The organism is Mycobacterium sp. 852002-51057_SCH5723018 (assembly GCF_001667035.1).
In the GTDB taxonomy this organism is placed as follows: Bacteria; Actinomycetota; Actinomycetes; order Mycobacteriales; family Mycobacteriaceae; genus Mycobacterium.
The window spans coordinates 113,823-155,135 of sequence record NZ_LZIR01000023.1; the positions used below are offsets into that span (position 1 = coordinate 113,823).

Genomic DNA, 41,313 nt, shown 5'->3' on the forward strand with positions numbered 1-41,313 from the left:
GGCGCAGCGCCGCGCGCGCCGTCTGGACCTCGACGGTCTGCGAGGAACTCGCAACACCGTAGCCGTAGCGCTCATAGATGGTTGCCTCGGAGGCCCGCAGCGTCGCCACCACTTCACCCCGAGTCGCGATGTCGCGCAACTGATGGCGGATCAGGTCGGTGGCGATGCCGTGCCGGGTGAACGACGGCAGCACCCCGATGTGCGTGACGGCGGCGTGGCCGACGATCGTTCCGCCGGGCAGGGTCAGCCCGCTGGTCACGGCGTCGGCGGTGCCGACGAGTTGTCCTCCGACGAAAGCGCCGATCGTGCGGCCGGGCTCAAGTAGCTTGGTGATCTGGCCGGGTGCCAGGTTCGACAGCGGCGGAAATCCCACCATGGCGGCACGAAACACGTTGGCCGCGGCGATCAGGTCGTCCTCGCTGTCCAGCACGCGGATGTCGGCGGTCATACGGCCATCATGTCTGGTGCCGTCGACGACAGCTCCGGCGCGGTGCCTAACGGATCGGCAGCCCGGTCACCGCTCGCGAAATCACCAGGCGCTGAATCTCGCTGGTGCCCTCGAAGATGGTGAAGATCTTCGCGTCGCGGTGCATTCTCTCCACCGGGTAGTCGCGGGTGTATCCGTTGCCGCCCAGGATCTGGATGGCCTCGTCGGTGACGTAGACGGCGGTCTCGCTTGCCACCAGCTTGGCCATCGAGCCCTCGGCGGACTCGAAGCTCTGGTTGTTGCGGGCCATCCAGCCGGCCCGCCACACCAGCAGACGGGCGGCATCGATGCGGCTCTTCATGTCCGCCAGTTTGAACGCCACCGCCTGGAACTCGCCGATCTTGCGGCCGAATTGCTCACGCTGGCAGGCATAGTCGAGCGCGTATTCGTAGGCGGCGCGTGCTACCCCAACGGCCATCGCGCCGACGGTGGGTCGGGTGCGCTCGAAGGTCTTCATCGCCGCCTGGCCGCCCAGCGCTGCGCCGGATTTCGCCCGGGCGATGCGGGCCTCGAACTTCTCGCGCCCGCCCAGCAGAAAGTCCTCGGGCAGCCGGACGTTATCGAGCACCACCTCGGCAGTGTGTGACGCGCGGATCCCGTGCTTCTTGAACTTCTGTCCCTGCGCCAGGCCCTTGATGCCCGCCGGGACGATGAACGTGGCCTGGCCCCGGGTGCCGAGCTCGGGATAAACCGAGGCCACCACGATGTGCACGTTGGCGATACCGCCGTTGGTCGCCCACGTCTTGGTGCCGTTGAGGACCCATTCGCGGGTCGACTCGTCGTAGCGGGCACGGGTGCGGATGGCGCCGACGTCGGAACCCGCGTCGGGCTCGGACGAGCAAAACGCGCCGAGCTTGGGTTCATCCGCTGTACCGAACATCTCGGGGAGCCATCGGCCGAGCTGTTCGGGAGTTCCGTTGCCGGCCAATGCCGCTGCGGCCAAGCCGGTGCCCAGGATGGACAGCGCGATGCCGGCGTCACCCCAAAACATCTCCTCGAACGTGGTGAGGAAGCCCAGGCCCGTTGGCTCGGCGGCCTGCTGCGCGAAGAAATCGGGGGAATAAAGCCCCACCTTGGCGGCCTCCTGGATCACGGGCCACGGCGTTTCTTCGCGCTCATCCCATTCGGCCGCGGCGGGACGGATGACGTCGGCCGCGAACTTGTGCACCCAGTCGCGCACCTCGATCACGTCATCGGTCAGTTGCAGTGAGAAAGTCACGGTTCACTCCTGAAATGTCTATCGTCAGTGTTTTTTTGGGGTTCGGTACTGCGCGAGGACGCTGAGCGTCTGGCTGACCCATGCCTCGAAGTAACGGTCTTCATCGATGTTGCCGGGCAACCGGCCGGTAAGCGCTTGCAGCGTCGCGGCATAGGACAGCGACGCGATTGCCACCGCCGCGGCGGCCTCGGGGTCAGGGATGCGGGTGCGGCCGGAACGATTGGATGCCGCCAGCTCGTCGGCGAAGCGTTGATAGGCGTTGTCGGTGATGACTTGCCACGTCTTCTCGTCGAGATCCCCGAGCTCGTCGGGCTCGCGCAGCATGACCTTGAGCAAATCCTCGCCCTGTTTCAGGTTGGTCCAAATCAGCCTGCCCGCGGTCCGGACCGCCTGCTCCACGCTGGCCGGCCCGCCGGCGTCGTACTGCTCGCGCGCGGCCACGATGCTGTCGATCCGGTGCTCGACGGCGGCCTCTAACAGCTCCCGCTTGGATCCGAAGTGCTTGTAGAGCGCGCCCGACCCGGGCGCCAGGCCCGATGCCCGCTGGATATCAGCCACCGACGTCGCGGCGTACCCCTTGGCGGCAAACAGACCTAGCGCAGCCGCCAGGAGCCGGTCACGCCCCGAGGTTTGCATGGTGAGAGAGTACTCACTCACCTGGGCTGGGCGCAAATCATCGGCCGTCGCGGACCGACGAGCGGGCGCACCGGAAAATTTGGGTTCGGTATGCGCGAGGCCTGTCGGGTTGCCCGGGTCGGGGCGCCCCCATACCTTCGAACGCAGGGGAGAGGCGTTCCCGGTCGAAACGATAACGGCTGTTGTGCTCGTAATCGGCTGGGCGCCAAGCTGTTACGCGAGTCAGCGAAATACCACGTCAGGCCTACCGAGGAAGCGAGCGATGCAGCACGTCGAAGAAACCGCAATCGGGATGCGGGGGCGCGTGTACCTTTCTCGCCCTGCCCAGGCTAACCCGCGTGCTGGCTTGGGTTCCGGAACACACGCCGGTAACGGTCAAGCTGTCGGTCGATTACCTCGACCACGCCGCGCGACGGGGGCGGCTCCGAGCCCCGAACCGAGCTGATGGCGGCGGTGCCGTTCACCGCGCCGCGGCCGGTTACCCCTGCGCTACCGGGGGTGAAAACATCACGCCTATATCCTGAGGTCGATGGCGACGCCGGGGGCGAGCACGGAAGGCGAGATGTCAGAAGAATCGGCTGTCGGTGGCAGCCGAACATCGGGGCCCGACGTCCGGGTGTTTCCCCACGTGCAGCTGCCGATGCGGGTGCTGTCGCTGCGCACCATCGTCATCGTCGCGCAAGTAGGAGTGATTGCCTTCGCCGTCGCTCTGGCCGCCTGGGTATGGATCGGTATCACCAACGAGCAGTACAGCCAGCTCGACCGCCGGCTGGATTCGGTGAGCAGCCTGGGTGACATCAACTCTCTGATCAACAACGCGCAGCTGACCAACACCGATCGGCCCATGCCGGACGGCAACCTGGTACGGACCGCGCGCATCGGGGGTGTGACCGTGTCCGTGCCCGGCGGCATCGTGTTGCCTGTACTTCCCAACGGATACGCGAACACGACGATCCACGGTGTGCAATACCGCGTCCGGACCTTCAGCGCGGGCCCCGCGTCGATTGCGCTCGCGGCGCCGCTGGCCGAGGCCCAACACCGGATCAACGAGCAGCACCTGCGGGTGCTACTGATCTGCGGCAGCGTCATCGCGAGCACCCTCCTGGTCGGCTGGGTGATCTCGTTGATCATGGTCAATCCGTTTTTGCTGCTTGCCCAGCAGGCCCGCGCCATCAATGCCCAGTCCCGCCCGGACGAGGTCCAGGTCCGCGGCGTGCGGGAGGCGGTGGAGATCGCCGAGGCCGTCGAGGGCATGCTGGCCCGCATCGGCAACGAGCAACAGCGCACCAGGGCGGCACTCGAGTCGGCCCGCGACTTCGCCGCCGTCGCCTCGCACGAGCTGCGCACCCCGTTGACGGCCATGCGCACCAACCTAGAAGTGTTGTCCACCTTGGAATTACCTCCCGAGCAGCGCCACGAGGTGATCGGCGACGTCATCCGAACCCAGAGCCGGATCGAGGCCACCCTGACGGCGCTGGAGCGGCTGGCGCAGGGCGAATTGACCACCGTCGACGATTTCGTGCCGTTCGACGTCACCGAGCTTTTGGATCGCGCCGCCCACGACGCTCTTCGCATCTACCCCGGAGTCGAGGTGAAGCTGGTGCCGTCGCCCACGGTCTTGATGGTGGGTCTGCCCACCGGGCTGCGGCTGGTGATCGACAACGCCATCGCCAATGCCGTCAAGCACGGCAGCGCCACCGAAATCCGGCTCACCGTAAGCAGTTCCAGCCTGGGCGTGGAAATCGCCGTCGACGACAACGGCACCGGCGTCCCGGAAGCCGAACGCACCGCGGTCTTCGAGCGCTTCTCGCGCGGGTCGACGGCCTCACGCTCGGGTTCCGGGTTAGGCCTCGCGCTCGTCGCGCAGCAGGCCGAACTGCACGGCGGGACGGCCTCCCTGCACGCGAGTCCGCTGGGCGGCACGCGCCTGCTACTACAGCTGGCGGGTGACGGGCGCGGGCCGGCGTAATGCTGGGCCACCTGGGCATCAACGTGCCCGACCTCTCAACCGCCAAGATTTATTACGACGCGCTGATGCCCCTTGTCGGATTCGAACCCTTTTTTCACGCCGAGGACGAATTCGCTTACAAACCCACCGACAACAAACCCGGCACCTACTTGTTCTTCTATCCCGCAACCCAGCCCGGCGAGTATTCGTCGCGGCGAGCCGGCCTGCAACACCTGGCATTCATGGTGCGCAGTCGATCCGCGGTGCAGGCCGTGCACGACCATGTCGTTCGCGCCGGCGCTACGGTCATCCACCCGCCTCGCCATTTCCCTGAGTACCCCGGCCCTTACTACGCCACCTTCTGGTACGACCCATTTGGTGTCAAACTCGAAGCGGTGTGCCACCACGACCGCGACTAAGCGCCCATATCAGCCGCCTTGACACGTATCAGGGCGGTTGATACTAATTGGGGCGAAGGATTCCGCAGCGAGTGACCGGGGACGAGATGTCTGATCTCAAACAGCCAGCCTGGCTCAAGCCGATGAACAAGATGATGATGGCGATGCAGAAGCTCGGCATCATCGCCGGACCGGTGCGGGTGCTGACCGTGCCCGGCCGCAAGTCGGGGCAACCGCGAAGTACCCCGGTGACTCCCTTCGCATTTCGCGACGGCCTCTACGTCGTCGGCTATCAGCACGCCGATTGGGTGCTCAACGCCCTGGCCGCCGGAACCGGCACCGTCACGCGGGGCCGCAAGTCCGAGCGAGTCAGATTCGTCGAACTATCGGCGGAGGAAGCGCGGCCGGTGCTGCGCGCGTTTCCCGACAAGGTGCCGCGCGGCGTCGGCTTCTATAAGCGCTCGGGGCTGGTGCAGCGCGGAACCGCCGACGAGTTCGAGGCGCTCGCGGGTCGCTGCGCGGTGTTCAGGCTCGACACCGCCGCAGCCAGCCGCAGTCAAACCGGCTGAAGTTCCGGCGTTTTCGCCACCGTCTGGCCGGTGCGGCGCGCTATGCCCCGCGGCCACCAGAACCACCGCCCAAGCAGGGCGACGATGGACGGCACGACCAGCGCCCGCACGACCAGGGTGTCCATCAACAGCCCGACCGCGACGGTGGTGCCGATCTGGGCGATGCTGAGCACGCTGCTGGCCAGCAATGCGGACATGGTGAGGCCGAAGACGATGCCGGCGGTGGTGACGACACCACCGGTACCGCCGAATGCGCGGATGATGCCCGTCCGGATCCCTGCCGTTGCCTCCTGCTTGATCCGCAACGTCAGCAGCAGGTTGTAGTCGGCGCCGACGGCGATCAGTGCGATGAACGCGATCGGCGCAGCGGCCCAGTGCAGATTATGTCCAAGCAGGTATTGCCATATCAGCACGCTCATCCCGAGCGCGGACGCATAGGAGGCCGCGACCGTCCCCACCACGGCGAACCCGGCCACCGGGCTGCGCAGCATCGTTGTGACGATCAAGAAGATGAGGGCCAGCGCCGCACCCACCAGCAACGCAGTGTCGCGGGCGACGAACCGCTGCAGGTCGGCGGTCACGGGGCCGACGCCGGCCAAGTCGACACCCGTCGGGACCAGCGTTCCCTCTTTGGTGGCTTCCCGGACCGCGGTGCGCACCTGGTCGGCCCGCCTGGCGCCGTCACCGCCCCACTCCGCGCCCTCGCCGTAGACCAGCAGGTAGGTGGCGCGTCCATCGGCGGACGTGAGTTGGTGCAACACCTCGGCGTACCGCGGATCGGTCAACGCGCGCTGCGGCAGGTAGAAGCCGGCCGCGGCGCTGCCTCGAAACTGCGTGGCGATTTCGTTCAGGTAGTCGGTCAACTGGTGCAGCTGGGGTCCGATCGCCTGGCTTAGGCTCAGCAGGTCATGGGTGGCCGAACGTGCCTGCGCCAACGCGTCTTTCATCGAAGCGACGCTTTGGGGTAGGCCCGCCATCGCCCTGGCCGCCGTGGTCGACCCGCTGGTCAGCTTGGCGGCGCCGTCGCCGAGCCGCGTCGAGGTTTGCACCAGGGTGTCGACCGGCTGCAGCACGCGGTCGACCGTCGAGCAGACCGGATTGGCGCCGCAGTCCGGAGTTCGGGAAACGAAGTCCCGCAGCGGGTCGAGGTAGCCCGACACCGTGGTGACCGAGCGTTGCACGCCGTCCATGCCGGTGCGCATGTCGTCGGCGGCCGCGGACATGTCGGCCAGACCCGAACTCCCCCCGCGCAATCCGCTGCCGAGGCTGTCCACCGCGGCCTGCGTCTGGGCGAGGGCGCTATCCAGCCCGGAGATCCGCTGCAGCCGTTGGGTCAACGAGTCGACGGTGTCTCCCAACTGGCGGCCGAGCGCGCCGGACTGATAGCTCAGCGTGGCCTCGTCGGGCACCTTGCCGTCGGGGCGGCTCGCCGACTGCACCATGCGCACGCCCGGTATCGCCATGACCTGGCGGGTGATCCGCTCGAGGGCGATCAGGCCCGCCGGGCTGCGCAGGTCGTGGTCGGCCTGGATCGTGACGACGTCGGGTAACAGGGTGTTGGGTGCGAAGTGCCGGTCGCTGGCCGCGTAGCCGCGGCTCGACTCGGTGGTCGGCGGCGTGGCGGCGGGCTCGTTCCAGCCGACGCGCATGCCGGCCAGGGGGAGCGCAGCCAGCAGGATCAGCCCACCGGCGGCGACCAGGGTCGGTCCGGGCCAACGCGCCACCGCCGCTCCGACGCGCCGCCAGCGCCGCGCGGTCGTCGACGGTCGCGGTTCGAGGTACCCGCGGCGCTGCGCCAAGCCCATCAACGCGGGTGTCAGCGTCAGCGCCGCGGCCATGGTTACCAGAATCGCTATGGCGCAGGGTATTCCGGCGCTGCGGAAGGACCCCACCTTGGCGAAGCCCAGGCAGGCCAGCGCGACCGAGACGGTCAGCGCCGATCCGATCACGACCGGGGCAACGGCGCGGTAGGCGTCAATCAACGCCCGCGTCGGTGCCGTGCCCCGCCGCCGGCCCTCGTGATAGCGGCCGATGAGGAATATTCCGTAGTCGGTTCCCGCGCCGAGCGTCATCGCCGCCATCAACGCAACCGAAAACAACGACACCTCAACGATGTTGGCTTGGCCGAGGGCCGCAACGACGGACCGGGCAACGCCCAGTGCGAGACCCACCGACAGCAGCGGAATCGCCGCGGCGATGGGCGATCGGTACACCACGAGCAGCAACAGCAGGATGAGGCCAACGGTGGCGGCGGTGATCGTGAACATCTGCCGATCGATCGCGGCGAATTCATCCACGATTGTGGCGCCGGGTCCGGTGACGTGCACTCGCAGGCCCGCCGGCGGGGATAGCCGGGTCACGGTGCTGCGCACGGAGTTCACCGAGTCGCGCGCTTGGGAAGTGCCGAGCATTCCAGCGAGCCGCACCATCACGCTGACCGCTTGCCCGTCCGAACTCTGCGCGCCGGCGGCCGTGGCGGGTTGTGACCACAGGTCGGTCACCGCATTCACGTGGCGTCCATCGGAACGCAGCGCGGCCGTCAACGCGTCATAGAACTGGCGGTCACTCGACGTGAGGCGCTGATCGCGTTCCAGCACAACGTAAACGAAGTTGTTGCTGGGCTTTTGGGCAAACAACTGGGCGGCGCGCGTGGCGGCGGCAGAGCTCGGCGCGTCGGCGGGCATGAACGAGCGGGAGTGGGAGTCCACCACGCGCTCCAGCTGCGGGACCGCGAAGTTGGCGACGGCCGCCGCCAACAGCCACAGCCCGACGATCAGGACCGCGTATCGGCCTGAGAAGAAGAGGGCGGCGAGCCGCGAAACGATTCCGTGGTTGTCATGCAACGGTCTGCCGATCGCTCGTCGGTCCGCCCCACAGGTCCACCACCCGCTGCTCGTCGTGAGAAAGCGATCGCAATCGCAGCGACCGTTGGGCAGCGACATCCAGCAGGGCATGCAACCCGGGCTCCGCCGCGGCGAGGTCGGCTCGCACCTGCTCGCCCGCAACGCCGTCGTCCGCCGCCTGATCCAGCTTGGCGATCAGCGTCGTCATCCAGCGCTGCCGTAGCGAAAGCCAGAGCCCGTCGGTGTCACCGAAGAGCCGGGACACTTCTGATGACTCGTCGGCCAGCGCGAGCGCCGCTTCGGGATCGGTCTCAGCGGCGCGAATCAGTTGGGCCATAAAGGCCATGCGGTCGTGCAACAGTGTCCATGTCATGCCTAGCAACGTTAGGAGCTGGGCCCCGGTCGCGCGTCGTGCCGAAGTTCGGTCTTCGCCTCCTACCACGGGCGGAGGCCGGTGTCGACCGCGGCATGATGTGATCGGCCGCGCGCTCTTTTACGATTGGACGATGTTGCGTTCCGCAGCGGCCTTTCTGCGCGAACAGCTACGCCGACGAGGTGAGCTGATTCCCGTCGGTATCACCTGGGCGTCGTTCATCGCGGTGGACGCCACCGAGGTGGTCGGGGGCGTGATCGCGATCCTGCAGCGACCCACTGCCGACCTGCCCGTCGCGCTGACCGCGGGCGCGGTGACCATCGCACCGACGCTGATGTTCTTCTTTTTCAACATGAAGCTCAGCCCGCTGCTGATGTGGGCGACGTGGTCGACGGCCACTGCCATGATGTTGTTCGGCACATCAACACCCGTCCACGCCGATTTCGCGCCGGCATTGTTGGTGCTGATGGTCCTCTCCGTCGCGACATTGAGCTCGATTGCGGGAGGCTTTCTGGCGGCCTTGTCGGCGGCCGCGCTGCTGTTGACCGCGTCCGCGCTGCACCGCCTCGACGCGGTGGCGCTTTATGTGGGTTTTATCGCGGCCGGCTGGCTGCTCGGCTATCTGATGCGCACGCAACGGCTGCTGCTGGCCGAACAAATTGAGGCACAGAAATTGTTGGCCGAGCACGCCGCCGCCGACGAGCGCCGGCGCATCGCCCGCGAAGTGCACGACGTGATCGCCCACTCCCTGAGCATCACGCTGCTGCACGTGACCGGTGCGCGGCGGGTGCTGCAGCAGGATCGCGACGTCGACGACGCGGTCGAGGCGCTCGAACAGGCCGAGCGGCTGGGCCGGCAGGCGATGGCCGACATCCGGCGGACCGTCGGGCTGCTCGACGACTCGAATCGCAAAGCCGCACCCACCACGCCCGAACCCGGCATCGACGACATCGTCGAACTCGTTGCGGATTTCGAGCGGGCCGGCCTGGACGTCGCGCTGGGTGTCGACGGCCCCACCCGGCGGGTGTCGGCCGCGGTCGGACTGGCGCTGTACCGCATCACCCAGGAGTCGCTGGCCAACATCGCCAAACACGCGCCCGAGTCCAAATCGACCGTGACACTGCGTATTTCGGGAACATCGGCCCGGCTTGCCGTCAACAATCAGCTGCCGGCCGCGGTGGCCGCCCGCCCGTGTCCCGAGGGACGCGGTCTGCGCGGCATGCGCCAGCGTGTCGAACTGCTGGGCGGCGCCATCGACGCCGGTCCCACCCGTGACGGGTGGTCGGTGTGCGCCGAGGTCCCGCTCGAAGAGGGTGACACCGGCTGGCGGCCGCCGTGGTGCAAGTTGTGATCCCCAACATCGCTCATTCGGCCGAGATCGGCGTGCTGCTGGTCGACGACCAGGACCTGGTGCGTTCGGGGTTGCGCCGAATCCTGCGCCGCAAGGACGGTTTCGTCATCGTCGCCGAATGCGCCGACGGCGACGAGGTCCCTGCCGCGGTGGCCCAGCACCGGCCCGACGTCGTCGTGATGGACCTGCGGATGCGACGTGTCGACGGCATCGAGGCGACCCGTCTGCTCGCCGGCGGGCCACCGGTGCTCGCGCTGACGACGTTCAACGAGGACGAGCTGCTCTCGGGCGCGCTGCGGGCCGGTGCCGCCGGATTCGTGCTCAAGGACTCTTCGGCCGAGGAGTTGATCCGCGCCGTGCGGGCGGTCGCCAGGGGCGACAGCTATCTGGATACCGCGGTCACCTCGCGGGTGCTCACCACCTACCGCAAGGCGGCAAATGGTCCCCTTGAAAAACATGGCAACGGGATCGCCCAGCTGACCACCCGCGAGCTCGACGTCCTGACACTGATCGGAAAAGGGTTGTCCAACGGCGAGATTGCCGACGAACTTTGCATCTCGGGCGTCACGGTCAAGAGCCATATCGGCCGGATCTTCGGGAAACTCGATCTGCGCGACCGCGCCGCCGCGATCGTCTACGCCTACGACAACGGGATCGTCGCCCCGCGTTGACGGGTTCGGCGAGACCGGTTAGACCTATCGGTCGGCGACCCGCTGCGCCCGGCCCCGCCGCGCTTGCGATCGCCGGACCTATCACTCGGCGACCCGCTGCGCCCGGCCCCGCCGCGCTTGCGATCGCGGGACCTATCACTCGGCGACCCGCTGCGCCCGGCTCCGCCGCGCTTGCGATCGCCGATTAGGGGCGCGATGCCCGCCGTTCTTCGGTTGCCGAAAGAAGCCGTTCGATCAGCTGGGTGCCGGGCCCGGGGACCGCGCCCGGCCCCGGTTCGACGGTGAGGTTCTTCGTGGTCAGCGGCTGAGCGCACTCCGAGCAACACACCGTCGGCGTGCAACGATGCCCGTCGTGACGAAATAGCATCGGCGGGCCCCCGGCTGGCGCCGCCCACCGGTCGCCCCACACGGTCAGCGCGGACAGGATCGGCACCAGGTCGCGACCGGCCGCGGTAAGCCGGTAGTGGTCCCGTGGTGGGCGCTCGGAATAGCGAACTCGCTGAACGATGTTCGCGTCGACAAGGGTCTTCAGGCGCGTAGCGAGCAGGTTGCGCGAGATCCCCAAGTTGGTTGCGAGGTCGTCGAACCGCTGCAAGCCCAGGGACAGGTCGCGGATGATCAGCGGGGTCCACCAATCCCCGATCAACTCCAGGCTGCGGGCCAGGGAGCAGTGGAAATCGGCGAAGCTGACCTGACGCATACCGCCTGATAGTAGTCAGTTGCGTTATTGAACTCAAGCCGCTACCGTACTGAGTGCAGCCATTGAACTCAGTATTGAACTCAGTACGTGTGGACGGAGGCCCCGGATGTCCATATCGCCGGCGACACTGAACGAGCCCGACCAAGAACTGCTTCCCAGCCGATCGGTTTGGCCGCCCGTGGCCGCCCCCACGGCCACTGCCAGTGTCACCACCGCCGCCGTCGCATCGTCACCGATTGCAGCTCCGGAGACCCCCACTGCGGCTTCGCCTCCCGACATTTCGGCGCAGCAGGGCCATTTCGATGATCTGGGTTTTCTCGAATCGGCCCGGATGGACCGCGAGATGGCGCGCGAGCTGCATCAGAGCGCGCGCAGCCGGAGGTCGGGGATATCGATCACGGCCGCCCTGATGAATATGTCGAATCGCCGCTTCCGCACCCTCGCCGCCGGTCTCCTGCTGCTGACGGTCGGTCTGCTCGCGCTACGGTTCCCCGTGTTCCTGGCCGGCTTCGACCAGTGGGGTTTCCAAATCAATTGCGGCAGTGGGTTCGCCGGCAGCTTCGCACAGGCCGGTGTCGCCGATTCGGCGGGAACGCATTTTGTCAATCAATGCCACACAGCGGTTGCGATGAGGCGAGGCTGGGCGATCCCCTTGGCGGCCGGTGGAGCGCTGCTCATCGCCGGACTGCTGGTGATACCGGCGCGTCAACCGTCACGAACGTGGCTTCATCGTGCGACGGCCGCCGAAATCGATTTGATGACCGTGTACCCGTCGATCCCTTCGGGGCCGAGCTCACGCCCGTATCCGCTCCCTTTGACCCCGCCGAACGGGGCGAACGGGTCCATGGTGTAGCCCTGGTTGACGCCGAACGTTCCGGTACGCACCCGACCCGCAATGCCGACCCCGCGGCTGTGGTCGGCCGTGAACACCGAGCCGGCCAGCCCGTAATCGGAATCGTTGGCGATCGCTATGGCCTCATCCTCGTCGCGGTAGGAGATCGCGGTCAGCACCGGACCGAAGATCTCCTCGCGGGCGATGCGCATGGCGTTGTCGGCGTCGGCGAACAGCGTCGGCTTCACGTACCACCCGCGCGCAATGCCGTCGGGTAGGGCGGCGCCGCCCAGGACAAGGCGGGCGCCTTCGCGCTTACCCTCGGCGATGTAATTGCGGACGCGCTCCTGTTGGCGCTGTGCGACGAGGGGGCCGAGCTGTGTCGCCGGATCGGCCGGATCGCCGATGCGCAGCGACCCCATCTCCGCCGCCAAGGCATCGACGAATTCATCACTGCGCTTGGCGGGCAGGAGGATTCGGGTCAGTGCATTGCAGATCTGGCCGCAGTTCGACAGGCTCGCCGATCGGATTGCGGCCGCCACGGCCGCGGGCTCCGCGTCGTCGAGCACGATCGCCGCGGACTTTCCGCCGAGTTCCAGGCTGACCCGCTTGAGGTCGGCCGCGCAGGCCGCGGCGACCGCCTTGCCGGCCGCGGTCGAACCGGTGAACGACACCTTGTCCACGCCGGGGTGGCTGACGAGATGGCCGCCGACGGCCGCGTCGCCGGGCAGCACGCTCACCAGGCCCGGTGGCAGGCCGGCATCTTCGAGAATTCCCGCCAGCAGAAGCGCGTCGAGCGGGGACTCGGGCGCGGGCTTGACCACGACGCTGCATCCCGCCAACAGCGCCGGGATCAGCTTGGTGACGATGAGGAACTGCGGCATGTTCCATGGAACGATGGCGGCCACCACGCCGACGGGTTCACGTCGGATGTCAAGGTCGGAACCGTAGAAACCGGGTCGGTGCTCCTGCCATCGGAAATTTTCGGCGAGGTCGCAGAACGCGGTCATCATCATCGACGGCAACCCGACCTGGGCGCGCTGGGCGAAGGTGATCGGTGCGCCGATCTCGGCGGTGATCAGATCGGCCATCTGGGAGCGCTGCGCCCCATAGAGTTTCGCGATGCGGCGGACGGCCGCGATGCGATCACCAGCGTCCAGGCGCGGCCACGGTCCCTCGTCGAATGCCTTGCGCGCGGCGGCCACGGCGGCGTCCACGTCGGACGGTGCGGCGGCGGCCACCCGGGCAATGGGGGATTCGGTGTGTGGGGAAATCACCTCGATGGTGTGGTCGGTGCTGGGTGTGGACCACGTCCCACCAATGAACAACGTCCCACCAATGAACAACGCGTCGTGTCGGTGCACCGCGGGTCCTCCTCGATCGTCAGCCGTACCGACAATATCAACTACTTGCGATTGACCTCTTGAGCATATACGGTCAGCAGACATGGCTCGCTTCCCCAAGCCGCCCGAAGGCAGCTGGACACAGCACTATCCCGACCTCGGTACCGGGCCGGTGTCCTACCACGATTCCATCAGCCCGCACGTCTACGAGCTCGAGCGAGCGGCGATCTTCAAGCGCGCGTGGGTGAATGTCGGCCGCCTGGAAAGCCTTCCGCGGAAGGGCAGCTACTTCACCAAGGAACTCAAGGTCGCCAACACGTCGATCATCGTGGTGCGCAACGCCAAGGGCGAGGTCAAGGCGTTTCACAACATCTGCCGCCACCGCGGCAACAAGCTGGTCTGGAACGACATGCCGTTGGAGGAAACCAGCGGCGTATGCCGGCAATTCACCTGCAAATACCACGCGTGGCGCTACGACCTGGACGGCAACCTCACCCACGTGCAGCAGGAGAGCGAGTTTTTCGATCTCGACAAGAACCGCTACGGCTTGGTGCCGGTGCACTGCGACGTCTGGGAGGGGTTCGTTTTCGTGAACTTCTCGCCGCGACCGGAGCAGTCGCTGCGGGAATTCCTCGGCCCGATGGTCACCGGCTTGGAGGGCTACCCGTTCGGGCGGATGACGTCGCGCTGGTGCTACCGCTCGGTGGTGAACGCGAACTGGAAGCTCTACATGGACGCGTTCCAGGAGTTCTATCACGCACCCGTCCTGCATGCGAACCAGTCACCGACCACCTACTCCAAGGCCGCGGCCGAGGCGGGGTTCGAGGCGCCGCACTACCGGATCGACGGGCCGCACCGCCTGGTCAGCACCTCCGGGGTGCGCGCCTGGGAGATGGACGCCGAGATGCGCAAGCCCATCGAAGACATCTGCCAGAGCGGACTGTTCGGGCCTTGGGACAAGCCGGATCTCGGCGAGCTGCCCACCGGCGTCAACCCGGCCAAGTGCGATCCCTGGGGACTGGACTCGTTTCAGGTGTTCCCCAACTTCGTCATCTTGCTTTGGAGTCAGGGCTGGTACCTGACCTACCACTACTGGCCGACGTCCCATAACACCCACGTGTTCGAGGGCACCCTGTATTTCCCTGCGCCACGCACGCCGCGCGAGCGCGTCGCCCAGGAACTCGCCGCGGCGACGTTCAAGGAGTACGGGTTGCAGGACGCCAACACCCTGGAAGCCACCCAATCCATGATCGAGTCCGGTGCCGTGCGCGAATTCCTCCTCAACGACCAGGAGATACTGCTGCGCCACCTGCACAAGGAGACCGCCGCCTGGATCGCCGAATACCAGGCCAGCGCGGTGGGGGTGTAGCCGTGACCGCAAAGCTGCCAACCGAATTCGCCGATCTGGAACCATTTTCGGACTGGTGCCTCGATAGCGAGCCACAGCGCTATCACAAGAGGCTGAACAGTTCCATGGCCGAGATGCAAGCCTTCTACGACGCCATCACGCCCAGGGCCGAAGAAGCCATCGCGTACTGCGACAAGTTCCCACTCGAGGACCTGCCCGAAGACGTCATCAATCTGATGCACCTGCTGTATTCGATGATCATGGTGTCGTTCCCGGTGGAATGCTGGAAACAGCCGCGAGTGCCCGACTCGGGCGCCTCCAGCCTGGACTGCGTCTCCGAACCCGTGCCGTGACCACCATCCTGCGGGCCGACCGCTGGGCGGACGTCGACGCCGGCCAGGTCCGCTCGCCGGCCGTCCTGGTGATCGAGGGCGATCGCATCGTCGCCATCAATCCCGTTGAGCCACCGCCTCCTTCGGCAACAGAGATCGACCTGGGCGACGTCACCCTGCTGCCGGGCCTGATGGACATGGAGCTCAACCTGCTGATCGGCGGTCCCGGTGGACCGGAAGGCCTGCCGAACCCGATGCACGGGGTGCAGGACGACCCCGTGTACCGCACTTTGCGCGGCGCCGTCAACGCCCGCACCACCCTGGATGCCGGATTCACAACGGTGCGCAATCTCGGCCTGATGGTCAAGACCGGCGGCTACTTGCTGGACGTGGCGTTACAGCGTTCCATCGACCAGGGCTGGCACACGGGGCCGCGGATCGTGCCCGCCGGCCACGCCGTCACCCCCTACGGTGGACACCTGGACCCGACGGTATTCCAGCGGCTGGCTCCGGGCATCATGCCGCTGAGCGTGGCGGAAGGCATCGCGAACGGGGTTCCCGAGGTCCGCGCGTGCGTGCGCTACCAGATTCGTCACGGCGCCAAGGTGATCAAGGTATCGGCTTCTGGCGGCGTGATGTCGCACAGCACGGCGCCGGGGGCCCAGCAGTACTCCGATGAGGAGTTCGCCGCCATCGCCGACGAGGCACACCGGGCCGGCATCCGGGTCGCGGCCCACGCGATCGGCGACGGCGCCATCCGCGCGTGCATCAGGGCCGGGATTGACTGCATCGAACACGGCTTCCTGGCCACCGACGAGACGATCCAGATGATGGTCGACCACGGCACCTTCCTGGTGTCGACGACGTATCTGACCGACGCCATGGCTGTCGACCGGATCGCGCCCGAGTTGCGCAAGAAAGCCAACGAGGTATTCCCCCGGGCAAAGGCGATGTTGCCCAAGGCGATTGCCGCCGGCGTGCGCGTCGCCTGCGGCACCGACGCGCCCGCGGTGCCGCACGGTCAGAACGCAAAGGAGCTGTGCGCGCTGGTGGAACGGGGCATGACGGCTATGCAGGCGATCCGCGCGGCGACGGTGACCAGCGCCCAACTCATCGAGGCCGACCACGAGCTGGGCCGCCTGGCCGCCGGTTATCTCGCGGATGTCATTGCGGTGCCCGGGGATCCGTCACGCGACATCGCGAGCACCCTCGACGTCCGCTTCGTCATGAAAGATGGGCGCGTCTACCGAAACGATCCCGGAGAAGAGTATGGAACTCTCTGACAAGATCCTGTGGCTGCTCAAGCAGGCGTTTCACTTTTCGCTGACGACCGTGAACGAGGCGATCAGTGGCCACGGCGTGACGACCGCCCAGATCGGCCTGATGCGTCAACTGGCCAACGAACCCGGCTTGTCGGGCGCCGAGTTGGCCCGACGATTGTTGATCACCCCGCAAGGCGCCCAGCTGGCCCTGACCGCGCTCGAGCGCCGCGGTCTGGTGGAGCGCAAGCAGGATCCCCAACACGGGCGGATCATGCAGGCCTACCTCACCGACGAGGGACGAGCCGTGACCTCGGCCGTTCTGGCGGACGCACTGGCCGCTCACGAAAGCGTGTTCGGTGTGCTGAGTAGCGACGAGCAGCAGCTACTGCACGACCTGCTGGCTCGGGTCGTCGAAAAGGGGACGGGCCACGCCCTGTTCACCGATCACACCGAAGATTAGTCGGCGGTCGGCCAACAGGTTCCCTGCTCACTGAACGATTGGCGGGTATAGCTGCTCGTTCACCGCTAGCCTCGTCGGTAGTCGATACGCAAGGGTGAGCAACATGAAGGCGGACATCAAGACCCGGTCGCATTGGCTGATGGGTTACGGACTGCCCCGTGCGACGCTGCGAGTGCTCGCTCGCCGCGGAGATCCTTTTGCCCGGCTGTTGATCGGTAGCAGCCAGCCTGGGAACGCATCTCGCCTTGTTGAGGAGATACGCCAACGCGGGCGTATGTCACCGGTGGTCGGCAACGGCTGGGTCACCGCCGACGCGCGGATCATCCGCGACGTACTACGCGATGGCAGGTTCCGGACCGCTAAACCGCGCGACCGGTCGCCGTTTCGCGTCGTTCAGCGGATGCTCGCGAAAACCAATCCCCGCGTGCTGAATCCCGTGGAACCGCCGTCACTGCTCGTCGTCGATCCCCCCGAGCATCCGCGGTTGCGACGCCTCGTGTCCCGGGTATTTACGCCACGAGCGATCGATGGGCTTCGTCACCGCATCCGGGAGGTCGCCGACAGCTTGCTCGACGATCTCGAGAACGACACTCACTGCGACTTGGCGGCCACCTACGCGTCTCAAATCCCCATCGAAATCATCGCCGAGATGTTGGGAATTCCGCGCGACGAGACACCGTACCTCTACGCATTCGCCGATCCCGCTACCAAACTTCTCACCACCACGGCCCCGTCCTGGCGCGACTTCCAAACCGCCACGTCGGCCTTGCGCGAATTCGAAAGCTACATCGCCACCCATATCGAGCGCCTCCGTCGCGGCGGCGCCGGCAACAGCATCTTGTCTGCCGTCCTACAAGACAGCGATCTCACCGACACCGAGGTGAGGATGTTCGCGGGACTACTGTTCGGTGCCGGGTTCACCACCACCGCCCTCGCATTCGGTAACGCAGTCGTGGCGCTCGTCGGTCACCCCGACCAACTGGCCCACCTCCAAACACATCCCGAGGGCTGGCCCAACGCGGTCGAAGAGACGCTGCGCTACGACTCCGTGTCGCAAATCGGGATCAGGGTGGCCACCGAAACGCATCAAATCGACGGCCACACCGTGCGGGAAGGCTCGGCCATCTTCGTTCTCATCGGCGGCGCCAATCGCGATCCGGCCATCTTCGAACGCCCCGACGAATTCGACACCACCCGTGCCAACGCCCGCGACCACATCAGCTTTGGCACCGGTATCCATGTCTGCCTCGGCGCGCCGTTGGCCCGCATGGAACTGCACATCGGCCTCCAGACACTCTTCGAACGCTTCCCCCGGCTAGCCCTCGCCGGCGAACCAACTCCGAACAAAAGCACCCTGCTGCACGGCATAAAACACCTACCCGTAAACCTCGGACCCGCAAGGGTCAACACCGGTTAAGGCCGAGCCACGAAGCGCTTGCTAAGCAGCTTGCAATCGGCAGAACGTGAACGGAACTCGCTAACTGCCGGATTGCGTGAGCGCCGTGGCGGAAGCGTCCGCCATTTTGGCCTGCGCCGCTGCGCATTTCGGCGATTTGCCTTCCGATCATTCGACGAGGTCGTCGGCTGGCGGCCGGATACCGTCGTTGCTGAAGGCCGGCAGCAGGTGTGTGAAGGCGGGCAGTAGGTCTGCCGGATCTCCATGCCAGGGCAGCGCTAACAGTTGACGGACACTGCGTCGTCCGCCGAATGCGCGCAGCGCCTCGAAATCAGAGACGCTCAGGGCGACTTGCCCTCGCGTGGATTGCGGGTCGCCGAGCTGTACGGATCCGATTGTGGGGGTGACCAACCGGAGCGCCGGTAGTCCCGCTTGCGGGGTGAATTGATCGCCCGTCGTCGTCACGAATCCCAAAGCGACCTCGTACACGAGATCGCCGGTGCGGGAGCCTGGTTCATTCAGTGCTCCGCGAATGTCGTGCTCATGGGTGAGGGTGTCGAACACAAGCTGGCATGTGGATGCTTGGGGGGCCAGAGGGAGTATGGCCGTCACCGGGTCGATCAGCTGCCCCCAGAGGTCGAGTAACTCGTCGATGCCGTGCTCGCCGAGGCGCTCGACCTGCGCCTGGGTCCAGAAGTCGGCCCCCTTCCTCTCCATGTTGAGCGCAACGATGTCCTGCGCGACCCCGGCTAGGTGCGCAACGGTCTGGCGAATGGTCCAGGCCGGACAGGCCGGCACCGTCAGCTCGGCGACTTCAGCACGGCCGCGGATCAGCGCGTCGACGCGTCGGTAGACGAGGCCGTATGCCGCCGCCGCGTCGGAGATCGGCAACAGTCGCGGCGGTCGCTCGCGCCGCGACTCGAGGCCGTCGCCGTCTTCAATGTTGCGCACCTTGTTGACCTCTCGTCGGGAAGTAGTGTCTCGAACCCATGACGAGCGACCGTACACCAAAAATAAGAAAAGTAAGAGTAGCTTAAGGTAACGGTAAGACGGCGGTCGAGGAAGGTATGCGACATGTCAAGTACTTGATGTTCATAACAAGTACTTGATACTCTTGCCGGGATGGAACCAACGAGTGCGGGGGGCGACGCCGACCCGGCGACGACGGAGAAGGTGACGATTCAACTCGACCGCCGGACCATCACCGTCGCCTATCGAGATGGCGACACACTGCTGCAAACCGCGCGCATGGCGGGCCTGGCTGCGCCGTCTTCGTGTGAAGTCGGCAACTGCGGAACGTGTATGGCCAAGCTGACCGAGGGCAGCGCGCGAATGATCAACAACGATGCGCTCACCGAGGAGGAGGTCGCCGAAGGTTGGGTCTTGACCTGTCAGTCGTTGCCGACTAGTGAATCGATCACGGTGGTCTACGAGTGACAGGACGGTCAGTTGTGAGGGTGGCGGTGGTGACGGGCGGCGCGTCGGGCATGGGGGAGGCCACGTCGCGCGAGCTGGGCCGGCGCGGACACAAGGTGGCCGTGCTCGACATCAACGGCGCAGCGGCGCAACGAGTTTCGGAGGAACTGCGCGCCGAGGGGGTCGAGGCGTTCGGCGTGGCCGCCGACGTCACCAACCGCCCGGCGGTCGAGGAGGCCTTCGCCAAGGTGCGAAGAGAGCTGGGACCGGTGAGTATCCTGGTGACCAGCGCCGGGATGGTCGGCTTCGACCGGTTCCTCGACATCACCCCGGAATCCTGGTCGCGCATCATCGATGTCAACCTCACCGGCACCTTCCACTGCTGCCAGGTGGCACTGCCCGACATGATCGACGCCAAATGGGGCCGCATCGTGATGATTTCGTCGTCGAGCGCCCAACGCGGATCCCCGCGCATGGCGCACTACGCGGCGTCCAAGGGTGCGGTGATCACGCTGACCAAATCCCTGGCCAACGAGTACGCGCCGATGGGAATCACGGTTAACAACATCCCCCCGTCGGGCATCGAAACCCCGATGCAACACCAGTCACAGGACCAGGGGCACCTGCCGTCCAACGACGCGCTGGCCAGCCGGATCCCCGTGGGCCACCTCGGCACCGGTGCTGACATCGCGGCGGCGGTGGGCTTTTTGTGCTCCGAAGAGGCGGGCTTCATCACCGGCCAGGTGCTCGGCGTCAACGGCGGAGCGGTGATGTGAGCGGGACGGAAACCCGTGAAAAGCCACGGGATACGTTCGAGAGAGGCAGGTTCTGATGGGTCGATGGCCTAAGCCGGCGGAGGGCAGCTGGACCGAGCACTACCCGGAACTGGGTACCGGCCCGATCTCCTTCCGGGACTCGACGTCGCCGGAGTTCTACCGGCTCGAGCGCGAGGCGATCTTCAAACGGGCCTGGCTCAACGTGGCCCGTGCGGAGGAGCTTCCCCGGGTGGGCAGCTACCTCACCAAAGAGGTCGAGGCCGTGCCCGCGTCGGTGATCCTCGTCAAAGGCAAGGACGAGGTGATCCGGGCGTTTCACAACATCTGCCGCCATCGCGGTAACAAGCTGGTGTGGAATGACTTTCCCGGCGAGGAAACCAAAGGTGTGTGCCGGCAGTTCACGTGCAAGTACCACGGCTGGCGCTACGATCTCGACGGCGCGCTGACCTTTGTGCAGCAACCCTCGGAGTTCTTCGACCTCGACACCGCCGAGTACGGCCTGCGCCCGGTGCACTGCGATGTGTGGAATGGATTCGTGTTCATCAACTTCGATGAGCCGCCGCGCCAGAGCCTGCGTGAGTTCCTGGGACCGATGATCACCGGCCTCGACGACTATCCGTTCGGCAAGCTCACCGAACGCTACGACTTCCTGGCGCACAACAACAGCAACTGGAAGATCTTCGCCGACGCGTTCCAGGAGTACTACCACGTGCCGTCGCTGCATCCCCAGCAGGTCCCCTCGGCGGTGCGCGACCCCAACGCCGGGTTCGAGTGCGCGCACTTCCAGATCGACGGCCCGCACCGCGTGGTGTCGACCGCGGGGACCCGCCGTTGGCTGCTGGCACCGGAATACATGTACCCGATCGAAAGGGCAACGCGGAGCGGGCTTGTCGGGCCGTGGCGCACTCCCGACATCGGTAAATTGCCGGCCGGACTCAACCCGGGCGGCATAGATCCCTGGGGCATCAGCAATTTCCAGATCTTCCCGAACCTGGAGATCCTCATCTACGGCGGCTGGTACCTGCTGTACCGGTACTGGCCGACGTCGCACAACACGCACCGATTCGAGGCCTACACCGCCTTTCATCCGGCCCGCACCGTGCGCGAACGCATCGAGCATGAGGTGGCCGCGGTGGTGCTCAAGGAGTTCGCCCTGCAGGACGCCGGGATGCTCGGCGGCACCCAGGCGGCGCTGGAAACGGGCATCGTCGACGATTTCCCGCTCAGCGACCAGGAGATCCTGGTGCGCCATTTGCACAAAGAGGTCGTCGACTGGGTCGAGCGATACCAGCGCGAGGCGCAACAGCAGCCGGTAGGGGTGTGAGCCATGGCTTTAGGAAGGAAAGAAGCCCTGCTGCCCAGCGCGTTCGCCGAGCTGGAAGAATTCGCCCAAACCTGGTGTCTGGCAACGGAAGCCGAACGCTGGAACCAGCGCATGGCCAGCAGTATGGCCGACCTGCGCGGGTTCTACGACGCCTTCTTCCCTCGGCTGGAGGAGGCCATCGACTACTGCGACAAGTTCACCCTCGACGACATGCCCGAGGACGCGGTGCACCTGCTGCACCTCGTCTACTCGTTGGTGATGGTCGCGATGGCGGTCGAAATCTTCGGCCAGACGAAACCCACCGACTCCGCCGACGCCATCCTCGATCGCATCGGCGAACCGGCGCCGTAAACCTCCTCGGAAAGGACAGGCGATGAGTCTGCTCACCATCAACAAACTCACCTCCTCGGTTGGTGCCGAAGTCCTGGGCGTCGACGCCGGCCGGCTGGCCTTCGATGAATGGCTTGGCGGCGCCGTGATGGAGGCGTTGGAGGACAACGGCGTATTGGTCTTCCGCGGGCTGGGCCTGGAGCCGGAAGCGCAGGTGGAGTTCTGTCGCCGGCTCGGCGAAGTGGACCACTCCTCCGACGGCCATCATCCGGTGCCTGGCATCTACCCGATCACTTTGGACACGTCGAAGAACTCCTCGGCGGCATATCTGAGGGCCACTTTCGACTGGCACATCGACGGCTGCACGCCCATCGATGATGAGTGCCCACAGAAAGCCACCGTCTTATCGGCCGTTGCGGTCGCAGAGCGCGGCGGCGAAACCGAATTCGCCAATTCCTATGCGGCCTACGAAGAATTGACCGACGAGGAGAAGCGCCGGTTCGGCGCGCTGCGAGTGGTGCATTCGCTGGAGGCCTCACAGCGCCGCATCACACCAGACCCCACCCCCGAGCAGGTGCAGCGCTGGCGGCAACGGCGCACTCACGAACACCCGCTTGTGTGGACGCACCGCAGCGGCCGCAAGTCGCTTGTGCTTGGCGCATCCGCGGACTACATCGTCGGCATGGACATCGACGACGGCCGGGCGCTGCTGAACGAATTGCTGGACCGCGCAACCAGTCCCGACAAGATCTACCGCCACAACTGGTCGGTCGGCGACACCGTCATCTGGGACAACCAGGGCGTGCTGCACCGGGCGGCGCCCTATGATCCCGACTCTGCGCGGGAGATGCTGCGCACCACCGTGCTGGGAAACGAACCGATCGAGTAGACCGCCAACGCGAGGAGCAACACATGCGGCTCACGCCGCTGCCCGACGAGGAATGGGGCGACGAGACCCGCGCTGCCGTGGCGGCCCTGTTGCCGCCGGAGCGCGCCAATGCGCGCGACGCCGGCAATGTGCTGGCGACCATGGTGCGTCATCCCCGGTTGACCCGCGCCTATCTGCGGTTCAACGCCCACCTGCTGCGGGATTCGACGCTGCCGGTGCGGCCGCGTGAGGTTGCGCTGTTGCGGGTCGTGCACCGGCGCGGCTGCGCGTACCTTTGGTCACACCACGTCCCGATCGCGCGGCGGGCGGGGTTGAGCGCGGCCGAGATCGAGGCGATTCGGTGCGACGAGGTGCGCCACGATCCGGACCGCGTGGTAGTCCGTGCGGTCGATGAACTCCATGAGCACGGCGCGATTTCCGATGCGACGTGGGCTGAGCTTGGCCGGCACTTCGACGAGCGCCAACGCATGGATCTGGTGTTCACCGTGGGTGGCTACGGCTTGCTGGCGATGGCCGTCAACACGTTCGAAATCGAGGATGAGGGCCATCATGGCTGACGCCAACTCGCCGGAAAGCGAGTTGTTCGTATCGACCGCGCGCGCATTCCTGGACAAATATGCGTCGCTGCGTCAGGTGCGCGCCCTCCATGCCGCGGGCTTGTCCTTCGACCCGGCGTGGTGGGTTCGCGCGGCCGAGCTGGGCTGGGTCAGCCTGCTGGTGCCCGAAGAGCTCGGTGGCGGCAGCATTTCCGGCGACGGTCTGAAAGACCTGGCGCTGATCGCCGAAAACCTCGGCCACACCGTGGCTCCCGGGCCGCTGCACCCGGTCAGCGTCGTGGTGGCCGGCCTGGCCGAGGCCGACAACCGCGACCAGCACGCGGGAACGATCGAATCCCTGATGTCGGGCGCGGCGGTGGCGGCATGGGCGGTCGACGAACCCCACCGGCCCTTCGCCCCGCAGCAGCCGACCGTCACCGCCACATCCACGGCCGCCGGCTATCGCATCGATGGCGTGAAGGACCGCGTCGAGGCGGGCGCTGAGGCCGAGCTGTTGCTGGTGGTGGCACGCGGCCAGGACGGCCCGCGTCAGTTCCTGGTTCCCGCCGACGCCCCCGGGGTGACCGTCACGGCGCAACGATCCCTGGACCTGGTAAAGCGTTACGCGCGAGTGTGTTTCGACGGGGTCGACGTCGACGCCAGCGCGACGGTCGGGTCACCGGCACAGACGCCGGCGCTCATCGATCGTCAGGCGCAGATCGCCGTGGCGCTACAGTGCGCCGAACTTGTCGGGATTCTCGACACCGTCCTGGCCATGACCATCCGATGGGCGCTGGACCGGCACAGCTTCGGCCGCCCGCTGGCGTCGTATCAGGCCCTCAAACACCGTCTCGCGGACATGAAGATGTGGCTGGAGGCCAGCCGCGGCATCACCTACGCCGCGGTCACGGACGTCGCCGCACGCAGGCCCGATGCGCAGCTGACGGTGAGCGCCGCCAAGTCCTACATCGGCGAACACGCCACCACGCTCGCTCACGAATGCGTCCAGCTCCATGGCGGCATCGGCGTGACCTGGGAGCACGACCTGCATCTCTTCCTGCGTCGAATCACCTTGTACCGCTCGATGTTTGGCACACCTGCCGAACACCACTGGGTCATCTACACGTGGCTGCGAAGCGCACGGTCCGTGGCATGAACGAATCGGTCGACGCATTCGCGGCGCGGGCGCGCGCGTGGCTTGCCGAAAACATGCCGCAGGTCGATCCGGCCCGGCCACCGTTAGGCGACCGCGGCGACGAGGCAGCCTGGCAGCGCGCCCGTGAACTGCAAAAGCGGCTCTACGCGGGGGGATTCGCCGGGATTTGCTTTCCCAGGGACTACGGTGGGTTGGGCCTGGACGCCGCCTATCAAAAAGCCTTCGATGCCGAGACCGTTGGCTACGAGATGCCGTTGATCCTCAACATCCCCACCTTCACTATTTGCTGCGCGACCCTACTCGACACCGGCACGGAAGCGCAGAAACGGCAACATATCTCGGCGGCTCTGCGCGGTGAGGAGGTGCTGGTCCAACTCCTCTCGGAACCTAGCGGCGGCTCGGACCTGGCCGGGTTGATCACCCGCGCCGACCGAGATGGCGACACGTGGGTCATCAACGGCGCCAAGACCTGGAGCACCAGCGCCTTCGCCGCCGACTACGGCCTGCTGCTGGCTCGCACCGACTGGACGGTGCCCAAGCACGAGGGCCTGACGATGTTCCTGGCGCCCATCTACGCCCCCGGTGTCACCCTGCGCCGCATTCAGCAGGTCGACGGGTCGACGGAGTTCTGCGAGGAATTCTTCGACGGACTGAGGCTGGGCGCTGATGCCGTTGTCGGGGACGTCAACAATGGCTGGGAGGTGGCGTCGCGGCTGCTGTATCACGAGCGACGCGCGGTGGGGCACGGATCGGAATACGCCAGCGGGAAGGGTCGCGAACGCTCCGAGGACGCGCTGATCGACTTCTTCGCGCTCGCCGAAGCCGCCGGCCAGGCCGACGACCCGGCCACGCAAGACAAGATCGGGCGGGTGTTCGCGCGCCGAATGGTGCGTGACCGACTCGTCGACCACGTGTCCGCCGCCATGCGGAACGGCTCGCTACCTCCGGCGGCGGGATCCATCATTCGGCTGTTTCACTCCGACGTCACGTTCCTCGAGGTGGACACGGCGATGGAGATCACCGGCGCCAGCGGCGTCATCGACGACGACCACCACCAACTCAAGGTGGGGGAGCGCTACCTGTCCCGCCAAACCGTCGCGCTGGGCGGCGGCAGCGATGAGATGGCTCGCAGCGTGATCGGCGAACGCGTCCTGGGTTTCCCCCGCGAATACGCCGCGGATCGCGGCGTCCCGTTCAACCAGGTCAGGCACAACCTGCGTGCCGGGAGCTGACGCCGGTCATCACATCGGCGCGCCCTGCTGCGCCAAGTTCAGCAGGACGTAGGCGACACAGAAAAGAAAGTTCAAGACGACGAGAATCAAGCCCGCGAAGATCAGCGAGCGGGTGCCGCGGCGCTTCAGGCGCTTGTACTTGGCGGCGCGCGCCTCATGGTTCAGCTGAATCGCGATCAACGCAAAGTTGACATCCGTCACTTCGTCGTACGCGACGGGAGCGCCCGCCGCCATCTGTCGCAGCCGCTCGGGGGCGGTGTGGACACCGACCCGTTGAAAGCGGTGACAGAGCCTCCGCGCCCGCATTCGGCCAAGCGCGTGACATCGCATCTGCACCTGATGCGAGAGTTGCCGTCGTTCGTCGCCCCACGGGTTGGACGGGCTCACATGCGGGATCTTAGTTCGCTTCGGCCCAGTTTCAGAGGGTCTGAGCAGATTATGTTGGCGCGGTTTGGTCGGTCGTGCCGCCGCTCATCCGCTCGCCTTCGGGCGAGCCGTCAGAAAGATTGAGGAAGCGCTCGAGGTTGCGATGCATGTTGATCACGCGTCTCTCCTCGCTGGAGAGCACCAAGTGGGTGAAGCCGGGTTGGTGCAGGCCGCGCTGCAGGCCGGCCAGCAGCTGGATGTCCTGGGTGAGTACCAGGCCCGGCTCGGCTTGTCCGGCCGTCGTGCGCACATCGGTCGGCTTGTTGCGCGACGCGCCGGGCGCCATGCGCGTCATCAAGAAAATGACCATCTCGCCGTGATCGGGGTCCTGGCCGGGACGCGAGCACATAATCGTCAGGTGGTCGGCGTTGGCCAGAAACGTCATGTTCGGAAACACGTTGTACTGGTGCAGCCGGGTGATCCGGTCGGTGTCGGCCCAACCGAGGTCCACCCCGCGGCTGGCCGCGAATTCGCGCGTGCGGTCCGCGATCAAATCCTGAACTGTTTGCCCGGGCCGGCGCTCGTCGGCGGGGAACGGGGTGCCTTCGGGCGCACCCATCAGCGCGCCCTGCGTGTAGACGTAGGCGTCCCAGACCTCTTCGTCGCTCAGCGCGCCGTCAAAGCGCGGGCTCTGCACGCCGTAGGGCTGGTCGGACTTGCCCGTGTGACCCCAGATCTGTTGCGGCGCATGGATGTCGTCGACGCAGCGCAGCAACTCGGGGTGCAGCGTCTGAATGTGGTAGGTCTCGCTGTAGCCGTCGGCGATCGTCTTCCAGTTGGCCTCCACCTCGACGGTGAGCGTGGCGTAACAGCGGAAGTCACCCAACCGGCACCAGGCGATGTCGTCGGGCACCGCCTCCAGGTACCGCAGCAGCGGCATCGCGTCGACGTCGAGGTTGACGAAGACCAGCCCCTCCCAGGCGTCGACCCGGACTGGAACCAGCGGATAGTCGGACATGCGCAGCGAGCCGAAGCCCTTGCGGTCGGGCACGCGCCTGAGCGCGCCGGCCAGGTCCCAGGTCCAGCCGTGGTAGCCGCACTTGAGTTCGCGCAGCCCCGAACCCGAGCCCACGCACACCGAGTTGCCCCGATGCCGGCAGGCGTTCTGGAATGCGCGCAGCACGCCGTCATCCCCGCGGACGATCAGCACCCCGTGCGAGCCGCAGCGGTACTCGAAATAGTCGCCGGGTTCGGCGACGTGGTCGACCATGCAGGCGAGCTGCCACACCCTCGGCCACATTCGTTCCATCTCGAGTTGAGCGAACGCCGGGGAGTAATAGCGTTCGGCCGGCACCAGAGTGGGTGCGGCGGGAGGGGTGCCGATCGCGTCCTCGTCGCGGATGCGGACCGGGTTGCCGACGGGCGCGTTCATGCCCGGTGCCTTAGCGCGCCCCGCGCACCAGCCGACCGGGCCGGGCTCCGGTGTCGACGTCGTCGCGGCGGGTCACGGTTCCGCTGACGATGGTGGCCGCGTAGCCGCTCGCGCCCTGCAAAATGCGGCGTCCGCCGGCCGGCAGGTCGAAGGCCATCGTCGCGGAGTGCAACCGCAGGGCGTCCATGTCGATCACGTTGATGTCGGCCTTCTTTCCGACCTCGAGGGTGCCCCGGTCGGTGAGACCGAACAGGTGGGCGGTGTCACGGGATTGCTTGCGAATCACGTATTCCAGCGACAATTTCTCGCCCCGCTTACGGTCGCGCGCCCAATGCGTCAGCAGGAAGGTGGGATAGGAAGCGTCACAAATCATTCCGCAGTGGGCGCCGCCGTCGGAGAGGCCCAGGACGCCGGCTGGGTGCATCAGCATTTCGCGGATCGCGTCGCAGTTGCCGTCGGCGTAGTTGTACAGCGGCAGCATCAGCATGGCGGTCGTGTTCCGCTCGAGCATCAGGTCGTACAGGGTCGCCAGCGGGTCCTCGCCCCGCTCTTTGGCGATCGCGGCGACCGTGCGGTCCGGGGTGGGCTCGTAGTCGGGGGGGTTGCCGAGCGCGTACAGACGGTGCAAGGAATGCTGCACCAAGGCGAACATCCCGTCGAACAGCAGCGTCGGGTCGACGGGCAGGTCCTCCTCGGACAGGATCGCCGCCTTCACCGCCGGGTCCGCCAGGCGCACCGCCAGCTCGTCGCGGCCGCACTCGGCCTGCAACCGTCGGTAGGTGGGCCGGTGGCTGAAGCCGTGATGGCCCTGGAATCCGATCATCATGCCGAACGGCCGGGCCGCGACCTGTGGGTACAACCGGCTGCCCGCGGCGTGCGCCTCCGCGGAGAGGTCCATCATCTCGCGCCACAGGTTGGGGTCGGCGTCGACCTGGATAAGCGCGAACGACACCGGCCGGTCGATTTCGCCGCTCAGCCGGCGCATCCAGTCCAGCTCCTTCTTCGGGCCGATGATGTCCTCGCCCGCGGCCCCCTGCGGGGCCAGCTCGAACACCGCCTGGCCGCCGGCGGCCATGGCCCGGCCGAGCCCGAACAGCTCGTCCTCGGCCGCGAACGTGCCGGGCACCGGCTCGCCGTCCATCGCGCGGTGTCCCATCGTGCGCGACGTCGAAAAGCCCAGCGCCCCGGCCTCAATAGCCTCGGTGACCAGCCGGCCCATCGCCTCGATGTCGTCGGGCGTCGCCGGCTGGTTGCGGGCCCCGCGCTCGCCCATCGCGTAGGCGCGGATGGCGCCGTGGGCGACCTGGCTGCCCACGTCGACCGCGAATCTGTGCTTGCCGATCGCGTCGAGGTATTCGGGGTAGGTCTCCCAGCCCCAGGTGATGCCCTCGGTGAGCGCGGTGCCGGGGATGTCCTCGACGCCCTCCATCAATTCGATCAGCCATTCCTCGGTCCCGGGCCGCACCGGGGCGAAGCCGACGCCGCAGTTGCCGGTCACGATGGTGGTCACCCCGTGCCCGCTGGACGGCTCGAGCAGGCCGTCCCAGCTCACCTGGCCGTCGTAGTGGGTGTGGATGTCGACGAAGCCGGGCGCCACCACCTGGCCTGTGGCATCGATAGTTTCGGCTGCCTCACCCCGTGTCTCCAGGTCGCCGCCACCCTGGTGGTCCGGAAGGCGGGCGATGTCGACGATCTTGCCGTCCTTGATGCCGATGTCGGCGCGATAGCGCTCCGCGCCCGTCCCGTCGACGACGGTGCCACCGATGATCTTGAGGTCGAACATGAAACTCTCCTTGCCGCCGACGCACCGCATTACGCTACGCGTAGTAGCGTAACTCTTGCGGCGGCCATGGCAATACCTTCGGCCGAATTTCGGTGGCTACAGGGACCTCTTCAGTGCCGCGATGGTGTCCAGGTCGTCGAGCGCCGCGACACCACGGCGCAGGCCTTCCATGGCGATGCCTTCGTCCTGCATTCCGCCCATCCCCGCGGTGATCAGGGGCGCGACATATCCGTACAGCGCGCCCTGCCGGTAGCGCAGCCACAGGTCGTCGCGGGCCAGGTCGGGGCCGCCGGCGGCGGACAGCGCGCGCCGGTAGTCGTCGAGCAGGTCGCGCTGAGTCGCCCGGCGGTCTTCCGGCGTCAGGCTGGTGATCAACGTGTACGCCAGTTCGCGTGACGGGTGTCCGCGCCGCACCGCCTGCCAGTCCAGCAGCCCGGCCTTGCCGCCGTAGAAGTACATGTTTCCCGGATGGGCGTCGCCGTGCATGACCGTGTGAGGGGGTGTGTCGATCAGCGCGGCGACGGCACGGTAGTTGTCGGCGATAAAGCGGCCCTTTTCGATGGGGACGGTGTTGCGGGTGCGCTCGGCGAGGCGGTTGATCGAGGCGTGCATCAGCGAGCCGGTCAACAGAGAGGTGACGTCCCCAGACGGCGTGTAGAGCCAGCCCAGCGGCCCCCGCCCGTCGCGGGGCAGCCGATCCCAGAAGGTGGCGTGCAGGTCGGCCAGCACCTCGAGGATGAGGCTGGCCTGGTCGGGGGAAAGCGGGCGCAGGGTGTTGGGAAACTCGCACGACTCGGCCGGGAGGTCTTCCAGCACCAGCAGGTAGCGGCCCGTCCACGGTTCGAATGCCGCACCGTAGCACCACGGGACGCCATTGACCTGCGGGGCGAGTTGGTCGTAGAAGCGCACCTCGGTGTCTCCGAGCCGGCCGAGTTCACCCATCAGACGGGTGGCCGCGGTCTTTGCCGCAAGCTTGACGAACACCGACTCCGGTACGTCTTTTCCGGTCAGCACCAGCCGGGCCCGCGACGACGTCCCCGCGTCACTGCCAAGGACACGGACCGATCTGACGGCCGTCCCCATGATCCGGGAGAGGACGGCAGCGTCGATGTCTTCCACACTGCGGGGCAGCCCCAGTCGGCCGCCCACCACCGCGTCGGTGGTCACCCGGCCGACGCCCCGGGCCAGGTGCCCAGCCAAGCCGATAAGCGAGAAGGCCTGTCCCACAGGGTTATTCATATCGAATCCATCCTGGTCGGGAATTCCCTAGCCGCGGCCTGGGCCGCTCCATCCGCGCAGGCAGCGTCAGACAAAAATAACTCAACGTCTGGACATCAGACAATAGGCAGTTATTGTCTGATCTGTGGCACCAGGGCCCGCACCACAAATTGCCCGACGAATTCGCGTTTGTCGGCCACCGGGCGGTACCGCCACGAGGGCGCCAGCAAAAACAAGGTCGCCGTGTGCAACCACTGGACGACCGACCGAAAATCGAGGTCGTCGTAAAGACGTCCGGCCCGCTTCCACCGGTTCAGCAACGGCTCATAGTGCCGCAACAGCAGTTCCACGAATGGTTCCGAACCCCGCTCCAGTGCTGTGCCCATGGCGGTGCTCTCGGCGGCGAACAGCGCCTTGTTCAGCGGGTTGCCGTCCACCGACTCGACGCGCGCGAGGATCATTTGGGGCACCGACCGCACGGGGTCGTCCGGGGCGGGCAGCGAGCGCACCAGTTCGGCGAGCGCGTGGTCGATACGCATCAGTACAAGACCAAGCAGGACGTCGTCGCGGCCCGGGAAGTACCGATACACCGTCGACCGCGACACCCCGGCCTCGTCGGCCACTTCGCCCATCCGGAACTGTGTGTTTCCCCGGCGCACGATGCAGCGACCGGCGGCGTCCAGGATGCGTCGGCGCGCTTCCTCGTCGTCAAGGATCGCGCGGTCGGCGCCCCACCACCGGCTCGGTTCCATGGCGCCGATGTTACGGGCCGCGTTGCGGTGCTTCGTTATCTGACGCCCGAGGGGACCGCGGTCAGGACAGGAATCGCCGGAAAGCGTTGGGGTCGAAGCAGGTTCGCAGCGAGAGGGGGCGATGATGGGTTACTCTGCCGCCGATGAGTCGTTTACCCACCAGCTTCCGACAACCTTCGACCGGGTCCACAATCCCGACCCGACGTGGTCGGACCGGTGCTACTTCTTCGCCGCGTCGCCGGACGGCACCATGTTGTTGGCAAGCGGCTACGGCAACAACGCCAACACCGCCAGCGGGCTGGGCTATGTCAAGGTCAGCCTCGCCGACGGCCGGCACTGGGATCTCTTGTCGGGCCGGCCCGTCACCGGGGGCGACCGCGACGAACTCTGCGCCGGCCCCATGCGCTGGACCTGCGTCGAGCCGCTCAAGAAGTGGAGACTCGACGTCGAACCCAACGAGTCCGGAATCGAGTGGGAGCTCCACTACCAACCCACCGCACCGATGTGGGAGCTGCTGCCCATGAAGGTGCGCGGTGAGGGCGGCCAACTACTGGCCGACATGTACCACATGAAGGAACCCGGGCGATGGAGCGGCTGGGTGAAGATCGACGGAGAGCGCGTCGCCGTCGACGGATTCCACGGCGGGCGCGACCGCACTTTCGGCGTGCGCGTCTCGGACAAGATCGACTTCTGGTTGTGGCTCGACGCCGGTTTCGACGACCATGCCATCGAGGCGTGGATCATCGAATCATCCGATGGCACAGTGCGATACGTCGACGGTGGAATCACTCGGTCGGACGGCACACTGTCGCGCCGATTCGTGAAGATAGAGCACGATGTCGAATTCGACGGGGACCGCAAGCGGCCCGCTCGCGCGGTGCTGGTCTTCACCGACGAGGACGGCAAGCTCTATCGCGTCACCGCCGATGCCCCGCACCAGCAGGTCAACGCGTACTACGGGCTGCCCATGGCGCACTGCCAATACGAGGATCTGGGCGGGGGCGGCTACTTCATCCACTTTCGTTGGGACAGCATGGATTCCGGTCAGTTGGCCGAGACCGAGAGCAAATCGATGGCGCTCGACCAGCTGATGCGATTCGAGCATGACGGCCACCGCGGCTGGGGAGTTTTCGAATTGCTGATGGGCGGTCAGGGTTACCGCCGCTACCCCAATTGGGCGGCGATGGACATGTCGGCGTTCACCCAGGACAAGACCCCGGTCGATCGCCTGCGCGCGGACAGCGAAGGGGTTCGTCGATGACGTTGGGCGCCGACCTCGGGCCGCGTTTGACCGCCTGGCTGCGCACCCGGCTGTCCGACGCCGACGACGTCCACATCGAGGGCCTCGACCGGGTGAGCTTCGGGCATTCGGCCGAGATGCTGATGTTGAGCGTCATCACGCGGCGCGGTGATCAGGCGACGAAACAAGACGTGGTGCTGCGTCAGCGCCCGAAGCCGCCCGCGCTACTGGAGCCCTACAACCTGGCGCGTCAGTTCAGGATCCTGCGGGCACTGGCGGACACCGCGGTCCGCGTTCCCCGGGCGCTGTGGCTCGAGGAAACCGGCGACGTGCTCGGAAGGCCCTTCTTCGTGATGGAACGCGCCGCCGGCACGGTCTACGAAATGGAATCGCCGGCCGGCATCGGCGACCAGACGGTGGCGCGGATGTGTCGGAGTCTCGTCGAACAACTCGCGGCGATCCACACCGTCGACCTCACCCAAACGGGCCTGGACACACTCGACGACGGGAGCGACCACCTCGACCGTGAACTCGGCCACTGGGCCGCGGAGATGAACCGGGTCAAGCGGGATCAGCTACCCGCGCTGGAGCGGCTCCAGCAGGAGCTGCATGGCGGCAAACCGAAGCCGTGCCCGAAGGTCACCCTGGTGCACGGCGATGCCAAACCGGGCAACTTCGCCTTCACCGGCGGCGAGGTCAGCGCGGTCTTCGACTGGGAGATGGCGACCGTCGGCGATCCGCTGACCGACATCGGATGGCTGGAGATGCTGTGGATGCAGCCCGTCGGGATCAATAGCCATCCCGCGGCACTGACCATCGACGCGCTGCTCGCGCACTACGAGGCGGTCAGTGGCATCAAGGTCGAGAACCGCTCGTGGTATCGCGCGTTCAACGCCTACAAGATGGCCGTCATCTGCCTGATCGGCGCGATGCTCGTCGAAGACGGCCACAGCGACGATCAGAAGCTCGTCCTCGCCTCCTACGGCACGTCGCTGATGACGAAGGTCGGGCTCACCGAGCTGGGTGTCGACGAACCCCTCGACGATGGGCCGGTGCTGCCGCGCGAAGAACGCATCCAGCAGGTGCTGGCGCACGCAACCTAGGTCACGCGGCCATCGCAAACGCCTTCACCCCTCGGCGATACCGCTCAGCGCGTCATCGAGCGTGCTGTGAATCGACAGGATGCTGTCCAAACCCATGAGCTTGATCGGCCTGCTGGTGGCGGGGCCGTTGGCGACCACCGCGAATCGAGTGGGCGGCGTGACCTCGGCCTGCGCGGTCACCAAGACGGTCATCCCCGCCGAGGCGAGAAAATCGACCTTGGACAGATCGACGATCAGTGCCGCGGGCCCGTCGGCCGATGCTGTGTGAATCGCCTCGGCAAGCTGCGGCGCGCTGAGCATGTCCACTTCACCCGAAACGCTGAGCACGACCGCCTCGTCGATCTGGCGTTTGCCCACCTCGAAGGCCGTCGGGTCGACTGTGTCGCCGGATTGTTCGACCATGCTCACTCACATTCATCACTTGTCGGACACCGACATATCAACAGCCACTCGTAAAGCCGGGGCTGTTGCTTCAACCCACGGAAGGCGCTTCGTAGAGTCGAACACTCCATCGATTATCCGCCGCTGGGCCAAGCGGCCAGCCACGCGTGTTTAGTAGATGGTAGGTCACGCGGAAACCGGCACGTCCAGCAGTGGGGCCGGCTGGTTCGCCCGATTCAGGCGGTGTCGCGTCCGCGGACCGGAATCCGACTGAACCAATTCGCGCGACGCCACGTAGTTGGGTCGTGAGCGAGGGTCGCCGCAAGAGTTGCGTACGCCACCGACCCGTGGGTGAATTGCGTCCGCCGAGTTCGTTATCAGGCTGCGCCGCTTGGCCCCCAGATGTGGGAGAGGACGGTGGGCATGGAGCCCGTTGATCAGGATGGCCAACACGACGACAAACCAGGCGAAACCAAGCCCCCGCATCCCCGCCGCGTCACGCTGACGCGGCGGGGCGCGTTGCTTGGCATGGGCGCGGTCGCCGGTTTTGCCGCGGTGGACGTCGGTGGGTTCGCCTATGCGGGCGGCTGGCTGCGGCCCGGCAGCCCGCTCACCCCGCCGCGGTTCGCCGATCGCTTCGAACACATCTACGGCCGCCATGACGGTTTCCGGCGAAATCACGCCAAGGGACTCAGCGCCACAGGATCGTTCGCGAGCGCCGGCGCGGGCGCGGCCATCTGCCGGGCGACAGTCTTCCAGGCGGGCACCGTCCCGGTCGTCGGCCGGTTTTCGCTGGGCGGCGGCCTGCCGGATCAGGCCGACAAGCCCGAGACGGTTCGCGGCCTGGGCCTGTTGTTCCAGGCGCCCGACGGCCAGCAGTGGCGCACCGCGATGGTCAACGTTCCGGTCTTCACGGACAGCACGCCGGAGGGGTTTTACGAGCGGCTGCTCGCGTCCAAACCGCTGCCGGAAACGGGCAAGGCCGACCCCCAGAAGATGGCCGCGTTCCTCGATCGCCATCCCGAGACCGCCGCGGCGATGAAGATCATCAAGCAGTCTCCGCCCAGTGCGGGGTTTGCCGACAGCACGTTTTACGGGCTGAACGCCTTCTGGTTCACCAACAGCGCCGGCACCACCGTGCCCGTGCGCTGGTCCGTGGTTCCCCAGAACACCGGCGGGGCCGTTGCTGCGGGGCCGTCGCACGGCAAGGACTTTCTCTTCGACGACCTCATCCGCACGCTGGCCCAGCGGCCGCTCCAGTGGCGGCTGGTTCTCACGGTGGGCGAGCCGGGCGACCCCACCCACGATGCCACCAAACCGTGGCCATCGTCGCGGAGGTCCATCGACGCCGGCACCATCACCATCACCGCAGTGCAGACCGAGGAAGCCGGCAACGCGCGCGACATCAACTTCGACCCACTGGTTCTGCCCGACGGCATCACGCCGTCCGACGATCCCTTACCCGCGGCGAGGTCGGCGGTCTACGCGCGCTCCTTCACGCGTCGCGCCGAGGAGCCCAAGTCGCCCAGCGAAGTCAACGTTGCGAAGGTGCGGCCATGACCAGCGAGACACACGAAACCGCCACGGCCCCAGCGCGTTTCGCCCTGCCATCCCGGATCCTGCACTGGCTGATGGCGCCTATGGTCATCGCGCAGCTGCTCATCGGGGTGATCATGATCGCGTCATTGACCTACTACCCGCTGCTGCTGGCCATCCACCGGCCGTTGGGCATTCTGATCCTGGTGTTCGCGGTGGTGCGCCTGGCGAATCGGCTCACCCACCGGCTGCCCCCGTTCCTGGCCACGATGGGCCCCGCCGAACGCCGCGTCGCGACCTGGTCGGAGTACCTGCTTTACGCCTTGTTGCTCATCCAGCCCCTGATCGGGTGGGCCATGCTGTCGGCGGCGCGGTTCCCGGTCATCCTGGCGGGGGCCGTTCACCTGCCCGGCATCGCCCCGCACAACATCGATGTGTACGGGGCGCTGCGGCAGGCCCACAACGTCTTTGCCTTCCTGCTTTTCCTGACGTTCACCGCGCACGTCTGCGCGGTGCTTTTTCACACGCTCGGCCTGCGCGACCGGCTCCTTGATCGCATGGCGCTGTGGCCCACCAAACCCGCGGCACCACAGCAGGACGACACCGTGCGACCATGACGCCCGTGACGTACCAAAGCGACCTCACCGGCCTGGTCGTCGTCGACCCACTGCGTGCCGCGCATGCGCCAGGTCCTCGATGCCGCGCGGGCGGCCGGCCTCCGGGTGTTCTATGCGCTGCACCGCCGCGATCTTCGCCGCCGACCAGGTGGCCGAAGCGATAGCCACGCGCTGAAAATTGACCCTGCCCAGAAAGGGCGGACGGCGGTAGCGTCTGACCATGCTGTTCGCGGCCCTTCGCGACATGCAATGGCGAAGGCGGCGCCTTGTCATCGCGGTCATCAGCACGGGGCTGGTGTTCGCGATGACGCTGGTGCTCACCGGACTCGCGAACGGCTTCCGGGTCGAGGCGCAGCGAACCGTCGACTCGATGAGGGTCGACGACGCCCAGGACCCTTACGAACACGACGAGACGACACCGCGCCACCTTCACAGAGTTAGCGAGTGTTGCATCGACTACTGGAACCCACCTCTACCGCAAAGGGTCAGTTTTCAGGAAGCTTCAACAAAGCGGGGTAGTAAGTCCGCGACCCAAGGTCCGATGGTGGCGCGACGGTGAGAGCATGGCCTTGTAGGCATGTGAAAATGCTTGGGACACAGGGCGATTAGATCACACGGCGAGCCGGCAGCCGTGCATATTTAAGTATTTGAGGGTGGGCAAGGGGTATCGAACAGTGGAGGGCGGACGATGCAATGTTCCTGGGGCAATTGGCCGCCAACTCGCGTCGCGATGACGGGTGTCCCGCCGGACTCTTCGATCGCTGCGGCTGCTTCGCCGTATGCCTGGCCGTCGTAGTCAGCGGCGGCGGCCGCCCCGGCACACAGTAGCGCCGCCGACAACCCCATCGCTCCGATCACACCAGTCCCCAGAACAACGAGATGGTTCATGTGTGCTCCGGGCATCCGGATTGACCCTCACACTCAACTCACGGTCTGTTGACAGAACCCGGTGTCGCCCACCGATGCTGAGAGAACTCTCAGCGAGCTGCGCCTCGGCGCCGAAGCACATTCGGTCCCGTGGCAGCGCGGGCATCACCTTGACAGCAAGAGCCACGGCGACCGAGCCTCGGCGCAGTCAAAGCGCGAAGCAAGGCGAGCGCAATGTGCTACATCGCTTTGGCGGGGTTGGGTACGTGCAGGTTCCAGGTCGGAAGTGCCCGGCGCAGCCTCTGCGGACCCCCGACTGTGATTTCGCCGGTGCGAAGCACGTCGCGCCACGTACGGGCACCCCGGTGCCAGTCGACAAACGCCCGTGAGCTGGCCTCAACGGTGACGTCAACCTGGCCGCCGGGATCGGAGGCGCACATCTCGGCATCTCCGTGCTCGATCAATATCCAGAACCGCCGCTTGCTGGGACGCTCTTCGGGAAAGGTGAAGGCGATTACTGTTCGGCCTTCTGGCAGGTTAGATCGGTCGAGCTGTACCTGGCACCAAGCCCACAGTGCGTAGGCGGGATCGGATTGCTCCGCGGTGACGTCCGTCCACCGTTCGCCCCACGTTCCCAGAGCCCTAATCACCCCGGCGAGGTCGGCGCCGGCGTCGGTAAGTCGGTAGGTGTGCCCACGGCCAACGGGTTTGGGCTGGGCTTCGATGATTCCCGCACGCTGCAGTTCGTCGAGGCGCTTCATCAACATTGAGCGAGACATCGACGGCACTCCGTTGGCGATCGCCGAGAAGGTGTCGGCGCCAAACATCATGTTGCGCACGATCAACGGATTCCACCTCTCGGCGAGGATCTCCGACGCCGTTGCGACGGGGCAGTACTGACGATAGGTGGCCATGTCATCAATTGTGCAGCATCGTACGCACCCGTGGAGTTCTAAGTTAGGACTTCACGGTGCGGCCGTAATCTCCGAGCATGGGGTCGTGACGTTCGAAGCGCCCAATGCGGTCCCGGCGTTGATTACCCGATTCGCACGCAACGCGATGCCGGGTGTACTCGCTTTGAACTCACCCGCTCCCACTGCCCAAGTCAGACAGCTCGCAGAGTACGCATCGGCATTCTGCCGTGAGTGAAGCCCACCAAGGAGACGACCAAACCATGTCAACCTTCGTCCTAGTTCATGCCGCATGGCACGACGGATCCGTCTGGAACCCAGTGATCAGCCGCCTGCAAGACCGCGGTCACACTGCTTTTGGGCCAACCGTTGCGGGACACGGCAAGGGCGTCTGCAAACACGTTAGCCACGCCCAGGCGACCCAGTCGATCGTGGACTTCATCGTCAGCCGCGATCTCACCGACATCGTGTTGGTTGGCCATAGCTTCGGCGGCAGCATCGTTTGCAAAGTCGTCGAGGCCATTCCCGAACGTGTTCGGCGGCTTGTCTTCTGGAACGCATTCATCCTCAACGACGGGGAGTGCATACTTGACGTGGCGCCGCCGCACTTTCGCGCGTCGTTTCAACAGCTCGCGGAGGCCTCGTCGGACAACACCGTGATGCTGCCATTCTCGATTTTTCGCGAGACGTTCATCAACGACGCCGATTTGGACGTCGCCACGGCGGCGTATGCGCAGTTGTCGCCGGAACCGTACCCGCAGATGGCCGAGCCGCTGGATCTGCGGAAATTCTACGAATTGGACACGCCACGGAGCTATCTCAACGGAACCGACGACATCGCGCTCCCGCCAGGCGAATGGGGGTGGCATCCCAGGATGTCGTCCCGGCTCGGGCTGTACCGGCTGGTGCAAATGCCGGGCAGCCATGAACTCATCTTTACCAATCCAAACCTATTGACTGACAAGATCATCGAAGCTGGACGCGACTGAGCGGGATAGTTGCGAGGCCCGCGAGCCGGTCCGATGGTGCGCGAGAGTGTTGGCGTGCTGGATTATTCGATCAACTTTAGGGAGTTATGGTGTCGTACTTGATGATTCGTCCGCCCGAGTCGAGGGCGAAAGAGTACCGCGCCGCAGGGGTGTGGCGCGGCGTTGGGCCGATCGGTGATTTACGCCGGTGGCGGGATGAGAGTCCGCAGGCGTTGGCAATCAGCGCGTTCGGGGCCTCCGGTGCACCGGTGCTGATCGACTATCGTGGTTATGCGTCCCTCGTCGAGCGCTTTTCGGGTGCACTGTACGAACTTGGAGTGCGGCAGGGGCATGTGGTGGCAATTCAGTTGCCGAATTGCTGGCAGGCTTTGGTGCTTTACCAGGCGGTGGCACGGTTGGGAGCCATCGTCGCACCGACCATGACCACGATTAGACCGCGTGAACTGGAGCGAATGCTCCGGCGCGTGGAGGCGCACGTCTGCATCACCGTGGACCGATGGGCGGGATTCGACCACGCAGATGCATTGCGCGACATAGCGTCTCGATTGCCGAAATTGCGGCATCGGGTAGTGATCGGGCAAGCCCGGGACGGTGATATCGAGTTCGCCTCGATGTTCGAGGAGACCGCCTGGGAGCAGCGTCATTCGGTGGCGCTCGACGATGTGAGGGACGATCCGGACGCGGTTTCGATGGTCATCTTTACTTCAGGTACTACTGGAGAACCCAAAGCGGCACTGCACACCCATAACACCGTTTACACCTCGTTCGCCGGCCTGTGCGAGGCGCTGCGTTTCGAGCAGTCGGATGTCGTCTTCTGCCCACACGCACTCATGCACCTCGCGGGCCACTTGTTGGCCCACACGGCCTTGACCACGGGCGCCTCGATCGTTCTGCTTGACTCCTGGTCGGGGGCGCGGGGTCTGCAGGTCATGGTCGAGAGTCGCACCAGTCGAATGATGGCGGCGCCGGTGTTCATCTACGACCTGCTCACAGCCACCGGAGAGCGAACAGGTCCGAACGATCTTCCACCCCTGCGCACGATGGTGACCGGTGCCACCACGGTGCCTGCGCCACTGGTAGCCGACGTCCAAAAGGTGTTCGGCACGCCACTGCAGACGCTCTGGGCGATGACAGAAGTCGGGATTGGGACGGCGACCCGTACCGACCATCCGCCGGACTGGGCCGCTCACAGCGACGGCAGTCCGTTGCGGTCAGTGGAACTGGATCTGCGATCGGACGACGAGATCAACCGCGAAAATCCGGGCAAACTCTTCATACGAAGCGGTGGCGTGTGTGTCGCGACGGTGGGGCGCGACACCGGTGACGTGGTGGTGACTTCCGAGTTCGACGACGGCTGGTACGAGACCGGTGACTTGGCAGTTCCGGATGGCCTCGACGGGATTCGGCTGATGGGTCGTGCCGGTGACAGGATCGGCGGGGCGTTCATGATTCCGGTGAACGACGTCGAATCCGAATTGCTGCGTCATCCAGGCGTTCAGGACGTGGCCCTGGTGGGCTATCCGGACGGGCAAGGCGGCGAGCTGGCTTGCGCGGTGGTTGTTCCCGCCGGCACGCACCAGGTGATTTTGGAAGAACTGCGCGAGTACCTCGGCGGGCTGGGTATGACGTACTGGTACATGCCAACCCGGCTGGTGTGTGTCGACGCGCTCCCTCGCAACGGCATGGGCAAAGTTCGCAAGGCGTCGCTGCGGCGATGGCTGAAGGGCGAAGTCAGCTTGGAAGACGTATTAACCGATGTTTAGCGGAACGCTGTCGGTTCGATATCAGCGGTAGGCACGGAGGCTCGCGCCGTATCTGCAACGCGCCAGCGCCACGGTCGCGGAAGCGCCAGCGCTTGTCATCGGTGTTGGGGAACGCCCATGGCCGGATTGCGTAGGGTATGTCACTTTGAGCAGATGGTGAAATGCTATGCAAACAGTGCGCCTTCCGAGCCAGCTGTTACGTCTATGCGTCTGTTCCTCTGGGAATCAGCGCGCGTGTTGGTGGCAATACCCTCGAAGATCTCCTCGTAAGGCGCGTTGTTGCCTGCTGACAGCACACCGCTTTCGGGAGGCTCTAGTGCCCTTGGCTGACCGGCCGTCTCGATGCGCATCCAGTGCACGCAGATGTGCACCACGCGCACGAACATGTCACCGGAGTCGCAACCGTGTGCGGGCGCCCTAGCGTCGTAAACGACCGCAACCGCAAACCGCCCGGCAATCCATTGTGAGAAACCATCGCAACCTCAAAGGACATCCGCCATGACCGCACCTACGAAGATCCACCCGGTG

The 41,313-nt window shown here is 66.0% G+C and carries 39 protein-coding genes and 2 pseudogenes (1 of these 41 cut by a window edge); 25 read left to right on the plus strand and 16 right to left on the minus strand.

Going from position 1 to position 41,313, the window contains the following annotated elements:
* The 3 genes in view from A5764_RS06180 to A5764_RS06190 are tightly spaced (at most 46 nt apart) and all read right to left on the minus strand, a layout consistent with a single transcriptional unit that may run on beyond the window.
* Window positions 1-448, minus strand: the 5' portion of a protein-coding gene (locus A5764_RS06180; protein ID WP_067110118.1) for a GNAT family N-acetyltransferase. The gene continues 770 nt to the left of window position 1, outside the view; the window shows 448 of its 1,218 coding nt (coding positions 1-448); its start codon is at window positions 446-448; the stop codon falls past the left edge of the window.
* Between the two features lie 46 nt (window positions 449-494).
* Complete coding sequence (locus A5764_RS06185; RefSeq protein WP_067110122.1) at window positions 495-1,706, minus strand: acyl-CoA dehydrogenase family protein; 1,212 nt, start codon at window positions 1,704-1,706, stop codon at window positions 495-497.
* 24 nt (window positions 1,707-1,730) lie between these two features.
* A complete protein-coding gene (locus tag A5764_RS06190; protein WP_067110124.1) occupies window positions 1,731-2,342 on the minus strand; it encodes a TetR/AcrR family transcriptional regulator in 612 nt (203 codons plus the stop codon).
* Between the two features lie 640 nt (window positions 2,343-2,982).
* Here A5764_RS06190 and A5764_RS06195 point away from each other — a divergent pair.
* The 3 genes from A5764_RS06195 (at window position 2,983) to A5764_RS06205 (ending at window position 5,257) form a co-directional block, all read left to right on the plus strand.
* Entirely contained in the window at window positions 2,983-4,311 is a 1,329-nt protein-coding gene (locus tag A5764_RS06195; RefSeq protein WP_067110263.1) for a sensor histidine kinase KdpD, read from the plus strand.
* Window positions 4,311-4,709, plus strand: a complete 399-nt coding sequence (locus tag A5764_RS06200) for a VOC family protein (protein WP_067110126.1) — start codon at window positions 4,311-4,313, stop codon at window positions 4,707-4,709. The genes A5764_RS06195 and A5764_RS06200 overlap by 1 nt, the downstream gene beginning before the upstream one ends.
* Window positions 4,710-4,795: 86 nt before the next feature.
* Window positions 4,796-5,257, plus strand: a complete 462-nt coding sequence (locus A5764_RS06205) for a nitroreductase family deazaflavin-dependent oxidoreductase (RefSeq protein WP_067110266.1) — start codon at window positions 4,796-4,798, stop codon at window positions 5,255-5,257.
* Here the strand turns inward: A5764_RS06205 and A5764_RS06210 are convergent.
* Both A5764_RS06210 and A5764_RS06215 read right to left on the minus strand, forming a co-directional pair.
* Window positions 5,245-8,100, minus strand: a complete 2,856-nt coding sequence (locus A5764_RS06210) for an RND family transporter (protein WP_067110129.1) — start codon at window positions 8,098-8,100, stop codon at window positions 5,245-5,247. The two genes, A5764_RS06205 and A5764_RS06210, sit on opposite strands and share 13 nt — an antisense overlap.
* The gene (locus A5764_RS06215; protein WP_067110132.1) at window positions 8,093-8,473 is read right to left on the minus strand and encodes a hypothetical protein; all 381 of its coding nucleotides are present in this window, start codon (window positions 8,471-8,473) and stop codon (window positions 8,093-8,095) included. Before A5764_RS06215 ends, A5764_RS06210 begins: the two co-directional genes overlap by 8 nt.
* 133 nt (window positions 8,474-8,606) lie before the next feature.
* Between A5764_RS06215 and A5764_RS06220 the strand changes: the two genes are divergently transcribed.
* Together A5764_RS06220 and A5764_RS06225 are read left to right on the plus strand one after the other, a co-directional pair.
* A complete protein-coding gene (locus A5764_RS06220) occupies window positions 8,607-9,824 on the plus strand; it encodes a sensor histidine kinase (protein ID WP_067110272.1) in 1,218 nt (405 codons plus the stop codon).
* 8 nt (window positions 9,825-9,832) lie between these two features.
* Window positions 9,833-10,495: a response regulator transcription factor gene (locus tag A5764_RS06225; RefSeq protein ID WP_067110269.1), complete on the plus strand. Its 663-nt coding sequence runs from the start codon at window positions 9,833-9,835 to the stop codon at window positions 10,493-10,495.
* A 184-nt stretch (window positions 10,496-10,679) separates the two neighbouring features.
* Here A5764_RS06225 and A5764_RS06230 read toward each other — a convergent pair whose 3' ends face one another.
* Together A5764_RS06230 and A5764_RS06235 are read right to left on the minus strand one after the other, a co-directional pair.
* Window positions 10,680-11,195 (minus strand): helix-turn-helix domain-containing protein, encoded by a 516-nt coding sequence (locus A5764_RS06230; RefSeq protein ID WP_067110135.1) that lies wholly within the window; start codon window positions 11,193-11,195, stop codon window positions 10,680-10,682.
* A 726-nt stretch (window positions 11,196-11,921) separates the two neighbouring features.
* Window positions 11,922-13,367: an aldehyde dehydrogenase gene (locus tag A5764_RS06235; RefSeq protein ID WP_067110274.1), complete on the minus strand. Its 1,446-nt coding sequence runs from the start codon at window positions 13,365-13,367 to the stop codon at window positions 11,922-11,924.
* A gap of 106 nt (window positions 13,368-13,473) precedes the next feature.
* Here A5764_RS06235 and A5764_RS06240 point away from each other — a divergent pair, with 106 nt between their 5' ends.
* From A5764_RS06240 to A5764_RS06260, 5 genes are all read left to right on the plus strand, one after another.
* Window positions 13,474-14,739 carry an aromatic ring-hydroxylating dioxygenase subunit alpha gene (locus A5764_RS06240; protein WP_067110137.1) on the plus strand — a complete coding sequence of 422 codons (1,266 nt, stop codon included), beginning with the start codon at window positions 13,474-13,476 and terminating at the stop codon, window positions 14,737-14,739.
* Window positions 14,740-14,741: 2 nt separating this feature from the next.
* Complete coding sequence (locus A5764_RS06245) at window positions 14,742-15,071, plus strand: hypothetical protein (protein ID WP_067110140.1); 330 nt, start codon at window positions 14,742-14,744, stop codon at window positions 15,069-15,071.
* Window positions 15,068-16,333 carry an amidohydrolase family protein gene (locus tag A5764_RS06250; RefSeq protein ID WP_067110143.1) on the plus strand — a complete coding sequence of 422 codons (1,266 nt, stop codon included), beginning with the start codon at window positions 15,068-15,070 and terminating at the stop codon, window positions 16,331-16,333. Before A5764_RS06245 ends, A5764_RS06250 begins: the two co-directional genes overlap by 4 nt.
* Window positions 16,320-16,772, plus strand: a complete 453-nt coding sequence (locus tag A5764_RS06255) for a MarR family winged helix-turn-helix transcriptional regulator (RefSeq protein WP_067110146.1) — start codon at window positions 16,320-16,322, stop codon at window positions 16,770-16,772. The genes A5764_RS06250 and A5764_RS06255 overlap by 14 nt, the downstream gene beginning before the upstream one ends.
* 103 nt (window positions 16,773-16,875) lie before the next feature.
* Complete coding sequence (locus tag A5764_RS06260; protein ID WP_067110149.1) at window positions 16,876-18,189, plus strand: cytochrome P450; 1,314 nt, start codon at window positions 16,876-16,878, stop codon at window positions 18,187-18,189.
* A 147-nt stretch (window positions 18,190-18,336) separates the two neighbouring features.
* On the opposite strand, the gene A5764_RS06265 is transcribed toward A5764_RS06260, so the two are convergent.
* On the minus strand, window positions 18,337-19,119 hold the full coding sequence (locus A5764_RS06265) for a maleylpyruvate isomerase N-terminal domain-containing protein (RefSeq protein ID WP_067110152.1): 783 nt from the start codon (window positions 19,117-19,119) through the stop codon (window positions 18,337-18,339).
* Window positions 19,120-19,317: 198 nt separating this feature from the next.
* Between A5764_RS06265 and A5764_RS06270 the strand changes: the two are divergent.
* The 8 genes and pseudogenes from A5764_RS06270 to A5764_RS06305 all read left to right on the plus strand — a co-directional run.
* Window positions 19,318-19,605 (plus strand): annotated as a pseudogene (locus A5764_RS06270) (2Fe-2S iron-sulfur cluster-binding protein); the annotation flags it as partial.
* Window positions 19,606-19,625: 20 nt separating this feature from the next.
* On the plus strand, window positions 19,626-20,360 hold the full coding sequence (locus tag A5764_RS06275; RefSeq protein ID WP_255361065.1) for an SDR family NAD(P)-dependent oxidoreductase: 735 nt from the start codon (window positions 19,626-19,628) through the stop codon (window positions 20,358-20,360).
* 55 nt (window positions 20,361-20,415) lie between these two features.
* Window positions 20,416-21,684 (plus strand): SRPBCC family protein, encoded by a 1,269-nt coding sequence (locus A5764_RS06280; RefSeq protein WP_067110158.1) that lies wholly within the window; start codon window positions 20,416-20,418, stop codon window positions 21,682-21,684.
* A 3-nt stretch (window positions 21,685-21,687) separates the two neighbouring features.
* Window positions 21,688-22,035 carry a hypothetical protein gene (locus A5764_RS06285; RefSeq protein WP_067110161.1) on the plus strand — a complete coding sequence of 116 codons (348 nt, stop codon included), beginning with the start codon at window positions 21,688-21,690 and terminating at the stop codon, window positions 22,033-22,035.
* 22 nt (window positions 22,036-22,057) lie between these two features.
* Window positions 22,058-22,903 (plus strand): TauD/TfdA family dioxygenase, encoded by an 846-nt coding sequence (locus A5764_RS06290; protein WP_067110164.1) that lies wholly within the window; start codon window positions 22,058-22,060, stop codon window positions 22,901-22,903.
* 23 nt (window positions 22,904-22,926) lie between these two features.
* Entirely contained in the window at window positions 22,927-23,460 is a 534-nt protein-coding gene (locus A5764_RS06295; RefSeq protein WP_067110167.1) for a carboxymuconolactone decarboxylase family protein, read from the plus strand.
* On the plus strand, window positions 23,453-24,595 hold the full coding sequence (locus A5764_RS06300; RefSeq protein WP_067110170.1) for an acyl-CoA dehydrogenase family protein: 1,143 nt from the start codon (window positions 23,453-23,455) through the stop codon (window positions 24,593-24,595). The genes A5764_RS06295 and A5764_RS06300 overlap by 8 nt, the downstream gene beginning before the upstream one ends.
* The gene (locus A5764_RS06305; RefSeq protein WP_067110173.1) at window positions 24,592-25,827 is read left to right on the plus strand and encodes an acyl-CoA dehydrogenase family protein; all 1,236 of its coding nucleotides are present in this window, start codon (window positions 24,592-24,594) and stop codon (window positions 25,825-25,827) included. The genes A5764_RS06300 and A5764_RS06305 overlap by 4 nt, the downstream gene beginning before the upstream one ends.
* A gap of 9 nt (window positions 25,828-25,836) precedes the next feature.
* Here A5764_RS06305 and A5764_RS06310 read toward each other — a convergent pair whose 3' ends face one another.
* The 5 genes from A5764_RS06310 to A5764_RS06330 form a co-directional block, all read right to left on the minus strand.
* Window positions 25,837-26,214, minus strand: a complete 378-nt coding sequence (locus A5764_RS06310; protein WP_231989626.1) for a hypothetical protein — start codon at window positions 26,212-26,214, stop codon at window positions 25,837-25,839.
* 49 nt (window positions 26,215-26,263) lie between these two features.
* Window positions 26,264-27,625 carry an SRPBCC family protein gene (locus A5764_RS06315; RefSeq protein ID WP_067110179.1) on the minus strand — a complete coding sequence of 454 codons (1,362 nt, stop codon included), beginning with the start codon at window positions 27,623-27,625 and terminating at the stop codon, window positions 26,264-26,266.
* Window positions 27,626-27,635: 10 nt separating this feature from the next.
* A complete protein-coding gene (locus A5764_RS06320; protein ID WP_067110279.1) occupies window positions 27,636-29,408 on the minus strand; it encodes an amidohydrolase family protein in 1,773 nt (590 codons plus the stop codon).
* A gap of 96 nt (window positions 29,409-29,504) precedes the next feature.
* Complete coding sequence (locus A5764_RS06325) at window positions 29,505-30,647, minus strand: phosphotransferase (protein ID WP_067110181.1); 1,143 nt, start codon at window positions 30,645-30,647, stop codon at window positions 29,505-29,507.
* Between the two features lie 110 nt (window positions 30,648-30,757).
* Window positions 30,758-31,378 carry a TetR/AcrR family transcriptional regulator gene (locus A5764_RS06330; protein ID WP_067110184.1) on the minus strand — a complete coding sequence of 207 codons (621 nt, stop codon included), beginning with the start codon at window positions 31,376-31,378 and terminating at the stop codon, window positions 30,758-30,760.
* A 124-nt stretch (window positions 31,379-31,502) separates the two neighbouring features.
* On the opposite strand from A5764_RS06330, the gene A5764_RS06335 reads away from it, so the two are divergent.
* Entirely contained in the window at window positions 31,503-32,639 is a 1,137-nt protein-coding gene (locus tag A5764_RS06335) for a hypothetical protein (RefSeq protein ID WP_197501219.1), read from the plus strand.
* A complete protein-coding gene (locus A5764_RS06340) occupies window positions 32,636-33,721 on the plus strand; it encodes a phosphotransferase family protein (RefSeq protein ID WP_067110189.1) in 1,086 nt (361 codons plus the stop codon). Before A5764_RS06335 ends, A5764_RS06340 begins: the two co-directional genes overlap by 4 nt.
* A 24-nt stretch (window positions 33,722-33,745) precedes the next feature.
* Here A5764_RS06340 and A5764_RS06345 read toward each other — a convergent pair whose 3' ends face one another.
* On the minus strand, window positions 33,746-34,123 hold the full coding sequence (locus A5764_RS06345) for an STAS domain-containing protein (protein ID WP_067110282.1): 378 nt from the start codon (window positions 34,121-34,123) through the stop codon (window positions 33,746-33,748).
* Between the two features lie 402 nt (window positions 34,124-34,525).
* Here A5764_RS06345 and A5764_RS06350 point away from each other — a divergent pair, with 402 nt between their 5' ends.
* Window positions 34,526-35,662, plus strand: coding sequence for a catalase family peroxidase (locus A5764_RS06350; RefSeq protein WP_304441316.1), 1,137 nt, complete (start codon window positions 34,526-34,528; stop codon window positions 35,660-35,662).
* On the plus strand, window positions 35,659-36,255 hold the full coding sequence (locus A5764_RS06355) for a cytochrome b (RefSeq protein ID WP_067110192.1): 597 nt from the start codon (window positions 35,659-35,661) through the stop codon (window positions 36,253-36,255). Before A5764_RS06350 ends, A5764_RS06355 begins: the two co-directional genes overlap by 4 nt.
* Before the next feature lie 24 nt (window positions 36,256-36,279).
* Here the strand turns inward: A5764_RS06355 and A5764_RS28765 are convergent, their stop codons facing one another.
* Window positions 36,280-36,423: a hypothetical protein gene (locus A5764_RS28765; RefSeq protein WP_197501220.1), complete on the minus strand. Its 144-nt coding sequence runs from the start codon at window positions 36,421-36,423 to the stop codon at window positions 36,280-36,282.
* A gap of 52 nt (window positions 36,424-36,475) precedes the next feature.
* On the opposite strand from A5764_RS28765, the pseudogene A5764_RS27245 reads away from it, so the two are divergent.
* Window positions 36,476-36,637 (plus strand): annotated as a pseudogene (locus A5764_RS27245) (glutamine ABC transporter permease); the annotation flags it as partial.
* 724 nt (window positions 36,638-37,361) lie between these two features.
* Here A5764_RS27245 and A5764_RS06365 read toward each other — a convergent pair.
* Entirely contained in the window at window positions 37,362-38,036 is a 675-nt protein-coding gene (locus A5764_RS06365) for a helix-turn-helix domain-containing protein (protein ID WP_067110198.1), read from the minus strand.
* Between the two features lie 260 nt (window positions 38,037-38,296).
* On the opposite strand from A5764_RS06365, the gene A5764_RS06370 reads away from it, so the two are divergent.
* Window positions 38,297-39,022 (plus strand): alpha/beta fold hydrolase, encoded by a 726-nt coding sequence (locus A5764_RS06370; protein ID WP_067110288.1) that lies wholly within the window; start codon window positions 38,297-38,299, stop codon window positions 39,020-39,022.
* A gap of 89 nt (window positions 39,023-39,111) precedes the next feature.
* Window positions 39,112-40,785, plus strand: coding sequence for an AMP-binding protein (locus A5764_RS06375; RefSeq protein ID WP_197501221.1), 1,674 nt, complete (start codon window positions 39,112-39,114; stop codon window positions 40,783-40,785).
* Window positions 40,786-41,313: the final 528 nt, after the last annotated feature.

What these genes read in the sequence shown, in the direction of transcription:
- A5764_RS06190 (WP_067110124.1), bottom strand. Translation starts at nt 2,342, where the DNA reads ATGCAAACCTCGGGGCGTGACCGGCTCCTGGCGGCTGCGCTAGGTCTG.
- A5764_RS06195 (WP_067110263.1), top strand. Translation starts at nt 2,983, where the DNA reads ATGCGGGTGCTGTCGCTGCGCACCATCGTCATCGTCGCGCAAGTAGGA.
- A5764_RS06200 (WP_067110126.1), top strand. Translation starts at nt 4,311, where the DNA reads ATGCTGGGCCACCTGGGCATCAACGTGCCCGACCTCTCAACCGCCAAG.
- A5764_RS06205 (WP_067110266.1), top strand. Translation starts at nt 4,796, where the DNA reads ATGTCTGATCTCAAACAGCCAGCCTGGCTCAAGCCGATGAACAAGATG.
- A5764_RS06215 (WP_067110132.1), bottom strand. Translation starts at nt 8,473, where the DNA reads ATGACATGGACACTGTTGCACGACCGCATGGCCTTTATGGCCCAACTG.
- A5764_RS06220 (WP_067110272.1), top strand. Translation starts at nt 8,607, where the DNA reads ATGTTGCGTTCCGCAGCGGCCTTTCTGCGCGAACAGCTACGCCGACGA.
- A5764_RS06230 (WP_067110135.1), bottom strand. Translation starts at nt 11,195, where the DNA reads ATGCGTCAGGTCAGCTTCGCCGATTTCCACTGCTCCCTGGCCCGCAGC.
- A5764_RS06240 (WP_067110137.1), top strand. Translation starts at nt 13,474, where the DNA reads ATGGCTCGCTTCCCCAAGCCGCCCGAAGGCAGCTGGACACAGCACTAT.
- A5764_RS06255 (WP_067110146.1), top strand. Translation starts at nt 16,320, where the DNA reads ATGGAACTCTCTGACAAGATCCTGTGGCTGCTCAAGCAGGCGTTTCAC.
- A5764_RS06260 (WP_067110149.1), top strand. Translation starts at nt 16,876, where the DNA reads ATGAAGGCGGACATCAAGACCCGGTCGCATTGGCTGATGGGTTACGGA.
- A5764_RS06280 (WP_067110158.1), top strand. Translation starts at nt 20,416, where the DNA reads ATGGGTCGATGGCCTAAGCCGGCGGAGGGCAGCTGGACCGAGCACTAC.
- A5764_RS06285 (WP_067110161.1), top strand. Translation starts at nt 21,688, where the DNA reads ATGGCTTTAGGAAGGAAAGAAGCCCTGCTGCCCAGCGCGTTCGCCGAG.
- A5764_RS06290 (WP_067110164.1), top strand. Translation starts at nt 22,058, where the DNA reads ATGAGTCTGCTCACCATCAACAAACTCACCTCCTCGGTTGGTGCCGAA.
- A5764_RS06295 (WP_067110167.1), top strand. Translation starts at nt 22,927, where the DNA reads ATGCGGCTCACGCCGCTGCCCGACGAGGAATGGGGCGACGAGACCCGC.
- A5764_RS06300 (WP_067110170.1), top strand. Translation starts at nt 23,453, where the DNA reads ATGGCTGACGCCAACTCGCCGGAAAGCGAGTTGTTCGTATCGACCGCG.
- A5764_RS06305 (WP_067110173.1), top strand. Translation starts at nt 24,592, where the DNA reads ATGAACGAATCGGTCGACGCATTCGCGGCGCGGGCGCGCGCGTGGCTT.
- A5764_RS06315 (WP_067110179.1), bottom strand. Translation starts at nt 27,625, where the DNA reads ATGAACGCGCCCGTCGGCAACCCGGTCCGCATCCGCGACGAGGACGCG.
- A5764_RS06320 (WP_067110279.1), bottom strand. Translation starts at nt 29,408, where the DNA reads ATGTTCGACCTCAAGATCATCGGTGGCACCGTCGTCGACGGGACGGGC.
- A5764_RS06325 (WP_067110181.1), bottom strand. Translation starts at nt 30,647, where the DNA reads ATGAATAACCCTGTGGGACAGGCCTTCTCGCTTATCGGCTTGGCTGGG.
- A5764_RS06330 (WP_067110184.1), bottom strand. Translation starts at nt 31,378, where the DNA reads ATGGAACCGAGCCGGTGGTGGGGCGCCGACCGCGCGATCCTTGACGAC.
- A5764_RS06335 (WP_197501219.1), top strand. Translation starts at nt 31,503, where the DNA reads ATGGGTTACTCTGCCGCCGATGAGTCGTTTACCCACCAGCTTCCGACA.
- A5764_RS06340 (WP_067110189.1), top strand. Translation starts at nt 32,636, where the DNA reads ATGACGTTGGGCGCCGACCTCGGGCCGCGTTTGACCGCCTGGCTGCGC.
- A5764_RS06345 (WP_067110282.1), bottom strand. Translation starts at nt 34,123, where the DNA reads ATGGTCGAACAATCCGGCGACACAGTCGACCCGACGGCCTTCGAGGTG.
- A5764_RS06350 (WP_304441316.1), top strand. Translation starts at nt 34,526, where the DNA reads ATGGAGCCCGTTGATCAGGATGGCCAACACGACGACAAACCAGGCGAA.
- A5764_RS06355 (WP_067110192.1), top strand. Translation starts at nt 35,659, where the DNA reads ATGACCAGCGAGACACACGAAACCGCCACGGCCCCAGCGCGTTTCGCC.
- A5764_RS06365 (WP_067110198.1), bottom strand. Translation starts at nt 38,036, where the DNA reads ATGGCCACCTATCGTCAGTACTGCCCCGTCGCAACGGCGTCGGAGATC.
- A5764_RS06370 (WP_067110288.1), top strand. Translation starts at nt 38,297, where the DNA reads ATGTCAACCTTCGTCCTAGTTCATGCCGCATGGCACGACGGATCCGTC.